This window comes from Corallococcus sp. AS-1-12 (assembly GCF_020036995.1).
GTDB lineage: Bacteria > Myxococcota > Myxococcia > Myxococcales > Myxococcaceae > Corallococcus.
This window is the reverse complement of the sequence record NZ_JAIQDD010000004.1, coordinates 56413-112651: the sequence shown is the minus strand read 5'-3', so window position 1 is coordinate 112651 and position 56239 is coordinate 56413. Positions and strand designations below refer to the sequence as shown.

Sequence of the window (56239 nt, the reverse complement as noted above, 5' to 3'; positions counted from 1 at the left end):
GACGCCGTCGCGCGCCGGGGTGGCGATGGTCTGCACGTCCTGCGAGTCATCCAGGAAGGCCTCCAGGTCGACGATGGTCCGGATGGGCTGGATGTCCTGCGCCGGCCCGATGAGCTGCGTCATCATCATCCGTTCCTGGTGCTTGCGGCGATAGTAGGTCGTCGTGGGGTTGAAGAAGGCCTGATAGTACTGGATCCCCGCCGGGCTGCCGGGAGCGCCCGGAGGTGCGACCTCATTGTAGGTTGGGAGGCTCCCGGCCGGGTGCAGGCGCTTGCCCTTGCCGTCCTTCAGGGTCATCTGGAAGGTGACCTGTGACCCGGGGGCGTACGTGCCGTCCTTGCGGGGCGCCGTCAGGGGCTTGATGTCGATGCCGAACCCGTAGCTGAACTCCGGCTTGGACACCTGGGTGACCGGGATGAAGTAGGGGGCGAACGGGCGCAGGCTCCAGCGCAGGCGCAGCCCCACCGTGCGGGCGTTGAACGTGAGGGTCTGCTTCTTCGCGTGCTCGTACGCGTTGCGCAGCTCCACCAGGGCCTCTTCCTCATAGGCCGTGGCGCCGGTGCAGTCCGTGAGCGAGCGGCAGTCGCGCGTCCACTGGATGGCGCGCATGCGGCGGATGAAGAAGTCGTCACGCTCCGTGCGGCGGGTGTCGTCGCTGCCGATGTTCAGCAGCACCGGCGCGCCCGTCAGCACGCCGCGCGCGTCCACCGGCTCCACCGTGAAGAGGCTGGTCGCCTTCATCCACGCCGCGTCCCGGTAGAAGCGGCGGCGGGTGAACGTGCCGTCCGGGTTCGACAGGCCCACGAACTCCTGGTCCGCCAGGCGCACACCCGCCCACCCAATGGCCAGGAAGTCACTGTTCTGGCGCAGGCCGTCCACGCCCTCGTCCCGGGTGGCGTTGATGGAGGCGCGCAGGTCAATCTGGTTCACCCAGAAGGTCTGCCCGGCCTTCACCTTCAGCGGCACGCCCTGGCCGTTGTCCACCTCCAGCGCCAGGCCCACGGGGGCCTCGCGGTTGCCGCCGCCCAGCGACAGGTCCTGGCCCTGCGTCGCGAGCTGGGGCTCGGCACCGGACTCGGCACCGGACTCCATGGGGGCGGAAGGCGCCAGCTCCGTGGACTCCGGACCACCGCACGCCACCGTCAGGCTGGCGAGCGCCGCCAGCAGGCTCGCGCGGCCCGCCGTGAACAGGCGGGAGGAAGTGCGAGGACACAGCTCCCGAATCGTGACAGCTCCACCCATGAGGGGACTCCTCCGAACGCGTATGTGCGGACGGCTGCCGGAGCAGCGTCGCGGCCAGTGGACCCGGGTGCCCTGGCGTCGGGGGGACGCTGGCGGAGGGTCGCGCTCAAATCCGGCTTTGCCGGAAACAAGCAGTTCTAGCCGTACGGAGAATATCCACAATCAACAGACCGATTCAACTTCTGAGAATAATTCTGCTCAGAGGCGAATTCGAACTGTTCGTGACTGAATGAGAAGGGCTCATGGGGCGCAACCCACCCAGGAGGGTCAGGCTCGAATCACGTTTCCCGTTTCCTCCTGTGCTTCCTGGGTGAACGGGAGTTCGACGGTGAACTCCGAGCCCTCTCCGGGCCGCGAGTGGACGCGGATGGTGCCGCCGTGGGCCTCGACGAGCTGGCGGACGATGTAGAGGCCGAGGCCGAAGCCCGGCGCGCGGCTGTCCGTCGTGACCCGCTCGAAGCGGGTGAACAGGCGCTGCTGGGCCTCCGCGGGGATGCCGGCGCCGTGGTCCCGCACCGACATCTGGACCCGGTGTGAGTGCTCATCCACGTTCACATGCACCTCCACCGGCTGACCCCGGCCGAACTTGAGGGCGTTGCTGACCAGGTTGGTGAGGACGCGGTCCAGGCGCTGGCGGTCCCAGCGGCCGCGGGCCGCGCTCCGGGCGTGGACGGTGAGGGCGCAGCCGGCGGCGGCGGCCTGGTCCTCGTGGCGGGCGGCCACCTCGTGGGCCAGCTCCGCCAGGTCCATGGGGCGGGCCTCCAGCACCAGCCGGCCGCCGGACAGGCGCGACAGGTCCAGCAGGTTGTGCACCAACTGGCCCAGGCGCTTCGTCTCGTCCTCGGCCAGCAGCAGCCCCTCGCGCAGGCGCGGGTCCTGTGCGTCCGCGGGCGCGCACTGCAGGCGCACGCGGCGCAGGCGCAGTTGCAGGGAGCTGAGCGGGGTGCCCAGGTCGTGCGCCGCCACGCCAATGAGCTCCAGCGCGTTCTGCGTCGCCGCGAGCAGGCGGGCGTTGTCCAGCGCCAGCGCGGCGCGGGCGGACAGCTCTTCGATGAAGGCCTGGTCCACCGCGCCGTAGTGGCGGTGCGGCCGGGTGGACAAGAGGCACAGCGCGCCCAGCACGCGGTTGTCCACGACGAGCGGCACGCTCAGCGCGGAGCGCACGCCCAGCGCGCGCCACAGCTCCGCGCAGGTACTGTCGCTGACGGAGGAGGGCAGCCGGTCCGGGTCCACCTCCGCGAAGCGCTCGGCGCGGCCGGTGTGCATGACGCGCGCGGGGCCGGGCTCGTCCTGGGACGGCCTGCGCATCAGCGGCTCCCACAGCCGCGCCTGGGTGGCCGCGTCCGCGCACGCCACCGCGCCGGGGCGCACGCCCTGGCCGTCCGGCAGGTAGAGCACGCACGCGTCCGCGACCTCCGGCACGCACAGGCGGGTGAGCGCGTTTCCCAGCTCCTTGGCGCCGGCCTGCGGCTGAAGGACGCGGCCGGCCTCCGCGAGCAGCGCCTGCATGCGCTCGGTGCGCTTGCGCTCGGTGATGTCGCGCGTCACCTCCGCGAAGCCCTGCAGCGTGCCCCCTTCCGCGTAGAGCGCGGTGAGCAGCGTCTCCGCCCAGAAGCGCGAGCCGTCCTTGCGCATCCGCCAGCCCTCCGACTGGAGGCGCCGCTCGCGCGCGGCCCGCTCGCGGTGGGAGGCGGGCAGCTCGTGCGCCACCGCGTCCGGCACGTGCAGCACCTCCACGCGCTGGCCCACGATGTCGGAGGACGTCCACCCGGTGAGCCGCTCCGCGCCCGTGCTCCAGCAGGACACCGTCCCATCCGGCTCCAGGAAGCACAGCGCGTAGTCGCTCACGCCATCCATGAACAGGTGCAGCCGCTGTTCGCTCTGCACGGCCTCCGCGTGCATGGGACCCAGCGCGTTGCGCAGCACCATCACCAGCGCGACCAGGGCGCCCAGGCCCAGCAGGCCCGCGAGGATGTCCGCGACGTGATGGAAGAGGGCCCCGTCGTCCACCGTCAGCGTGTGGGCCGCGAACACCAGGGTGGCAAGCAGGATGAGTCCGGCCAGAAGGCACACGGACAGACCCGCTCCGACCCGCTGAGCGAAGGTCCAACGTCGCAGCATGTGGCACTCCCCCCCGACGGCACCGAGCGCTTCTGTGCAGAAGGACGCTCAACATCACCGAAAAGGTGGGGTGAGCGACATCGCACTGTCGGGCAGGGTATCCTATAACCCTGTTTTTACCTGTTTGTCATGAAATCATGGACCCTACCCGCGAGGATGGGAAATTCCTGGCGGGCAGGACGCGGCGGGGCTGTCGGATGCTGGACGGTGCGCGGCGCTCCTTCCGGGAACTCGGGCCTGGAATCAAGGGGTTGGAAGGGATGGAGGTGCCTGCGAAATGGCCTTCCGGGCGCCGGGACGTTATGAGCGCCCCCCTCCTCGTCACCCGGGTGTTGCACGGCATATGGCGTCTCTCGTCGAAGGTCTGAAGGTCCGCTACCTCCCGCAGCCCGAATGGGGCGTGGGGCATCTGGTGTCGCTGCAGGAGCAGGGGGCCAAGGCCCTCATCGCCTTCCCGTCCCGCGAGGATGCGCCGGTGCTGGTGTCCACGCGCGGCGGTGCGCTGGTGCCCTACCCGTTGCCCAGGGGTGAGCCCATCCAGACGCCGAAGGGGCGCAAGGCCACCATCCTGGGCGAGGAGCCGGGCGCGCGCGGGCTGCGCCGCTACGTGGTGCGCTTCGAGGACACGGGCGAGGAGGACGAGCTGCCGGAGTCCGAGGTCCGCGCGCTGGCGCCGCGCTCCGACCTGTTGTCCACGCTGCGCGACGGGCGGGTGGGGGACGCGAAGGCGTTCATGCTGCGCAAGCAGGCGCTGGTGCTGGACGACGAGCGCCGGGGTGACGCGCTGGGCGCGCTGCTGGCCAGCCGGGTGATGGTGAAGCCGCACCAGGTGGGCGTGGTGCAGCGCGTGCTGTCCGCGCGCCGGCCGCGCTTCGTGCTGGCGGACGAAGTGGGCCTGGGCAAGACGATTGAAGCGGGCATGGTGTTCAGCGCGCTGCGGCTGGTGGGCCTGGCGCGGCGGTGCATCGTCGTGGCGCCCAGCCACCTCACGGTGCAGTGGCTGGTGGAGCTGTTCCACAAGTTCAACCAGCTCTTCACGCTGATGGACTCGGACCGCTACGAGCAGTCGCTGAAGGAGGCGCCGGACGTCTCCCCGTGGGCGCGCTTCCCGCTGGTGGTGACCAGCCTGGAGCTGCTCAGCCGCACCCGCGAGCACCGCGAGGAGGTGGCCGCCGAGGACGCCTTCTGGGACCTGGTCATCATCGACGAGGCGCACCACCTCAAGGGCGAGAAGGCCTTCGCCGCCGCGAAGGGGCTGGCCGCGAACTCGTGGGGCCTGCTCCTGCTCACCGCCACGCCCATGCAGTTGGACCCGGCGGAGTACCACGGCCTGCTCACCCTCATCGACGCGGCCACGGCGCCGTCCGTGAAGGGCTTCGAGGCGCGGCTCCAGCGCCAGGAGGAGCTGTCCGCCGCGGTGCGCGCGCTCATGGAGGGCCAGGGCGACGGCCAGGACGCGAAGGCCGCCGTGGCCGCGCTGGCGAAGCGCTTCCCGGAGGACGCGCGGCTCCAGACGCTGAAGGACAGGGAGGCGCTGCTCGCGCACCTGGCGGAGACGTACAGCCTGTCGGACCGGCTGGTGCGCAACCGGCGCGCGGTGGTGGGCGGCTTCTCCACGCGCAGGCTCCACCGGCACCCGGTGCGGCTCACGCCGGAGGAGCTGAAGGCGCGCGACGCGGCCCTGGCCACGCTGGCGAAGGGCACGCTCCGCGGCGCGCCGCTGGCCAACGTGCTGCGCCGGCTGGAGTCCAGCCCCGCGGCGTTCGCGGGCGCGGTGAGGTCCAACCCGGCGCTCAAGGGCGCGGACCTGAAGCTGACCGGCCGGGACGCGAAGCTGCTCGCGTTCGTGGACGTGCTGCGCGGCGTCTGGAAGGCGGAGCCGCGCGCCAAGGTGCTCGTGTTCACGGAGAGCCGCGACACGCTGGAGTCGCTCCAGTCGGAGCTGTCTCGCGAGGGCGTGGAGGCGCTGGGCTACCACGGCGACCTGCCGCTCGTGGAGCGCGACCGGCAGGTGGCGCGCTTCCGCGACCCGGAGGGGCCCCGCGTGCTCCTGTGCACGGAGGTGGGCGGCGAGGGCCGCAACTTCCAGTTCGCGCACCACCTGGTGCACTACGACCTGCCGTGGAGCCCCTCCACGGTGGAGCAGCGAATCGGCCGCCTGGACCGCATTGGCCAGACGCACCCGGTGGAGATCCACGTCTTCGACCCCGCGGGCACGCTCGCGTCGGACGTGCTGATGCTGCTGGCGGACGCCGTGGGCGTCTTCGGTGAGACGGTGGGCGGCCTGGACGCGGTGCTGGAGGAGGTGGAGGACCGCATCGCGGACCTGGCCCTGCTGCCCCGCGAGGCGCGCGTGGAGTACGCCGCGGAGCTGAAGGCCCGCGTGGAGGCGGCGCGCGAGCAGGTGAAGCGCGCGTATGACCCGCTGCTGGACGTGCGCAGCTTCGACAAGCCCGCCGTGGCCCGGCTGGTGGCGCGCGCGCAGGAGCGCATGGGCGAGGAGCCCGAGGAGGACTCCGACGAGGAGGCCGCGCCGCTGGAGGATGGGCTGTGGAGCGTGGCGCGCGACCTGGACGAGCGCCTGGAGGAGACCGTCACGGAGCTGGCGCGCCGCGTGGGCATTGGCGTGGACACCGACGAGCAGGTGGAGGCCTTCCAGGTGGCCTTCCAGTTCGGCCACGCGCTCAACGTCGAGGGCCTGCCCGGCATCGACGTGATGCAGGACCGCACCGTGCTGGGCACCTTCTGGCGCGACACCGCCGTGGAGGCGGAGGAGCTGGAGTACTTCGCCACCGGCCACCCGCTGGTGGAGGCGCTGTTCGGCTTCCTGAAGGACGGCCCCTACGGCCGCAGCGGCTTCCGCCACATCGAGAAGCGCGGCGTGAAGAAGCCCGCGCGCGGCCTGGAGCTGCTCTTCCACGTCCAGCTCCCGGAGCCCCAGGACACCTCGCCCGGCGCGCGCGTGCCCAGCCGCCAACTGGCGCGCTTCCTCGCCCGCACCCTGCTGCCCGTCGCCGTGGTGGACGGCCCGCAGGGCCCCGTGGCCGACCCCTCCGTGCTCGCCGCCCTGGAGTCGGAGGGCAAGGCCCTGAAGGGGGACGAGGTCCACCAGGCCTTCCCCGGCTTCGGCGCCTTCGTGGACGCCGCGCTGCCCGTGGCCCTGGCCGCCGCCGAGGCGGAGCTCGGCCGGTCCGCGAAGAAGGCCCGGGCCGCCATCGAGGCGGAGCGGGACGCGGCCGCCGCCCGCCTGCGCCTGTCCCTCTCCCACCAGGGCCTGCCCCCGGAAGCGGTGGACGCCCAGGTTGACGCGGAGCGCCATCACTACGAGCGCCTGCTCCAGGCGCTCGCGGGGGCGAAGGTGGTGCTGGACGCGGCCTGCGGGTTCACCCTCAATCGCTGAGTAAACAGTTGTGTCACAATGGAATCGTCACGGCCGGCGTTCCGGCCATTTGACCGATTCCCCAATCATCGAGAATCTAGGAGGAAGGCAGCCTCCCCCATGGCCCTTCCCCCTTCCCTCCGTCGGCAGCACCAGTCCGGTCAGGCCGCCGTGGAGGCGGCGCTGTGCATGCCGCTCGTGGTGTTCATGGTGCTGGGCACGCTGCAGCTCTTCATGCTGCTGCAGGGCCGCATCCTGGCGCAGGTGGCGGTGTACCGCGCGGTGCGCGCGGGCAGCTTGAACCACGGAAGCTGCGAGGCGATGACGCACGCGGCCCTGGTGACGATGCTGCCCACGGTGGAGCACACGCGCACACCCGCGCAGTTGGCCAACGCCTTCGACGCGCGCAAGCGCAACTTCCTGCGCGTGCGCGGCTCCAAGGGGACGCTCTTCACCGAGGGGCCCATGGTCGAAATCGTCCGCGAGTCCCCGAGCGTCGCGTGGGTGCGCGGCCATGGGGAGGAGGACCTGCTCTTCGACGTGCCCACGGACGACGCGGCGCTGATGCGCCAGCGCACGCTCGAGATCCGCATGGTGGCCTGGTACTACATGCGCATCCCGTTCGCGGACTGGGTGATGAGCCGCATGTTCCTGGCCCAGTTCCACCTCAAGAACTACACGGACGCGAACCCGCTCAACCCGGCGCAGAAGAAGTCGGACTGGTGGGCGGACACGGACGTGGAGCTGGGGCCGGATGACTGGCCCGGCGGCGACCTGGGGGACCGGATGGTGCGCTGGAACGCGCAGGGGCACTACCTGTTCCCCATCCAGGTGCACGCGGCCATGCGGATGATGACGCCCGTGAAGGCGGCGAACTTCCAGGGAGGTGCCGGATGCAGCCTGCACGGCTTCTGAGGCACGGACGCGGCCAGGCGCTGGTGCTGTTCTCGCTGACGCTCCTGCTGCTGACGTTGATGGTGCTGGGGACGCTGGGCTTCGGCATGCGCGCCAAGGAGCGCGTCGAAATCCAGATGGCGGCGGACGCGGCGGCCTACAGCCAGGCGGTGTCCACGGCGCGCACGTTCAACGCCATCGCGGTGATGAACCGCGCCCAGATTGCCCACATGGTGGCCATGGCGGGCACGCAGTCGATGATCAGCTACGGCAGCCAGCACTACGCCGCGCGGCAGGCGTCCCCTTGCGCCATGCCGTCCACCGTCTGGTCCGGCCTGGACGAGGCGGCGGCCACGCAGGTGGCGCAGTTGCAGGGGCGCGCGAGCACCATGTTCCGCGCGGAGCTGGCCATGTACAACACGCTGGTGGGCACGCACCTGGCGGGCCAGAAGCTCACGAAGCACATCGCCCGGGAGATCAACGGCGAGCTGGAGGCCCCGCCCGCGGGCGCCAACAAGTCGCTGGCGGAGGTGTCGGGCGGGTCGTCCACCGGCACCAGCTTCGAGCAGTTCCAGGAGCAGGAGCGCACCGGCGGCGTGCCGGACAGCTCCGGCGCGGTGGCGCTCGCCGGAGGGCAGAGCACCGTCAACCTGAACGCCACCATGGGCAGCCTGGGCTGGACGTGGGTGCACAACCGGGCGTCCGGCAGCGCGGGCTTCGGCTCGGGCGCCGCGGCGCACAACCCCGGCTTCAAGCGCTACGGCAGCGCCTCCTCGATGGACTCCTCCACGTACGAGACCATCTCCGGCCGCAACTCGTGGGCGCACGACCACGGGCGCGCGGTGGTGGTCACCTGCCCGGACGGCACCGTCGTCCCCGGCGCCGCGACGGACGCGTGGGTGATGTCCGACGAGCTCCAGTCCAAGCAGGACCAGCACGTCTACGGCGCGGGCAAGCCGCCCCCGGGGCAGGGCGCGGAGAACAACACCACCGTGGACGAGCGCCACACGCTGGGCGCCTGCAACGTGTGCCCCGGCATCTGGCCGCACGCGGTGGGCTTCAACGCGGGGCACCTGAACGGCGCCCGCCCGGATGAGAACGACTTCGGCCAGCCCAAGCTGTACGCCATGCTCCACCGCGACTACGCCAGCGCGTCGCGCCGGGCGAAGCCGGACCCGTGGAACCTGCTGTTCACCTTCAAGTTCGCGAACCAGGAGACGGAGTTCGACAACGCCGCGCCGCTGGGGCGCATCCAGCCCACCGGCCTGGAGGACGTGCAGCGCAACCAGGTGGCCCTGTCCGCGGGGCTCGCCTACTACCACCGGCCCCGGCCGGCGGCGGCGGGCGGCGGCTGGGAGGAGCCCCCCAACTTCCTCAACCCCTTCTGGCGCGCCACGCTGGTGAGCACCGAGGGCGCCCGCGACGACAAGCCCGCGCGCAGCCTGCAGCAGGCGGGCTTCACCGAGCACGCGGACGCGCTGCGCCGGCTGGACGCCGCGGGCTACCGGGGCGGCAGCAAGACGGGCGGGCGGTACTGATGGACGCGAGGGCTTCCAGGTCGCGCCGCGGACAGGCGCTCGTCGAGACGGCGCTGGGGTCGCTGGTGTTCGTCACCGTGCTGATGTTCGGCATCTACTTCGCGGAGGTGAGCGCGCTGACGCTCAAGGTGCAGGAGGCCGCCAACTTCGCGCTGTGGGAGGCCACCGGGCACGTGATGCACAACCCACAGAACGGCGTCTTCCAGCGCTCCCACGCCGAAGCGCTGGCGTCCGCGGAGGCCGCCGGGCGCTACCAGGACTTCGACGGGCGCGCGGGCCGCACCAGCGGCGCCATGACGTTCCAACTGGCCCTGGCGCGCGCCACGCGCATCCAGGTGGACTGCGAGCCGACGCGGCCCGCGGGCAGCGACATCCAAATCCTGGGCACCCGCCCACAGGACGCGGATCCGGTCACGACGGCGCTGAGCCAGGCCATGGACGTGCAGTCGGACGGCATCTCGTGCACCGCCTCCACCCGGATGCGCGCGGAGCGGCTGGGCACGTTCATGGAGCCGGAGTTCTTCAAGGTGTCGCACCGGCGCGCCACCGACCCGTTCGTGGTGTGCGCGGCGGGGCGCGCGTCCAACGGGCGCTGCACCCGGCGCTTCTTCATGCTGCTGGACGACTGGGGCCTGTCCACCGTGGCGCAGGGCCAGGAGTGCCCGCTCCAGATCGACAGCGGCGGCGCCTGCGGGAACCTGGACTACTACAACTGGGCGCAGCGCGTGTACCGCGAGAACGGCGGCGGCGGGAACGCGGGCAGCGCGCTGATGGCCGGCGTGGGCGCGGAGGGCGGCGTGAACGAGGACCAGTTCTTCATGAGCTTCCGCGGCCAGGAGAGCCACTACGAGCAGAGCATCGGCGGCTCGCACGCGGGCAACCAGACCGTCTGGGAGACGACGCCCTTCAAGGCCACCAACATCAGCCCCAAGTACGACGTCCACCGCGAGGGCAAGTGGCTGGGAGGCGTGCCGCATTGAGCCGGGCCGGGCGCGTGGCGGGCGCGTCGCTCTGCCTGATGCTGGGCCTGTCCGCCCGGGCCCATGCGTCCCCCGACGCGGGCGTGCCGGACGCGGGCGCACCGGCCGGGCCGCGCTTCGCGTGGCCCCAGCTCCAGGTGCTCGCCCACGTGGAGTCCAGCGACATCGTGGAGGCGGGGGGCATCCCGGTGGCGCTGCGCGCGGTGCACGTGAAGGAGAACATCCGCGACCTGGTGCAGCGCTTCGCGGACGCGTTCCGCGACGGCGGCCTCTACGTGCCGCCCGGCAAGGAGCAGGCGCAGTACGCGAACAACGCCGCCATGCTCACCGCGTTGGACCCGAAGCGGCGCATCACCTACACCGTGGTGATGATGCCGCAGCCGGACGGCACCACCACGCTCTACCTGGGCGAGGCCAACCACGCGCTGGCGCGTCCACAGGACGCATCCGGGGACTTCGCGCCGCTGCCGCCACAGGCGAGCGGCGTGCTGCGCGTCAACGCGGAGGGGTCGCGCACGCTCACCTTCCAGGCGCCGCTCACGGGGCCGCAGGTGGAGGCCTTCTACGAAGCCGCCCTGACGAAGGCCGGGTGGAAGCGCGGCGACGAGCCCGGCGTGTACTCGCGGCCCGGCGCGGAGCTGCGGCTCACGCACCAGCCCTCCAAGGACGGCCAGCGCGACGTGGTGCTCATCCAGCAGCAGCGCGCGCGCTGATCAGGCGCGCAGCTTCTCGCGCAGCGCCTTGGCGCGGCCCTGCATGTCGGGGTCCAGGCCGGTGAGCTCGATGGACTTCAGCCGCTGGTCCAGGCTCTTGGGCAGCTTCTTCTGGAGCGTGCCCGCCTCCTGGAGCGCCTCCAGCTTCGCCAGCGCCTTGTCCACGATGCGCTCGCGCGGGTGGTCCAGGAGGCTGTCGAGGAAGTACGCGTCCTCGGGCATGTCCGGATACTTCTCCAGGTAGTCCACCACGCCCTTCACCCAGTCCGCGCGCGTCTCCGACTCCTGCACCTTGCGCAGCGCGTCCTTCTGGGCCTTGCGCTTGCCCTCGGGGTCGAACGTCTTGGCCAGCCCTTCGGGCAGCTCGCCGCCGGTGAAGAGGGCGTCCGCGGCCGTCTTGTATTTCTGGTAGCTGGCGCTGCGCTCCAGCTTCTGCTGCGCCGGGTCGTCCTGGCGCGAGTGGTACTTGCTCTTGCCGCGCTGCGCGTCCAGCTCGCGGTAGGACTTGTTGCGCTTGCCGGTGAAGCCACCACCGTCGTTGTCGTCTCGGGCCATCTTCATCTCCCCTTGCGGGCGCGCCACAGCGCCGCCAGTCCCCGCCGGACGAGGGTGCGCACCTGCGCCAGCTCCTCGGGAGCGAGGGGGTGCTCCTCGTCCTGCTCCGCCTCGAACAGCGCTTCCTTCACGTATTCCTGGAGGGCGTCCGGCGCGGGCGGCGCGTCCGGTTCCCTGTCCAGGGCCCTGGCATCCACGGCCGAGAGCCCCGGTGGCCAGCCCAGCTCCAGCATGGCGTGCAGCTCGAAGAGCAGGTGGCGGGCGACCCCGTAACCTTCGTCCGTGAGGCCAGCGGCGTCAAGCGCACCCAGCAGGCTGTCCTGCCGGTTCTCGTACGCATGCATCAGCCGCGTGCGCGCCTTGTCGTCGTCCTCCAGGTAACGCCAGGCGGCCTCCACGAATTCGCCGGAGGGCTCGTGCGGATGGAAGGGCGCGGGCGCCTGCAGCCGCTCCTTCTTCGGGCGCGGCGGGCGGGGGCCGTCCTCCAGCCGCACCGCCTTCCCCTCCAGCACCACGTCCCAGAGGCCCAGCAGGTTCTGGTACAGGCGGCGCGCCAGCTCCGCGTCCGGGAAGCGGGGCTCCCCGTCGAAGAGGGTGGGAATCACCTGGCTGGCATCGGCGCCTTCCGCGCGCGCCTCGCGCATGCGCTCGAGCACGCCGGCGGTGTCGCAGGGACTGCCAGCCAGCTCCAGCAGTCCGTCGAGCGTCTGTGCACCCTCGAACTGGCGGACGAAGTCGGGGGCTCGGTTCTTGGAACGGCTCATCGTGGAATGGACGGTAGGCACAAGGCGGGCATCCGCGCACGGGGCAATCACGCCGGGGAAGGGCGCGGCTTCCGTTTCGGGCGCCGCGCCCCTACTGTGCGGCAGTCATGGCCGTGGAAACCTCGTCCGACCCCTTGAAGTCCGCGATGCAGGAGCTCTACCGCGCTCGCGCGGTGGAAGGCCCGCTGGGGGAGAACGGCCTGCGCACCGTCTGGCACCTGTCTCCCCAGGGCGCGGAGTTGATGTCCCTGGTGGACGAGGACGGCCGGGTGCGCCGCCAGGAGCTCACGCTGCTGGATGAACACTGCATCTGGGCCAGCGGCCAGGGCGTGCGCACCGGCCGGGTGGAGGCGGGCGAGGCGCGGCCCGTGTCCACGGAGGTGCGCGCGGACCCGGAGCTGGTGCCGCAGCGCCTGGTCCGCGCCGCGCAGGCGCTCGCCACCTACGAGGGCCAGGACCGTTACATCCTGCACATGCAGCGCGTGCTGGCGCTGGCGCGCGAGGGGCTGGAGATGTCCAGCGTCACGTCGCCAGGGCCCCTGTCCCCGGGCCGCGACCCCGGCGCGCGGGAGACCGTCGCCACGCGGACCGTGACCTTCACGCCGGTGGCGCCGCCCGCGCGCGAGGACGGCCCCGCCGCCGCTTCAACGCCCGCGCCCCAGGTGGCCCCGGAGCCGGAGCCCGTGCTGCTGCGGTACGGTGAGCCGCTGCCCAACGAGGTCCTGCCCCCGGTGGTGCGCAAGTCGGAGGGGCTGGTGATGGTGGCCGTCTTCGGCGTCGCCGTCGTGGTGGGGCTCCTCATGCTGTTCTTGCTGCTGCGGGGAAGCTGAGCCGCAGGGGCGAGCGCTCGCCCATCAGGTGCGTCACGTCCGCGTCGGTGGGGACCGGGCCGGACGTCCTGCGGCCGGTGGTGACGCGCTCCGGGCCCAGCGTGGTGTGCAGCGGGTGCGCGTCCAGCACCAGCAGGACGGCCACCGCGGCGGTGAGCACCAGGCCGCCCACCCAGTCCAGCGCGCGCGCCCGCCGGGCCTCCGCCGCGCGGTACGTCATCAGCCAGGCGAAGCCCAGCACCAGCAGGCAGGAGAAGCAGCTCCAGCGCACCGTGCGCAGCCGCGCCGCCTGCGCCATGCCCTCCGCCATCAGGTCCGGGCGGAGCGCGCCGGGGGCCCGCGACAGGCGCGACAGCAGCGTGAAGAGCTGGTGCGCCTCCAGCGTGCCCACCACCGCCATGCCCGCCAGCGCCGCGGACACCAGGCTGCCCAGGAGCAGGCTGCGGCGCGTGTGGTCCTTCACCGCCCGCGACGTGTTGAGGCGCGCCACGCCCAGCGCCACCGACAGCGCGCCCAGCAGCACCGCGCTCGTCCAGGCGCCCAGCAGCCGGGGGGCCATCGCCTTGCCCAGCCCCGCCGTCAGCGCGAGGCCCGCGTCCGTGGCCGAGGCGGACACCATGGGCAGCGCCGCCTGCATCCGCTCCAGCGACACCTCCGTGCCCAGCAGCCCCAGCGTCCACGGCACCGTCGCCATGCCCACCATCACCGCCAGCGGCACCGCGCGGCCCAGCAGCGTGGAGCCCGCCGCCAGCATGAGCAGCGGCACCTCCACCAGCAGCGCCAGCCCCAGCAGGAGGGAGAAGCCCCCCGCGGAGCTCACCACGCTCACCAGCGTGGCGGGACTGCCCAGGAGCACCGGCAGCGTGCCCCCCAGCACGCACACCGTGGCGGGGACGGCGAACGCCACGACGAACAGCCCGGGCGCGACGTGAGGTCTGACTGGAACAAGCATTTCCAGTGAGGATAGGGGGTCCGTGATTCCTTGTAATTCAGACGGGGGGACGCCCCACGAGCCAGTACACGACAGAGCAGACGGCGCCGGCCAGGGGCGCCAGCACGATGCTCCAGAGCAGCGTCTGTCCGCAGTCCGCGCCCTCGCAGCCGATGCGCCCGTAGGCGAGCACGCCGCCCGCGAGCATGGGCACGTGCATGCCGGCGATGAACAGCCCCAGGCCGCGCAGCACGAGCCCCCGGTACCAGGGCCGCGTCCACAGCCGGAAGACGAACGGGACGAGCACCAGAGTGCCGGTGAACGCGGCGGCCAGCGCGAAGTGCCGGGCGGCCACCGCGACGCACGCGCCCGCGGCCAGCAGCAGGGCGGGCACCAGCAGGAGCGCGTTGAGCGACAGGGGCTCTCGTTCGCGGGGCGGCGTCGGAGGCATGGACCGGGGCGGAAGGCTCGCAGGGCGTGCCCGGTCGCGCAAGCTCGGCGGTGGCGTGGGACGGATGGGCACGGGGGCCCATGAACACCCCTTCGGAAGCGAAGGCCATGGCCCCGCGGGGCGGCGTTCAGGCGGCGACGGCGCCCTCGCCCAACAGGCGCGCGTAGCGGCCCCGCAGCGCGAGCAACTGCTCGTGCGTGCCTGCCTCCACCACCTGTCCGCCCTCCACCACGGCGATGAGGTCCGCGTCGCGCACGGTGCTGAGCCGGTGCGCGATGACCAGCACCGTGCGGCCCTTCATCAGCGCCTGGAGCCCCGCGCCCACCGCCGCCTCGCTGGTGGCGTCCAGGGCGCTCGTGGGCTCATCCAGCAGCAGCAGGGACGGGCGGCGCAGGAAGGCGCGCGCCAGGGCCAGCCGCTGCCGTTGTCCGCCGGACAGGCGGCTGCCCCGCTCGCCCACGGGCTCATCCAGGCCGCCGGGCAGCGCCCGCACGAAGTCCTCCGCGTGCGCCAGCCGCAGCGCCTCCCACAGCGCGTCGTCCGGCGCGTCCGGCTGGCCCAGGCGCAGGTTGTGGCGCACGGTGCCGGAGAAGAGGACCGGCTCCTGCGGCACCCACGCGAGCTGCGCGCGCACGCTGGACGCCTTGAGCGAGGACAGCGGCAGGCCGTCCCACTTCACCTCGCCGCCGCTCGGCGGCAGGAAGCCCAGCAGCACGGAGAACAGCGTCGTCTTGCCCGCGCCGGACGGGCCCACCAGCGCCACGCGCGCGCCCGCGGGAATCGTCAGGTCCACGCCCTTGAGGGCCTCGCGTCCGTCCGAATAGGTGGCGCGCACGCCGGACAGCTCCAGGGCGCGCGACAGGGGCGGCGCCTCCGCGCCCACGTCCGGCGGCACCGGCGAGTCCGCGAGCGCGAACAGGCGCTCCGCCGCCGCCAGCCCCGTGAGCACCTGGGACAGCGTGCCGCTCAGCGACTTCACCGGCTGGTAGAGCAGCAGGGCCGCCGCCATGAACGACAGCAGCCGGCCGGCCAGCGTCGGGTCCATGGACACCGCGCGGGCGCCCCACGCCACCGCCGCCGCCACGCCGACGATGCCCAAGAGCTCCACCGTGGGGCTGAAGGCGCCGCGGATGAAGAGCGAGCGGCGCATCTCCGCCAGGTAGGCCTCGGCCTCCGCGTCGAACGACTCCAGCGCGCGGGGCACCGTGCCGTAGGCCTGCACCACGGGGAGGTTCTGCAACTGCTCGGCGGTGATGGCGCTGAGCGCGCCCAGGTTCGCCTGCGAGCGGGTGGCCACCTTCTTGAGCGACCGCGCGAAGCGGCTCACCGGCACCACCGTCACGGGCACGACGACGAACGTGAAGAGAAAGAGTTTCGCGTCGATGAGGAAGCAGGTCGCCAGCAGTGCGCAAATCTGCAGCCCATCCCTCACGTACGATGACAGCGCCTGGGTGACGGAGAACTCCACCAGGGGTACGTCCGAGGTGAACCGGGAGACAAGTTCTCCCGAGTGGCGCTGCTCGAAGAACGCCGGTGGCTGGGCGAGCAGCCGGCCGTAGAGAAAGCCCCTCAGGTCGGCCATCACCCGCTGGCCCAACCGCTGCATCAGGCCGCCCTGGAGGAACTGGGCGGTGGCCTTCACCAGCGCCACGGCGACCACCAGCAGGGGCAGCCGGGACAGCAGGGCCTCCGGCGCCAGGGTCATCCCCGCGACGGTGACGGGGGCGCCGGTGAGGACGGCGCGCAGCAGGGGCCCGACGATCCACGCGTACGCGGCCGTGGCGGCCGCGGCGGTGAGCGAGGCCAGCGTGCCCGCCAGGAGCAACCGGCGGTACGGGCGCAGGTAGCCCAGGAGCCGGCGATAGACGTGCGCGGAGGGACGGGGTGCCACGGAGGGGGCGCACTCTGTCACCGAGGCGACGGTGCCGTCCAAGCCAAAGGGGAGTGGGAAGCGCGCGTGCATGGCCGCCCGCCCCACGGCCGGTCAGGGAGCGCTCGCGCCCGCCTGCGTTGCCGCATCCCACACACGCGGACAGCTTGAGATGCGCCATGGAAACCAACTCCGAGAAAGAAGTCCTGTTCAATCCCGGCTGCGAGTCCGTCGTGGATGATGAAGAGCGCCGCCGTCTGCTCTGGCTGATGGCCGAGTACTTCCGCACCATCGGCTACTCGGACATCAAGGCCCGGCTCCCTGGCTTCATGCCGCCGCCCGTGCTCTCCGGCACCATTGAAGACCACCGGCCGGACTTCACCTGCCGCCAGTCCGACTCCGCCCGCACGCCCATCATCCTGGAGATCGTCACCCCGGGCATGGTGGATGATCCGACCGCGGAGAACCGCTGGAGCCTGCTGGCGAGCGCCGCGAAGCTCTACAACGCGGAGCTGCACTTCGTGGTCCCCAAGTGGTCCATGAACGGCCCCGTGGACCCGGCCCTCAAGCGCCGCCTCGCTCGCATGGAGCTGACGGTCAACCGCGTCTGGACCGTGTAGCGCACGACCCCTGCTTCACGAAGGGTTGGACCCGGGCCTGGATTGCTGGCGTGTTTCGCTGCGTTATAGTGACTCCGATTCTCTACGCAGCTTGAAAACGCCAGCAAATTCCAGGGGTTCGATTCAATGGCAGGGGCCGCAGGGCAGAAGCGCGACTACTACGAGGTCCTGGGCGTCCAGAAGAATGTCTCGGCGCAGGACCTGAAAAGCGCGTTCCGGAAGGTCGCGTTGCAGTACCACCCGGACCGCAACCCCGGGAACCACGAGGCCGAGGAGAAGTTCAAGGAGGCCTCGGAGGCCTACGAGGTCCTGAGCGATCCAGACCGGCGCACGAAGTACGACCGCTTCGGACACGCGGGCAACCCCTTCGGGGACGCGGGCGGCGGCTTCCAGGGCGTCAACATCAACGACATCTTCGGGGAGATCTTCGGCGACATCTTCGGGGGTGGCGGCGGGCGTGGCCGGCAGCGTCAGAGCCGGGGCGCGGACCTGCGCTACAACCTGGAGATCAGCTTCGAGGAGGCGGCGTTCGGCTGCCGCCCGAAGGTGACCATCCCCCGTCCGAAGAAGTGCGAGACCTGCTCCGGCTCCGGCAGCAAGAGCGGCGCGGCGCCCCGGCAGTGCGCGGCGTGCGGCGGCAGCGGGGAGCTGCGCTACTCGCAGGGCTTCTTCGCGGTGTCCCGGCCGTGCGGTGACTGCGGCGGCTCGGGGGCCACCATCCCGGATCCATGCGCGAAGTGCCGGGGCTCCGGCAAGACGCCGTCGGAAGAGGTCATCGAGGTCGCCATCCCGGGCGGCGTGGACAACGGCACGCGCGTGCGGCTGGGCGGCATGGGCGAGCCAGGGGACCGGGGCGCGCCCGCGGGCGACCTGTACGTGACGGTCATCGTGCGCGAGCACCCGCTGTTCCAGCGCGAGGAGTACGAGGTCTTCTGCGAGGTGCCGGTGTCCTTCACGCAGGCGGCGCTGGGCGCGAAGATCGACGTGCCCACGCTGGACGGCAAGGTGAAGATGACCATCCCGGCCGGCACGCAGTCCGGCAAGGTGTTCCGCCTGCGCGGCAAGGGCATCCCGCACCTGCACAGCCAGCAGCGCGGGGATCAGCACGTGCGCGTCATCATCGAAACGCCCACGGAGCTGTCCTCCAAGCAGCGCGAGCTGCTGGAGCGCTTCGCGGAGGTGTCCGGCGAGGAGACCCATCCCCAGTCGAAGACCTTCTTCGACAAGGTGAAGGAGCTCTTCGGCTGATTCACCTGGGGCTCTTTCCTTCGCAGGGAGAAGGAAAGAGCCATCCATGGTGGCGAGTCACCCCACTGGGACGACGACGACACGAACAGGCATTATTGACGCGGTACGCTCCAAATCCCGGATGAAGCCCGCAACATTGGGAATCCGGTGGTCTGGGTCGTAAACGAAGCAGACCAGTGTCTTGCAGTCAGGGTGTGCTTGATAGCGGGCGATGTCCGCAATGAGTTCGTCGTTCAGGTCCCTGATGCTCAGGTTTTGACGAGTCTTTTTGACTTCGATGACGATCTGCTCCTCTTTGAGGAGGAAATCGAAGCGTGGCCGACCTCCGGCGTGGCTTGGCCCGGTTTCTTCATCACGCACATCAGAGAAAGACACGAGTAGTAACGCGTGAAGGAGATCCTGAACGTCGTACTCATCTGTGATGTTAAGCGTCGGCCGGTCATCATGACGTTGCCGCAGTCGAAGGGCGACTCGATGAAATCTCTGGAGAATGACTTCTAGCTTTTCGAGCGCAGGCGCTTCGACAGGTACGGATGACCGCAGGCTTCGGGCTGCCGATCGGTCTAGGTATTGGACTGCCTCTGCAAGTAGCAGATTCTTCGTGTGTACCTCTTCTCGTCTTTGCTCGGCGAGTTCGTATTCCTCCATGTAGATGATGTTGAAAAATTGCCCGGCGCTCATGGTTCTTTCGACCCAGTCGGAAGCTTCGCCAAAGGCATCTACAAGTGCTGATTTTAAAGTGGCTTTGAACGCAGAGAGTTCTGCTGCGGAGATTGGTGTGGAAGCCATTCTTCTTCCACGGTCCATTAGAGAGCGAAGGTGTGCTGCCCCCTCTGAAGGGGGTAGTGTGGGAGACTGTTGTGTGAGTTCTGGCATGTTGGATTCTGATATGATGGCTACATTCTTATGGGGCATTAAGCCAGAACCAGTCCCCATTGCTTCGAAGTGCTTCCGCTAGAAAGCGTGAGAAGCTTGGTGCGATCTCCGGGCAATACTCCGGATCGGGGAACATCTCGCGATAGCCGTCCCGGATCGAGTAGCGATCTTCCTGTGACGCGCTGACATCCAGGATGATGCAGTTGCCGTCCTTGACCGCGCAGATGGACCACCAGTGAGCGGGTCCTCTGTCGTCGGTGTCCTTCCCGCGAATCGCGACACGCGCGCGGACGATTTGCGCGAGCGGATGGAAACGAAACGGGGGATCGATCCGGTCGAAGAGATCCGCTCCGTCACAATGCAGGTAGAACGCACGCAGGTCCGGATCCAACCTCCATCCCACCCGCTGCTCGAAGGCTTCGATCTGCTCGGCCGTAGCGGGCGGATTCGGAAAATGCCGCTGGGAAATCTCCAGCAGCATCGCGCGCATCGGCTCCGGTTCATTCGCCATAGGGATAATCGACTCCCACGCCATTCCATGGCGGTGCTCCGGCATAGCACTGGCCATAGGAGTCCGTGACGTACTGGTGGAGGTCCTGAGGCAACGGAATCACGTTGTCCCAATCGACAGGGTCGCCACCATGACCCAGGTCGAAGACGTGGTGCCCTTGCCAGGGTGTGCCGCCCGCGTCGCTCGGCCATGCCCCCATGCGCTTCGTCCATTCACGACGGAAGGTGTCGCGGATGTTGTTCCAGCGACTGCGGTTCGCTCGCGTCGCGGCTGGCGCAATGGGTGTGTAGTTGCAGCAGCAGTGCGTCACGCCGTACCGGCTGCCCGCGTGGACGACAGGGCCTTCGAAGTCCATCTTGATGTCCGCCAGCCAGATGCATCCCATGACCACGTTGCCCGTCGCCGCGCACTTGCTCTCGCAGGAGCGCATGAACGCGGGTCTGCATTGCCACGGGCCGTAGTGGATGACCGTGCGGAAATGACCTCCTCCGGGGACGGCAACCAGGGGCCCCACCCACTTCCGACCAGGACCCACCAATGAGGGGGTGACCGAGCCGCAAGCCGTGGAGGCAAGCATCAGGGCCACCATGACCAGGATGCTGCATCGCGAGGACCAGGAGGGGGAGGATTCCACGGCCACGATGTTAGAGCGTCCGTGACCTGCGCCGCGACGGTCCATGCTCGCCCGCCAGGCGTGCGTCCCGGGCCGCGTGAGGGTGCGGTCCCATGGCCACGGGGCAGGGGCTCCCCTCGGTGACGCAGGCGGGCACGCGGGGTGCACTGAAGCGGACGTTCCAGGGGAATCTTCCCCCCGCTCAAGTGTCGACGGAGCCGCACCCGCGCTGCTATGCACCTCGCCATGGAAGTCCTCTCCGCATCGCGCCGCGCGCTCGTCGCCGCGCTGGCCCTGACGTTGACCGCCTGCCCCAAGACGCCTTCCCGCACTGACAGCCGGGACGACACCTCCGGGGGTGACTCCACCCAGCCCAACCGGCCGCGCGTGGAGGTGAGACAGGACGCCACCGCGAACGCCGCGCTCGCGCAGGCCCGCACCCAGGCGCAAGGCAACCCGGACAAGAAGCAGGCCGCGGAGGCCTACCTGTCCGTGCGCAAGGCGTACCCCGCCACCACCGCCGGCCAGGACGCGCTCTACAACGCGGGCGTCCTCTACTTCGAGGCGAAGGACTACGCGAACGCGCGCAAGACCTTCAACGAGCTGCTCTTCGAGAACCCCCTCCACGCCCAGGCCGAGGACGCCAAGCACAAGCTCGCCATCTCCGCCATGGAGGTCGGCGCCTACCGCGACGCGTACCAGACGCTCACCAGCCTGGCCGAGCGCGCGGAGGGCGCGGAGAAGGAGCAGCTCCTGAGGGAGGCCGCGCGCGCCGCGGAGGGCGCGGGCCTGTACTCGCAGGCGCTGTCGTCCGCGGTGAAGGAAGCGGGCGATGCGCGGACGGAGGAGGAGAAGGCCGCCTCGGTGAAGAAGGTGGAGCAGTTGGTGGAGGGCCGCGCCAGCTTCCTCGACATCGCCCGCGTGCAGGAGGGGCTGTCGCCGTCCAACCCCGCGTGGCCGGTGCTCCAGTTCAAGCTGGCGCGCATCTACTACCACCTGCGCGACTGGACCCGCCTGGAGGAGACGCTCCAGACGTTCCTGCGGGACGCGCCCAACAGCACCTTCGCGCCGCAGGCCAGGGAGCTGCTCGCGCGCGCCACCCGCCGCGTGGAGGTGCGCCCGCGCACCGTGGCGGTGCTCCTGCCCATGACGGGCCGCTACCAGCCCATTGGCGAGGCGGTGCTGCGCGGCGTGAAGCTGGGCCTGCAGGGCAGCGACATCGAGCTGGTGGTGAAGGACACGCAGGGCGACGTCAACAAGACGGGCACCGCGATGGAGCAGCTCGCGTTCGACGACGGCGCCATCGCGGCCCTGGGCCCGCTGCTGGTGGACGACACCAAGCGCGCGGCGCTCCTGGCGGAAGAGCTCCAGGTGCCGCTCCTGACGATGAGCCGTCAGGAGGGCGTCACGGACATTGGCCCGTACGTCTTCCGCAACATGCTGACGAACTCCGCGCAGGCGCGCGCCATCGCGGACTACGCGATGAACGTGAAGGGCTACAAGCGCTTCGCGGTGCTCTACCCGAACATCCCCTACGGCGTGGAGCTGGCGAACGAGTTCTGGGACGACGTGGTGTCGCGCGGCGGCGCGGTGCGCGGCGCGGAGTCGTACTCGTACGACCAGACGACGTTCACCGGCGAGGCCAAGCGCCTGGTGGGCCGCTACTACCTGGAGGACCGCGGGGACTACGCGGAGGCCGTGCGCGACGTGCAGGGTGAGAACATCACGGACGCGTACCGCCGCCGCAAGGCCATGGAGAAGGCGCGCAGCGGCGTGGAGCCCATCATCGACTTCGAGGGCCTCTTCATCCCGGACGACTGGCGCCGGGTGAGCCTGGTGACGCCCGCGCTCGCGGTGGAGGACATCGTCACCAACGCGTGCGACCCGCGCGACCTGGAGCGCATCCGCAAGACGACGGGCAAGAAGGACCTGAAGACCGTCACGCTCTTCGGCACCAACCAGTGGTCCAGCCCCAAGGGCCGCTCGGGCCTGCCGGAGCTGCTGGAGCGCGGCGGCAAGTTCGTCACCTGCTCGGTGTACGTGGACGGCTTCTTCGTGGACTCGCAGCGGCCGGCGACGCAGAAGTTCGTGAAGACCTACCGCGACGCGTACAAGGAGACGGGCCGCGACCCGGGCCTGCTGGAGGCCATCGGCTACGACTCGGCGCGCATGGTGCGGCAGGTGCTGGACAAGCAGCGCCCCAACACGCGCGCGGCGATGCGCGAGGCGCTGGCGGGGCTGAAGGACTTCGACGGCGCCACCGGCCGCACCTCGTTCAACGACAAGCGTGAAGCGGACAAGCAGTTGTTCCTCCTGTCCGTGGACAACAAGGGCGTGAACGAGATCAACGTGGAGAAGGAGAAGGCCGCCGTCCGCGGCTCGGGTTCATGAGCCCGCGCACCGGGGGCTTCGTGCTCGCGGGCGCGCTGGCGCTCACGGGCTGCGCGCACACGGCCGCGGGCCTGCCGCCGGACGCGCGGGGCCGGTTGGCGTCCACGCCCGGAGGCTTCCTCTCCGGCGCGGTGGAGGGCTTCGACGGGGAGCCCACCGTGCTCAACCGCAAGGACTTCATCTACGCGTTGGACTTCGCGCCGCGCGGCCAGCGCGTGGCGTACACGCGCCTGGGGGATGACGCGTACCACGTCTCCGTCTGGGACCTGGCGCCCGAGGCGAAGTCCGGGGACGACGGCGCGCCGGTGCTGCGCGCGGATCCATCGGTCAACGTGCAGCAGTACGACCTGGAGGGCGTGGCCTTCTCGCCGGACGGCGCGCGCGTGGCCACGGTGAGCCGCAGCGGCGCGGTGCAGCTCTTCGACGCGGCGACGGGCTCGCAGGTGGGGGTGCTCGCCACGGAGGAGCCGCTGGTGTCGGTGGCCTTCCATCCGGACGGCCGGTGGCTGGCGGTGGGCAGCGCGCAGGGGCTGGTGTCCCTGCTGTCCGTGCCGGAGCTGGCGTTCGGCGCGGAGGCGCGGCTGCACGCGGGGCCGGTGAGCGCGCTGGCGTTCGCGGCGGACGGGACGCTGTACTCGGGAGGCTGGGACAAGCACGTGCGCGCGTCGGACACGCCGGAGCAGCAGATGCGGCCGGACGTGGCGCGCACGCACTTCGAGCGGCGCGGCGGGTTCGCGGCGGTGCAGGGCCGCGTGGACAGCGGGCCGCCGGTGGTGCTGGCGCTGGACTCGCGCACGCCGGTGGTGGTGCTCACCGCGGCCGCCGCGGCGGCGTCCGGCATCGACGCGGCGTCCCTCCAGGACACCGTCACCGTGCCGGGCGCGATGGGCAACACCGTGGCGCGCCTGTCGCGCGGGCGCACGCTGCGCTTCAAGCAACTGACGCTGCCGGGCGTGGACGTGGCGGTGTGCGACGCGTGCGTGCCGCAGGGCAGCCAGGGCGTGCTGGGCGCGCCCTTCGCCGAGCGCGTGGACACGGTCTTCGACGAGACGACGGCGGAGGCGGTGCTCACGCTCAAGGGCGGCGCTCCGCAAGGGGCGGCCACGGCGACGGGGCGGGCGCTCACGCCGCGGCGGGACTTCACCTTCCCGGCGCACGTCAACGACGTCACCGTGGACGCGCGCGGCCAGCGGCTGGGCGTGGCCTTCAGCCAGGAGAAGGCGGAGCGCAACCGCACGGTGTACGAGCGCGAGCGCAAGGGCGTCCAGGAGCTCCAGGGTCCGTGGAACGCGGGCGCGCTGGTGGACGCGGCCTCCGGGCAGGTGCTGCGCAAGTGGGAGTTGCACCACGGCGTGGTGTCCACCGCGGCCATCTCGCCGGATGGGCGCTCGCTGGTGTCGGGCGGGTGGGACCGGCGCGTGTATCTCTTCTCCGAGGGCGCGCCGGACGCGAAGGGCGAGCTGGAGTTCGGCTGGTCCGTGCGGCGCGTGCGCTTCTCACCCGACGGACGCCAGGTGGGCGTGGCCGCGTGGACGCCGCAGAAGGTCACCGGCAACCAGGAGAGCGACCCGGCGGCGGTGGTGGTGGGCGTGCGCTACGCGGCCCCCACCGTGGAGACGCGCGCGGCTCAGTAGTTGAGGAACACGGCGCTGCGCGGGACGCCGCGCTGGCCCAGTTGGGCCATCACGTCCTGCACCATGTCCTGGGGGCCGCACACGAAGGCGATGGCGTGCTCCAGCCGCTCCTCGCCCAGGTGGGCCTGCACGTAGCCGGTGAGGCCCTGCCAGCCGCTGGCGCCGGGGCGGCTCACGGTGCACAGCACGCGCACGCCGTCCGCCTGCCACTGCTGCAACTCATGCTGGTACGCGAAGCCGCCCGCCGTGCGCGCGCCGAAGTACAGCGTCACCCGGCCATACGCGCCGCGCTCCTGGCGCACGGCGGCGATGACGGGGCGGATGGCGGAGATGCCGGAGCCGCTGGCGAACAGCAGCAGGTCTCGGCCGCGCGCCTTCTCCATGGGGAAGCCCGGGCCCGCCGGGAGCGTCACCTCCACGCGCGCCCCCAGGGGCAGGTGCAGCAGCGCGGACGGCAGCGAGCCTTCGTCCTTGAGGAGGAACTCCCACCGCGTGCCGGTGGGGGTGGGCGGCGAGGCGATGGCGAACATGCCCGGCTGCCCACCCGGGAGGCGCAGTTGGACGTACTGCCCCGGGTGGGTGTGCGAGCCCACGAGCGGCGTCCCGCCGACGTCGAGCACCCAGTCGGTGAGGCCATCCGCCGAGGGGGTGCGGGCGGTGACGGTGGCGGTGTGCCAGTCGCTCATGGGGACTTTCTAACCCGTCCTCCTGGCGCGTGCCTCCCCTGCTAGAGTCGTGCCCGTGAAGACCGTGTTCTGGCTGTTCATGTTCCTCGTCGGTCTGGCCGGCGTGGTGATTCCGATCACGTACCTCTACACGGCCAGCAAGCTGCCGCGGCTGGAGAGCGAGTTCGACGTCGAGAGCCAGTTGCGCCATCGCATCGAGGGCGACCGGATGAGCGTGCTGGCCGGGCGGATGGACCAGGGCATCCGGGATCGCTCGTCGGTGACGTTCACGCGTCCGGACTTCTCGCGGATGCCCAAGGACCTGGTGGCGCTCTACATCCGCCAGATGAACTGCCCCACCTACTTCCAGACGCCGCGCGAGGACGGGCGCGCGTGGGCGTGGCGCCTGTTCGCCGGCGTGACGCTGGGCAAGGCGCCCCCCGGGGACGGCGCCTGTGAGCGGCGCCTGGCCATGCGCATCGCGCGGGAGATGGGCATCGAAGGGGACCTGCAACTGTCCGTGGCCGCGCACCGGCTGCACGCCTTCTTCCAGAAGGACCAGCTCGTGGCCTACGACCTGTCCATCATCCGCTTCGAGCGCGGCGTCGTCGGCGTGGAGGACGCGGCCCGCAAGCTCTTCCACCGCGAGCTGGGGGAGCTCCAGTTGGCGGAGCTGGCGGAGCTGCAACTGGCGCTGCCGCCGTACGGCTATTACGGCGACATCAAGGCGTGCAAGAACGCCAGCCTCATCCGGCAGAACCGCGACATGCTGTTGCAGGACCTGGCGGGCTACGCGCTGGTGAGCGAGGAGCGCGCGCGCAACGCCATCGCGCAGCCGGTGGCGTGCCTGTCGGTGAAGTAGCCGGCGCTCAGCGCCGCACGTCCGCGGGCACCTGGGGAAGCCAGCCCACCTCCAGCGCGCCCCACAGGCCCAGCAGGATGGCCTCCGCGGCGTCGTGGCGCAGCGAGGTGGGGCGGGGCGCGCGGGACCAGTCGATGACCCGCCGCGCGAGCGTGTCCGCGGCGTCCTTGGCCTGTGCGCCGCTGCGCTGCTCGCGCGCGTAGAGCAGCCGGTGGCGCCAGTCCTCCGCGGCCACGCGAAGCACGGGCAGGGCGCGGCGCAGGGCCTCGCGCTCCCAGACGTCCGCGATGGGGCCGCCGCCCTCCAGCACGAGCCACGCGAGCGGGGACGCTTCCTGGAGCACGGCGGGCACCGCGCGCTTGAGCCGCGCGTGCGTGCCCAGGTTCTGGGAGCGGTACCACTGAAGCCGCCCGTCCGCGCCGAAGCGCGCGAGCCCGCAGCGCAGGCCCAGGTCCACCGCGAGCAGCGCGGCGGGGCCCGGGGACGCGGGGAGCGTCAGAGGGCTTCCTGCTTGACCTCGTTGAGGTCCTTCACGATGCGCGCCCGGTCCGCGGCGGAGGACTCCTCGGTGGCCAACTGGAGCTGGTAGAGGAACCCGACGAAGTGCTTGCGCTCCGTCTCGCCCAGCTTCGTGTTGGCCTTCACCCTGGCGGCGACGGAGCGGATCTCCGCCAGGAGGTCTTCCTCGGAGGGGATCCGGCTGCCGCGGGACGTCGGGCGGCCCTCTGACGGCGCGGCGTGCTTCGCCGCGACCCTGGGGGCCGGCTCCGCCTGCTTCGCGGGGGCCTCCACGACGGGGGCGGGCGGCGGCGGCGGGGTCGCTTCCCGCACGGGCTCGGCGACGGCCTCCGGCGGAGGCGGCGTGGGCGTGGGGTCCGCCTTCGGGGTGGGCGGCGGCGGCGCGGCGACGGCGACGGCGGGCGGAGGCGTCCCACCCCCGCGCGTGGCGATGACCACGCCCACGGCGGCGAGCAGCACGGCCGCGCCCACGGCGATGGGGGCGAGGCGGCGCAGGGACGACGTCTCTTCCTGCGGCACCACCCTCAGGTCGTCCGGCGGGACCGGCGGCGGGACGTGGGTGGTGGGGCGGCGCGCGTCCGCGTCGCTGACGACGACCGCGGGGGCGGCGGGCTTGGGCGGCGCGGGCTCGACGGGGGCGAGCGCGGTGGGGTTGGTGCGCGTGGCGCGCAGGGTGCGGCGCAGCTTGGCCAGGTGCTGACGCAGGGGGTCCGCGGAGTTGGGGCGCGTCTCCGGGTCCTTGGTGAGCATCTGCAGGATGAAGGCGTCCACGGCGGGCGGCAGGTCGGGGACGAACTCCGACGGCCGGGGCGGGCGCGCCTCCACGTGCTTCATGAGCAGGTCCACCGGGGAGCTGCCGATGAAGGGCAGCCGGCCGGTGATGATTTCGAAGGTGACGACGCCCATGGCGTACAGGTCCGTCATGGGCCCCACGGACTGGCCGCGGGCCTGCTCGGGCGCCATGTACTCCGGCGTGCCGACGACCATGTCGGTGCGCGTCTGCGCGGTGCGGCCGGTGGGGCCTTCGCCGCGCTTGGCGAGCCCGAAGTCCAGCAGCTTCACGTAGCGCGAGCCGTCCGGCTGGCGCACGAGGAAGATGTTGCTGGGCTTCAGGTCGCGGTGCACCACGCCCGCGCCGTGCGCGGCGCCCAGGGCGGCGAGCACCTCATCCAACAGGGACAGGGCCTCCGGGACGGGGAGGCGGCCCTTCTCCGCGAGGATGGCGTCCAGCGGCTGGCCGTCCAGGTACTCCATGACGATGTACTGGCGACCGTCGGGGAGCTGGCCGAAGCCGAAGATGTCGATGATGCCGCGGTGGCGGATGGCGTTGACGGCGCGGGCCTCCGCGAGGAGGCGGGCCACCTGCTCGGACGAGTGCGCCAGCTCGGGGCGCAGCACCTTCACGGCGACGCGCTTGCCGATGAGGGGCTGGATGCCCTCGTAGACGAGCCCCATGCCGCCCACGCCGATGCGCGCGCGCAGCTCGTACTCGCCCAGCTTCAGGCCGATGAGGGGGTCGGTGATGGCGGTCGCTTCGGTACCGGGGTGCTCCACGATGACCTTCGGTTCCGGTGGAGTCGGATGGAACGACGACAGCACGACGGTGCCATCGCGAGGGCACACCGCCGTCTCGGACGGAACGGTGAGGCCGCAGGTTTCGCAGATCAGCTCGGAAGACATCTCCACCACGGGGGAGCGTAACAGGTGAAATCCCGGGAAGCGAAACGCCCGCCCCGGGGCGCCGGGCAAGCAAACAGGCACCTGCCCCCGGGTCGCGTTTTCTCACCCGCTGGTGTCCGGCAGCGGGCGATGTGGTGGGTCAGGGAGCCGTTTGGACACAGCCGCCACGGGTCTCCTGGGAGATGCCGGGGCTTCCCGTGCCGCCGCCGTCGCTGGTTCCACCATCGCCACCGGGGCCCGCGATGACGGTCACCGTGGAGGCCTTGAAGACCGTCGAGTTGGCCCCACACCAGATGCCCACGGACGGTCCACCGCCGCCTCCGCCACCCGCACCGCCGGAGCCGCCCGGACCGCCGTTGCCTCCACGACCTCCATTGCCACTCACGATGTAGTAGTCGGGAGGTGCCCCAGCGACCCGGGAGGTGGACGAGTTGTAGACGCCACCATCGCCGCCCATGCCGCCGGCACCGCCTTCGCCTCGCTCGCCTCCCGCGCCGCCGCTACCGCCGCCCCGGGTCGTGAGCTGCGCGTCCGTGATGGCGACGCTGGAGTCGAGGACGAGCAACGCGATGGATGCGCCACCGCCCTCGCCCCCACGGCCTCCGGTGCCGGGGCATCCACCGCCACCGCCACCGCCTCCGCCAGCCCCTCCCGTCAAGGTGATGGCCAGATTCGAATTGCAGCTCCCGCCACCGCCTCCGCCTCCACCCCCGCCACCCGCGGCGCCTTGCCGGCCGTCCTCACCCGCTTGATTGGCCATCCAGCGGCCATCGGCTGAGACCACGCCGTCTCCGCTGCCTCCATCGCCCGGAGCGCCTGCATCCCCGGCAAGGCCGTCCGCGCCGGGCATGCCGTCGGAGGCGGTGCAGGTACACGTGGTCGCGTTGCACTGGGCGCTTGGAGGAGGCTGCACCCGGGTGGTCGCGCCCCCTTCACCCCCGTCCGCGCCGGCGGCCGCGATGTCGCCCGCGGCGCCCGCGGCGCCCGCTCCGCCCTTGCCCCCCAGGCCACCACTGCTCTTGGGCTCACACGATGTCCCGCCGTTTCCGCCCGGCTGGGGCAACCCGGAGTTGTAGACCGAGGACACGCCCGCTCCACCGTCGGTCCCCTCTTTGCCCGGCGTCCCGGGTGCGCCGCTCTTCCCCATGGCGCCCAGCCCGGCCTCGACGACCAGGCGTCGGAGGTCCACCGAGGGGCTGCCAATGATTCGCAGCGCGATGGAGCCTTCGCCTTCCTGGGTCGCGTTCGAGGAGGCGATGTGCAGCGCATCCAGGAGGACCCCTGCGTCCTGGACGTTCACATCGCGGATGGTGAAGGCCAGCGTTCCTCCGTCGATGAGCGTGGTGCCGCTGCCCGGCAGGCGGTTCCAGACACCTGAGCCCGGACCGTTCCAGCGATAGCCCCCGTAGACGGACACGGGCGTCGTCACCAGGGTCGCTGGCTCGTTGTACGCGCCCACGCCCAGATACAGGTTCGTGCGCCCCGGCTCCGCGGTACGGATCAGCTCGAGTGCACGGGCCAGCGTGCGGACTGGAGCCAGGTGCGAGCCATCATTGGCGTTGTCGCCTCGCTCGGGGTCCACGAAGAAGCCCGCGGCCGCGACGCCATCCACACCGTCGCAGTCCGTGTCCTTTCCCTCATCATCGGGGAGGTCAGGCCCCGAATTGGGAACGGGCTCGCAGTCATAGCCCGCATCCGGGCCACCGTCGGTCCCGGCATCCCCGCTCGCCTGCGGTCCGCAGCGGCCCTCGCCCTGACAGTTCTCATAGGCCGCGTCGAAGTCACTGCAGCCGCCCGCGCCGAGCACCGCACCGAACACCGCGCCCAGCGCGCCGACCTTCCAGAGGTTCCGCATGGCTTTCCCCGTGCTCACGGCCACGTCCCAGCGAAGCTCAGTCCACCGCCCTGCGGTGTGAGCGTCACGGACGGCTGAACGTTCGTCTGCTTCACCGGCAGGAAGTACATCAGCGCGCCCGCGGCGATGGCCGCCGCGCCCACCCCGATCCCCGCCACGCCCAGCGTCTGCGAACGCTTGCCGGAGTCGCGCACCTTCTCCGCGTCCTGCAGGTCCGGATACTCGTTCGTGTTCAGGTCGCTGAGCTTCCCGCGCGACTGCACGTAGAGCACCGTCCCCACGCCCGCGAGCACCACGCCGCCCGCCGCCGGCACCCACGCCCACTTGCGCCGTCCCGGCGTCTCCACCGTCGCCCCCTCCCCGGTCACGCCCAGCGCGGTGGGCGGCTGCACGCCGGGCGTCAGGTCCGGTCCCGGCACGGGCTGCTTCACGCCCGGCGTCACGTTGGGCGTCTGCTGCGCCACGGGCGGCGTCACCGGCGGCGGCGCCACCGGCTCCGGACGCAGCACCCGCAGCGTGATGGGCACCACCTCGTCCAGGGACCGCGTCAGCGCGTCCATCACCTGGTCCTTCTTCACCTCCGGGACGGAGTGCTCGGTGAGGGGCGCGCCATCCTGTGCCGTGTACACGCGCACGCCGGCCTTGTAGCCGTTGAGGTAGGGCAGCACCTCCGTCACCATCACCACGTCCGTCTTCGCCGCCGCGCCCAGCGACGCGATGCACGCCGGCTGCGTGCGCTTGCAGCGCATCATCGCCGTGCGCTGCTTCTTCGGCAGCGTGCGCGTCACGTCCTCCACGCGGATCACCTCCAGGCCCCGGGCCTTGAGCTGCTCGGCCACGTGCTCCTGGGCGATTCCGATGAGGTAGCGCGGCGTCCCCCGCGTCGCGTCCGTGGGCGCCAGCAACACGGTGACGGGTTTCGCGGAGGAGGCGGGTGCGGGCGCCTGGGCGACCACCAGGGTGAGCGCGGCGAGGAAGGGGATCAACACGGGAGCACTTTCTCCCTGACCCGCCCTCCTCGCAAGGTCAGGATTCGCGGACCCATGTGGTGGGACAGGGCCCCACCCACCCGGGGGCGACACCGGTGTCCGGCGCCGGGCTCCCCGCGTGGATGCGCTCCGTCATCACGGCGCGGGAGACCTGGAAGGTCCCCCCGCCGTCGGCTACCGGCGCGGGCGCTCCGGCGGCGGGCGGATCTGCGTCTTCTCGGACGTGTTCAGCTCCGTCCTCGGCCGGTCGTCGTCCTCGTCCTCGTCGTCCGAGGGCGGCGGAGGAGGACCCGGCGGACGGCGCGTGGGCGTGGCACCCGCGCGCAGCGTGTTGGACGGCGGCGGACCGGGACGGGCCGGAGCCGGCGGTGGACGGCGCGGCGGCGGCGTGTTGCGCGCGGGCGGGGCCTCCGCGAGCAGGTCCTCGGACACCTGCACCAGCGGCTCGGACGCCGGCGTGGCGCGGGTGTCCTCCTGCTCCGCGAACGGGTTGCGCGTGGGCGGCGGCGTCTTGTCGTCGTCCTGCGGGGGCGGCGGGCGCGGCGGCAGCGAGGGGCGCAGCGCCGGCGCGGCCTTCGCGGGCGGCGGCGCGGGCGGCGGCGCGGCGGCGGGCTTGGACGGGGGCGCCGGCTGCTTGGGGCCGGCGACCGGGCCGTCCGGGGCCGCGTTGCGGAGCACCTGCTCGAACCGGGCCCAGTCCTCCTTGAAGTGCGCCGGGTCCGGCAGCCCCTGCTCGCGGTGCTTCAGGGACGGGGCCCAGCGCAGGGTGTACGCTTCGCCCACCTGGAAGCTGGGCGGGGGCGGCACGCCGTAGGTGGCCGGGTCGAAGAAGGCGTCGTCCAGGTCGTCGAAGCCGTACGCGCGCGCCTTCTGGATGAAGTTGGGGATGATGCCGGTGGGCGCGTGGTAGCCCAGGATGTTGCCGTGCTCGTCCTTGGCGACGGGCGTGAAGACGAAGATGTCCTGGGTGCGGTACTCGCCCTTCTCCGTGAGGGGCAGCACCTCCGACAGGGCAATCGTCTTGCGGCTGCCGTCGTGGAGGCGCTCGCAGCAGATGACGAAGTTGATGGCGCTGGCCACCTGGGCGCGCACGGCGACCATGGGCAGCTCCACGGACGACATGAGGCACAGGGACTCGATGCGGCGCAGCGTGTCCGTGGGCGTGTTCGCGTGCGTGGTGGCCAGCGAGCCGCCGTGGCCGGTGTTCATGGCCTGCATGAGGTGGAAGGCCTCGCCGCCGCGCACCTCGCCCACCACGATGCGGTCCGGGCGCAGACGCAGCGCGGAGTGCAGCAGGTCGCCCATGTCCACGGCGCCCTTGCCGAACTTGTCGGCGGGGCGGGACTCGAAGGCCACGATGTGGGACTGGTTGAGCTGGAGCTCGGCGGAGTCCTCGATGGTGAGGATGCGCTCCTCGTCCGGGATGAGGGACGAGACGATGTTGAGCAGCGTCGTCTTGCCGGAGCCCGTGCCGCCGGCCACCAGCATGTTGAGCTTGGTGGCGATGCCGGCCTCGATGAGGCGCGCCATGGGCTTGGTCAGCGACTTGAACTTCAACAGCGAGTCGATGGTCAGCTTGTCCTTGAAGAACTTGCGGATGGAGATGGTGGTGCCGTTGCGCGCGATGGGCGGGATCACCACGTGGATGCGGCTGCCATCGGGCAGGCGCGCGTCCAGGCGGGGGCGCTCCTCGGACAGGGGGCGGCCCACGAACTGGGCCATGTTGCGCGCGGCGCCCAGCAGGCCTTCATCGGAGAAGGAGGCATCCGTCTTGATCAGCCGGCCCTTGCGTTCGATCCACACGTCGGTGGGGCCGTTGATCATGATTTCCGACACCGACTCGTCGTCCAGGTAGGGGAGGACGGGCTTGAGGAAGGCGCGGAGCGACTCGGTGTACATCGTCATGGCGGGCGCAAGGCTAGCGCGCCCGGGCCCGGGCCCCAAGCTCCCGCCCTGATTGCCTGCTCGCTTTCCGGTGCGGCGTGCCGCCTCAGGACGCGCGCGCTGGTCTAGGGTGCGGCCCACGGAGGAGTGCAATGAGCCTGGCGGATGGGTTGCCCGAGGACTGGAAGGAAGTACTGCAGGACGCCATCCACGCTCCGTCGTTCACGGAGCTGGAGAACTTCCTTCGCAAGGAGCGCCAGGAGCACACCGTGTTCCCGTCGGAGGAGGACCTGTTCTCCGCGTTCCGCCTCACGCCCTACGCGGACGTGCGCGTGCTGCTCCTGGGCCAGGACCCGTACCACGGCCCGGGGCAGGCCCATGGCCTCGCCTTCTCCGTCCAGCCCGGCGTGCCGCCCCCGCCCTCGCTCGTGAACATGTTCAAGGAGCTCCAGAGCGACGTGGGCGCGCCGAAGCCTCGCGACGGGTCGCTCATCCCCTGGGCGAAGCAGGGCGTGCTCCTGCTCAACACCGTGCTCACCGTGCGCCAGGCCTCCCCCAACAGCCACGCGAAGCACGGCTGGGAGCCCTTCACCGACGCCGTCATCCGCGCCGTCAGCGACAAGCAGGACCCCGTCGTCTTCCTGCTCTGGGGCAAGCCCGCGCAGAAGAAGAAGGCCCTCATCGACACGGAGCGCCACATCGTCCTGGAGGGCGTGCACCCCTCGCCGCTGTCCGCCAGCAAGGGGTTCTTCGGCAGCAAGCCGTACAGCACCACCAACGCCGCGCTGAAGAAGCACGGCCAGCACACCATCGACTGGGAGCTGCCCTCGTAGGAGCGTGCCCCGGGGGTTGGCTATAGTGCCCGCCCACGATGGCCACGACCTTCCTCGAAGACGCCGCACGCACCCAGGCCGCGGAAGCCGTCGCGGCCATTGAGTCCCAGACCGCCGCGGAGGTCGTGGTGTCCGTGCGCCGCGCCTCCGGCGACTACGCCCACACCGATGCCCGGCTGGGCGCCGCCGTCGCCTTCGTCATGCTCCTGGTCCTCCTGTTCATCCCGCAGGAGGTCCACCTCTTCGCCTTCCCGCCCGTGGTGCTCCTCTCCTACGCCGCGGGCGTGATGGGCGGCCGCCTGCTGCCGCCGCTGCGCCGCGCCCTCACCCCGCGCAAGCTCCAGGAGGACGCCGTGCGCACCGCCGCGAAGGCCGCCTTCACGGAGCTGGGCGTTTCGCACACGTCGCGCCGCACCGGCATCCTGGTGTTCGTCTCCCTCTTCGAGCGCCGCGTGGAGGTCGTCACCGACTACGGCGTGGACACCTCGCTCATGGGCGCCGAGTGGCAGGACACGCTCACGCAGGTGTCCGCCGCGCTCGCCGCGTCCACCGCGCCCGAGCCCTTCCTCCAGGCCCTGCGCCGCATCCAGGCGCCGCTCGCGCGCGTGCTGCCCCGCCTGGAGGATGACGTGAACGAGCTGCCGGACATGCCCGGAGCCGTGGCGTGAGGCGCTCGGCTTCCGTCCTCCTCCTCGCCGTCGCCCTGTTCCTCGGGCTGGGCCTCGCCGCCCTCCCGGAGGCCGAGGCGCGCCCCGGCGGTGGCAACTCCTACCGGGGCTCCAGCCGCGGCTCGTCGAGCAGCCGCAGCTCCTCCAGCAGCCGCAGCTCGTCGAGCAGCCGCAGCTCGTCGTCCTCCTTCGGCTCCAGCAGCAGCCGGTCCTCGTACAGCTCCGGCAGCCGCTCCTACAGCTCCAGCGGCGCGTCGTCCTCGAACGGAGGCGGGGCGTTCGGCGGCTTCTGCCTGCTCATCGTCGTCGTGGGCGTGATCGCGATCGTGCTCATGAACGCGAAGTCGGGCGCGGGGCAGCGGGACTGGAGCACCACCGCTCCCCGTGCGCCTCCGCCGCCCCGGCGTCAGGGCTCGCTGCGCACGAAGCTCGCGAACCTGGCCCGCGTGGGGCCCAGGGGCTCGGACGGGTCGACGCAGCCGTTGGATCCGGAGTTCTCCATCGTCCTCTTCGAGGACTTCGTCTACTCGCTCTTCGCCCGCGTGCACGAGGCGCGCGGCGGCGACCGCCTGGACACGCTGGGCGGCTGGCTTTCCGATGACGCCATCGCGTCGCTCCAGCAACTGGGCACCCCGGACGCGGTGAAGGCCGTGGTGGTGGGCGCCGTCACGTACGAGTCCGTGGAGGGCGTCAGCGCGAACAGCCAGCGCGTCCGCGTCGTCCTGCGCTTCGAGGCCAACTACACGGAGGCCACCTCCGGCGCCGAGCAGAGCTGGTACGTCGCGGAGGAGTGGCGGCTGGAGCGCGACGCGTCCGCGAAGTCCCGGGCGCCCGAGGACGCGCGCGCCTTCAAGTGCCCGAACTGCGGCGCGCCGCTGGAGTCCGTGCACGGCCACAAGTGCTCGTACTGCGACACGGTGGTGAACACCGGCGAGTTCGACTGGGTGGTGACGCGCGTGTCGTCGCTGGAGCGCGAGCGGCGCGGCCCCCAGCTCACCGGCACCACGGAGGAGCAGGGCACGGAGCTGCCCACCGTGAAGGACTCGCGCGCGCAGGAGCGGCTGAACGCGCTCCTGCACGACGACCCGGAGTCCACGCCGCTCGCCCTGCGCAGGCGCCTGGAGTTCATCTTCCAGGAGATGCAGACCGCGTGGGCCCAGCGCGAGTGGAAGGGCATGCGGCCCTTCCTCAGCGACAACCTCTTCCAGACGCAGTTGTACTGGATCAACGCCTACCGCCAAGCGGGCCTGCGCAACATCACGGAGGACGCGCACATCACGAACCTGGTGCTCGCGCGCGTGACGCGGGATGCGTACTTCGACGCCGTCACCCTGCGCGTGTTCGCGTCCAGCCTGGACTACACCGTGCGGGACCGGGACGGACAGGTCGTGGGCGGCAGCCGCTCCCGGGAGCGCGCCTACAGCGAGTACTGGACGCTCATCCGCGGCCGGGGCGTGCAGGGCAGGCCCTCCACGCAGAAGCAGTGCCCGTCGTGCGGCGCCCCGCTGTCCATCAACATGGCGGGCCACTGCACGCACTGCCAGGCGCGCGTGACGTCCGGCGAGTTCGACTGGGTGCTCAGCCGCATCGAACAGGACGAGTCCTACCAGGGGTAGGCGAGGGAGCGGGGAGGCGCGCACCCGCTCATCCAGGCCGGGACATCCCCGCCGGGGACACTAGGATGGCGCGCACCATGACCGCGCCCTTCCTCGCCGCCACCCTCGTCGAACCCCTGGAACCCGGGCGCTACCGCTCGCGCTACGAGGCCGCCTGGTACCAGGGCCGGGGCGCCTACGGCGGCGTGGTGGCGGGGCAGGTGCTGCGCGCGCTGGAGCACCACCTGAACGACCCCCAACGGCCGGTGCGCTCGTTCACCGTGCACTTCTGCTCGCCCGCGGCGGAGGGCGTGGCGGACCTGCACACGCGCATCGAGCGCGCCGGCAAGCTCGTCACCCACGCCACCGCGCGCGTGGAGAGCGGCGGCGCGGTGGTGGCCGTCGCCACGGCGACCTTCGGCGCCGCTCGCGGTGGCGCTCCCGGGTACCTGGACTTCGCCATGCCGCGGGTGCCCGCGCCCGGCACGCTCACGCCCGTGCACGAAGACACGCCCATGCCGGACTTCTGCCGCTTCTTCGAGTACCGCTACTGCGTGGGCTCGCCGCCGTACTCGGGCGGGCCCGAGGCGGAGGTGGGCGGCTGGCTGCGGCCTCGCGTCCCCACGGCGCTGGACGCGCCCTTGTGCGTGGGGTTGATGGATGCGTATCCGCCGTCCGTCCTGTCGCGGCTGGACGGCTTCCGCGCGGCGGCGTCCGTGGACTTCAGCGTGCAGTTCTTCCAGACGTTCCCGCTGAAGGGCGCCGCGCCGGACGCGCAGTACCTGCGCACCGGCCGCTCGCGCCAGGCCGCGGACGGCTACACGGAGGAGACCCAGCTCCTCTGGGCGGAGGACGGCACGCTGCTCGCGCAGTGCCGTCAGCTCGTCGCCGTGCTCGGCTGAAGCGCCAGCTCGGCCACCACGGCGTGGTGGTCGGAGACGGCGTCCGGCAGGCGCGCGTCGCGGAACAGCCCCGGGACGCCGGAGTGCACGCCGTGGTGCACGTGCGGATAGCCGGCCTGCTCCGCGATGCGGGCCACCTGATCCACCCGCCCGCTGAAGAGGCTGGCGCGGTCCGCCTCCTGCAACGCCACCACGTCCGCGCCTTCACGGGCGAGCAGCGCCGCCACCCGGTCCAGCGTGCCCAGCAGCGCGGACCGGCCGCGCAGGAAGGGCAGGGGCACGGCGAACGGCGCGCCGTGCGCCACGTTCAGGGTGAGGACCTTGAGCCGCACGGGGCCGGTGCGCGCGTGACGGCTCAGGCGGCGATCTGCTTGCGCAAAAGCCGCGTCAGCTCCGCGGGGTCCACCGGCTTGGGCAACAGCTCCGCGCCGTAGCGGATGGCCACGGGCAGCAGGTCATCCAGGTCCGAGTGGCCGGTGAGGAAGATGAACGGCGCGCGGCACTCCTGCAGCTCGCGCATGGCGACGAGCACGTCGGAGCCGTTCATGTCCGGCATGTTGTAGTCGCACAGGATGGCGGCGACGCCGGTGAGGTCCAGGTGGAAGGCCTCCGCGGGGGACTGCACCGTGAGCACCGTGTAGCCCGCGCCCCGCAGGGTGTCTCCCACGGTCGCGAGCACGAAGAGGTCATCGTCGATGACCAGCACGGTTGGCATGGCGGTCCTCCAGCGCCTGGGCGGCGCGCGCGATGCGCCGGAGTGTATCCGAGCCCGCGCGTCCGCGCGCCACGCCCCACCGTTCAAGTCGCCGGGTTCGGACCCACCCACGTCGTAGGGTGTGGGCAGGGTCCGCGCCCCGGGCCCTCAGCGTTGCGCGGGCGTGACGGGGGAGGGGATGAGGATGAGCTGCTCCTGGGGTGGGTTGAGGTACTCGGCGCCGGTCTCCGTGATGACGGCCATCTCCTCCACGGAGAGGATGCGCAGCGCGTCCGGGCTGCTGCCGTCCTTCCACGCGTAGAAGCCGTCGAAGGCGAACACCTGCCCGGGCTGGAGCTTGCGCAGCGCGGAGCCCGTGGGCGGCTTGCCGGACGCCGCGCCGGACAGGGCGGGGCCGGCGTCATGGGCCCAGTAGCCCACCGGATGGCCCGTGCCCCACATCACCGGCTCGGAGCCCGCTTCGCGCATCCAGTCGCGCTGGGCCTTGTCCACGTCGTAGCCGCGCGCGCCGGGCTTCATCGCCGCGAGCGCGATGCGGCTGCCCTTCTTCGACTTCTCCCACTTCGCCAGCGCCTCCGCGGGCGGCTGCTTCTCCCCCGGCGCCAGCACGTACGCGAAGCGCTGGATGTCCGTCACCCACGTGCCGCCCACGCGGATGCCGAAGTCCGTCTGGATGAAGTCCCCCGGCTGGATGACGCGGTCGGTGGCGTTGGAGTGCCCGCGCGTGGGCCCGCTGTTCACGTTGGGGTTCTGGTCCGGCTGCCACCCGTCCCCCACGCCCAGCTCCGCGATGCGCTTCTTGAGGAAGCGCGCCACGTCCGAGTCCCGCGTCTTGCCGGGCACCACCGTGCGGTACGCCTCCTCCTCCAGCTTCGCGGTGAGGTCCGCCGCCTTGCGCAGGATGTCCACCTCCTCGGGCGTCTTCACGGACAGCCACTCGGAGACCAGGTCCTCGGAGGACACCAGCTTCTTGCGCAGCGCGGGGGACAGCGCCGCCTCCAGCTTCGCGCGCTGCGTGGCGGACAGCCCGTCCGCGATGGACATCCGCTCCGACGAGTTGATGGCCACCTTCGCCGGCTTCGCCTTGGCCAGCCGCGCGGCGATGAGCGCGTTCACGTCCGCGCCACGCTCGAAGGCCACCACCTCGTCCACCACGCCCATGTCCCGGAGCGCCGTGGCCTCGCCCTCGGGGGAGAGCGCGGTGGAGCGCAGCGAGTCACCGTCGCGCAGGAACAGGAACGCGGCGGTGCCGCCCGCGTTCTCCCCGCCCACGTGGGCCGCGAGCGGGTCGTTGTCGTTCTCCCGGCAGAGCACCACCCACGCGTCCACGCCCGCGCGGGCCATGGCCTGGGGCAGCAGCTTCTGGAGCCGCTCCTTGCGCACGCGGGGCCACGCGCCCTCCGCCGCGGGCACGGCGGGCGCCGCTTGGGCGAGGGAGGCGAACAACAGGGCGGAGAGCAGCACGGGCCGGACGCGCGTCGTCATGGCGGAGGCGTTCCTTCAGGGTGGGGGGACGCGCGGATTGTTTCACGGCCGCGTCGCGCGGCAACCCACGCGCCGTGCACCGCGCGGGGCTTCACCCGGAAGTCCAGGAATCACAAGAGACATGTCCGGGACGTGGGCCTGTCCGGGGATGGACGCGGCCCTGCCCTCCGGTCGCGGAGGCGGATGGCTGTCTGTCATTGCGCCGGGACCGCCGGGCGGGCGCGCACGGCGCCAGGGCTTGCGACCGTGCGCGTCGTCTCCAACCCCGGAGTCGCACATGCGTGTCGAAGAAACCAGTGCCGCCGCGGAGTACGTCCAGGGCAACGAGGACCGGGAGCTGCGACGGCTGATGCTCCAGGCCCAGGTGTACGCGCCGCTGACGGAGGGAGTGCTGCGCGGGGCCGGCTTGAAGCCCGGCATGCGCGTGCTGGACGTGGGCTGCGGCGTGGGGGACGTGTCCTTCCTCGCCTCGGAGCTGGTGGGCCCCACGGGCGAGGTGGTGGGCGTGGACCGCGAGGAGCGCGTGCTCGCCTGCGCCCGGCGCCGCGCCGGAGCGCGGAAGCTGCCCCACGTGCGCTTCCAGCAGTGCAGCCTGGAGGCCCTGCCCGTCGGCGCCCCCTACGACGCCGTCATCTGCCGCCTGGTGCTGATGTTCCAGCCGGATCCGGTGTCGTTCGTCCGCCGCATGATGGAGCACCTGCGCCCCGGCGGCGTGCTGGCGGTGCACGAGTTGGAGCTCGCGGCCATGGGCCTGACGCACCCCAGGCTCCCGCTCTTCAACCGCATCTGGAACTGGATGCTGCCCACCTGCGAACGCCTGGGCATCAAGGTCCACATGGGCCTGGAGCTGGTGTCCACGCTGCGGCGGGCCGGGCTGGTGGTGGATGACGGCGTGGTGGGAGGGCGGCTGAGCGTGACGCCGGACTCGGAGCCCACGCAGACCCTGGTGGAGACCGTGCGCACGCTGCTGCCCCACATGGAGCGGCTGGGCGTGGCGCTGCCCATGGAGGTGGACATCGACACGCTGGCCGCCCGCCTCACCGCCGAGCTGCGCTCCAACGGCGGCGTGCTGGTGCCCAGCCTCATGGTGGGCGTCTGGGCCCACCGTCCAGGCCCCGTCTAGCGCGGCCGGCTTCGCACGACTTCACGAGCGGCGGGGGAGTGGGTCGCTTAGAGTGGCCCCATGGCAAAGACGGCATCCCGCAAGTCCCCCGCGAAGGCGAAGAAGCAGCCCGCGCGCCCCGCCGCGCCCGCGAAGCCCCCGGCCCGGCCGGTGAAGGCGAAGGTGGAGAAGGTGGAGCCCCGCCGCGCCTCCGCGTCATCCCCGAAGCCCCCCGTGCTGGAGGCCGAGCCCGTCTTCGACTCCAGCCCCCAGGCGGCCCCGCCCCGGGCCACCCCCAAGGGCCTGCCCGCGGGCGAGCCCCAGGGCCGCGTGCTGCCCTTCGAAATCGACCCGGCGCAGTTGGAGGCCGGCTTCAAGAAGCTCCGGGGCGAGCTGGTCCACTGGACCAACAAGGGCCGCTACACCAAGGTCCGCTTCAAGTTCCGGGGCAAGCAACTGCTGCCCGACCTGCCCCTGGCCGCCGTCGTCGCCGCGGAGGGCCTGTCGTTCTACTGGGGCGGCATCCTGCGCGTGCTCGTGGCCAACGTGGTGGGCAAGAGCGTGCTGGAGGTGGAACTGGTCAACGACGCGGACAAGCGCGTCCAGGCGGGCCGCGAGGCGCTCCTGTCCGGCGACGTGGACCAGGCGCTCACGCTGTTCCGCGAGGCGCTCGCCATGGACCGCGACAACGCCTCCGCGCACCTCAACGTGGGCGTGGCGCTGAAGCTCCGCGGCGACCGCGAAGGGGCGCTCGCCGCGTTCGAGGCCGCGAAGGCGAAGGACCCCGAAGGCGGCGTGGGCGCGGAGGCCGAACGGCTGGCCGCGAACCTCCGCCCGAAGGCCTGAAGACAGGGCCGGAAGGGCCCCGGAAGACGGGCCTGGAAAGGGCCTCCGGTGGGGCTGAAAACGCACCGCCCGGATGTTCCCTCCGGGTGCCCCGGAAAGGCCCCCTCCGACCCCTGGAACCGGGCGGGCGGGCAGCCGTGGCGAGTCCCCCCTGTTTCCCTTATTGACTGAGGGAAATCCGGGGGTTACGAACACTCTCCCATCGGGCGGAGCCCCCCACGCGCGGGGCCCGTCCGCACCTTCCAGAGCCCATGGCTGACGACACCACCGACACGCCGGCAACGCCCCCCGCGCCCCCTCCGTCGAGCGGCGCCGGAGAGCTCATCCCCATCAACATCGAAGACGAGATGCGCCGCTCGTATCTCGACTACTCGATGTCCGTCATCATCGGCCGCGCGCTGCCAGACGTGCGCGACGGCCTGAAGCCCGTCCACCGTCGCGTCCTCTTCGCGATGAACGACCTGGGCAACCTCCACAACCGCGCCTACAAGAAGAGCGCGCGCGTGGTGGGTGACGTCATCGGTAAGTACCACCCGCACGGCGACTCCTCCGTCTACGACGCCATGGTGCGCCTGGCCCAGGAGTGGAGCCTGCGCTACCTGCTGGTGGACGGGCAGGGCAACTTCGGCTCCGTGGACGGCGACTCGCCGGCGGCCATGCGTTACACGGAAGTGCGCATGGAGCGGCTGGCGGAGGACCTGCTCGCGGACATCGACAAGGAGACCGTCGACTTCGGTCCCAACTACGACGACTCGCTGGAAGAGCCGCTCGTCCTGCCGTCCAAGTTCCCCAACCTCCTCGTCAACGGCAGCAGCGGCATCGCGGTGGGCATGACCACCAACATCCCGCCGCACAACATGACGGAGGTCATCAGCGGCACGCTGCACCTCATCGACAATCCGGGCTGCACCGTCCTGGACCTGATGGAGTTCATTGAAGGGCCGGACTTCCCCACCGCCGCCATCATCACCGGCCGCGAGGGCATCCGCCGCGCCTACGAGACGGGCCGCGGGTCCATGACCATCCGCGCGCGCACGGAGATCGAAACGTCCAAGAAGGGCGACCGTGAGGCCATCATCGTCACGGAGATCCCCTACCAGGTGAACAAGGCCCGGCTCATCGAGAAGATCGCCGAGCTGGTGCGTGAGAAGAAGCTGGAGGGCATCAGCGACATCCGCGACGAGAGCGACCGGCAGGGCATGCGCATCGTCATCGAGCTCAAGCGCGATGCCATGTCCCAGGTGGTGCTCAACAACCTCTTCTCCATGACGCAGATGGAGACGACGTTCGGCGCGGTGATGCTCGCCATCGACGGCGGGCAGCCGCGCACGCTCAACCTGAAGGAGCTGCTGGACCGCTTCATCGCGCACCGCCGCGACGTGGTGACGCGCCGCACGCGCTACGAGCTGCGCAAGGCGCTCTCGCGCATGCACATCGTGGAAGGCCTGCTCGTCGCGCAGGACCTCATCGACCTGGTGGTCAGCCTCATCCGCGCGTCGCGCGACCCGGATGAAGCGCGCTGGGGCCTGATGCACATCCTGTCGCCGGAGCTGTACACGCGCGAGCGCTTCCAGAACCTGGAGCGCATCGACTACGCGAAGGCCAAGGCGCAGATGGAGCTGCTGGTCAGCCGCGCGCGCAACGAGGAGCCGGCCTACGGCGGCCTGGAGCACAAGTACGAGGGCGCGGGCTTCAGCGAGGACCAGGCGCAGAACATCCTGGAGATGCGCCTGCAGCGCCTCACCGGCCTGCAGCGCGAGGAGCTCTTCAAGGAGCTGATTGGCCTGGTGCGCGACATCGCGCGCCTGCGCGACATCCTCGCCAACGAGCAGAGCCTGCTCTCCGTCATCAAGGCGGAGCTGATGGAGATCCGCGAGCGCTACGGCGACAAGCGCCGCACGGAGATCACCGGCGCGGTGGATGACTTCACCAGCGAGGACCTCATCGCGGAAGAGACGATGGTGGTCACGCTGTCGCACACGGGCTACGTGAAGCGCTCGCCCCTGTCGGAGTACCGCGCGCAGAAGCGCGGCGGGCGCGGCAAGACGGGCGCGGGGACGAAGGAGGACGACTTCGTCACCAAGGTGTTCGTGGCCAGCACGCACGCGTACCTCATGCCCATCACCACCAAGGGCAAGCTGTACTCGCTGAAGGTGCACCAGATTCCGCAGGGCAGCCGCACCTCGCGCGGCAAGGCCATCGTGAACCTGGTGCAGTTCGGGGAAGGGGAGCGGCTGGCGCAGGTGCTGGTGACGCGCGACTTCCCGGAGAACCGCTACGTCTTCTTCGTCACGAAGAAGGGCGTGGTGAAGCGCACGGACCTGAGCGCGTTCGAGAGCGTCCGCGCCAGCGGCATCATCGCGCTGGGCATCGACGAGGGCGACGAGCTGGTGGGCGTGATGATCACCGACGGCACCAAGGACATCCTCCTGTCCACGGCCACGGGCATGAGCATCCGCTTCAAGGAAGAGGACGTGCGCTCCATGGGCCGTCAGGCCTACGGCGTGAAGGGCATCACGCTGGAGGACGGCGACGAGGTGGTGGGCGCGGACCTGCTGGACAAGGAGCCGGAGGAGGGCCAGGCGCCCGCGGAGCAGAGCAGCGCCATCCTCACGGTGACGGAGAACGGCTACGGCAAGCGCACCGAGGGCGCCGAGTACCGGCAGCAGGGCCGCGGCGGCAAGGGCATCATCGACATCAAGACCACCGAGCGGAACGGCCGCGTGGTGGGCGTGGTGCAGGTGAAGGACAGCGACGAGGTGATGCTCGTCACCAACGGCGGCATGCTCATCCGCATGAAGGTGAAGGAGATCTCCGTCATCGGCCGCAACACGCAGGGCGTGCGCCTCATCGCGCTGGAGAACGGCGAGGAGAAGGTGATGGCCATCTCCAAGCTGCCGGAAGGCGAGGAGTCCGAGGAGGAGACGGAGGCCACCTCGCCGGTGGAGTCGTCCAGCGCCGAGGCTTCCTCGGAGGCCGTGCCGGCGGAGGCCGCTGCGCCGGAGGCTCCGGCGGATGACGCGGGCGCTGCCCCGGAAGGTGAGCCCGGCTCGGAAGGCTGAGCCCAGGCGGTAGGAACCACGGGAGGGCCGGGCATGTGACCCGGCCCTCTTCGTTTTTGTGGGGGACTACTTCTGGGTGACGTCCCCGGGCACGGCGAGGCCGGCGGTCTTCTCGTCGATCCAGAAGATGTTCATGACCCACCAGCGCTGGCCGTCGTTGAAGAGCTGGATGCTGTTGACGCCCTTGGCGATGAGCAGCCCGTCCTGCGTGCCGCGCGCCTCATAGGTGCTCATGACCTGCACCAGCGCGCCGAAGGCGTGCGTCTGGCGAGCGATCTCCTTCTCGAAGAAGCCGTGCGTCGCGGTGCTCTCCTGGCCCCACGCCACGTAGTCCTCCGGGGTGATGGGGCGGGCCGCCAGCGTGGTCGCGCCCGGCGGCTTCGCCAGCGGGATGAGCTGGGCGCCCGGATAGAAGAGGGAGCGGAAGCGCTGCCAGTCGCGAGGCGCGCCCGCCGGTCCGCTGATGACGTCGTAGAGGGCCTTGAGGATGGCGTCCTGGGACTTCACGTCCTCGGGCTTCGCCTTGGGCAGCCGGGCGAGCGCGGCCTGGGTGCGCTCCGCGGAGGCCTTGAGGGGGTTGGGCTTCTCCGGAACAGCGGGGGCCTGGGCGAAGGACGTGGCTCCCAGCAGGACGGCACAAGCGACGAGCAGGCGCGACATGGGGACTCCCGGAAGAGGGATGGAGCGGCGAGGAGCCTAATCCCATGGCGCGGAGGTGCTCGTGGCGGACCGCACGAACCTGTCCGACAGTCGGACAGCTTGGGACCGGGCCGGGCGGCGGCGGGACCCGGTGCTTGGCCCGGCCGGTGCCGCACCGTAGTGTGCCCGCCGTCATGGCCTTCCTCTCGCTCGATGCCCTCACCCTGAAGTTCCCCGGTGCCGCAGCCCCGGCGGTGCGGGACGTGTCGCTGGCGCTGGAGCCGGGCGAGGTGGTGGCGCTGATGGGCACCTCCGGCTCGGGGAAGACGGCGCTGCTGCGGCTGGTGGCGGGCCTGGAGCAGCCGACGTCCGGCACCCTCACGCTCGCGGGCCGCGCGGTCGCCGGGCCGGACGTGTTCGTGCCCCCGGAGCAGCGCCCGCTGCGCCGCGTCCTCCACGACGCGGAGCTCGAGGCTGGCCTCACCGTGCGCGACGTGGTGATGAGCGTGCAGCCGAAGGGCGAAGGCCTGGCGCACGCGCGCGGCATGCTGGCGCTGTTCCAGGTGGAAGACCTGGAGGCTCGCGCCTGCGGAACGCTGTCACGGGGACAGCGGCAGCGCGTCATGCTGGCGCGCGCGCTGGCCTCCGGCACGAAGCTGCTGGTGCTGGATGAGCCCTTCGCCGGCATGGACGCCGGCCTGCGCGCCACCGTCCTCGGGGAGCTGCGCCGCGTGCTCAAGGCCCGAGGCACCGCCGTCCTCTTCGCCACGCACGACGTCGGGGACGCGCTGGCCTTCGCGGACCGGCTGGTGCTGCTGCGCGCGGGCACGGTGGAGCAGCAGGGCACGCCCGAGTCCGTCTACGCGGCGCCGCGCAGCGCCTTCGCCGCGTACTTCCTGGGCGGCACCAACCTGCTGCCCGGCTCGGCCTTCGGCCGCGTCGCGCGCACGGCCCTGGGCAACCTGCCGCTGAGCACGGACGCGCGCGGCGAGGTGATGCTCTCCCTGCGCCCGGAGACGCTGCGGCTCGTCCCCGACACGGACGGCGTCGCGGTGGGCGGCGCCCTGCGCGCGGAGGTGCTGGAGCGCGCCTTCCGGGGCTCGCACGTGGACCTCACCGTGTCCTGCGCGGGCATGGCGCTGGTGGTGCGCGCCGCCGCCTCCGCCCCCTTTCGCGAGGGCAGCCGCGCCCGCCTGGAGGTCGCGGGCCGCGCGGACGTGCTGGAGGAGACATCCGGGGCCGCCCGCTAGCACCCCGGGCGTGCAAGCTCCCGGCACGAATGGTGCAATCACTCGCGTCCCCCATGCGTAGGGAGGGGTATGAACATCGCAGGCCTTCGAGGAATGGGAACCCGCTTCTTCCACTACGTGCGCGACCCTCGGGTGGCGACGTGGCGCAAGCTGGCCGGGCTGCTGGCCGTCCTGTACTTCGTGTCGCCCGTGGACGTGATTCCGGACTTCATCCCCGTGTTCGGCTGGCTGGACGACCTGGGCGTGCTGTCCGCCGCCGCGTTCTTCATGGTGCGCGAGGTCCAGCGCTGGAGCCCCGCCACGCCCGCCGGTGCGCCGTCGTTCGACGGGCTCCCGCGTGACGAGGAGGGCCGCGCGCGCGTGCCCTCGCTGCGCCGGCACTCCTAGCCGTCAGTCGTTGCCGCCGCGGCGGTCCTCGAAGTGCACGAAGTCGATGAGGAACGTCGCGGCCAGCACCAGCGTCCGCACGCGCGGGTCGTGCAGGCCGTCGAACCGGACGCCGAAGTTGTCGGCGTCCGTGAACAGCTCCTTGCCGAACCCGCTCCACTTCTTCGCGATGGTCCCCACCTCGCGGCCCTGCTGCTCCACGTTGAACGTCCACGGCCTGAAGAACGGCCCGCTCAGGTGGGCCAGTTCCTCGTCGTCGGGCCCGAGCACGTCGTAGGCGCGGGTGAAGAAGCGGAAGCGCTGCTGGATGGCGCCCAGGTGCCGCCCCTCGCCGTCCTCCACCTCCAGCCGGGACAGCCAGAAGCGCCACGGGCGGCGCAGCCGCAGGAGCGTCTCCCCGCGCTCGGACTTGAGCTCCATGGTGAAGGGCCGCTTCGCCTTGAGGAAGCCGCGCAGGAGGAACAGGCCCAGCCCGCTGCCCACCTCGCCCGCGAAGAAGAGCGGGCGGCCGTCGTCGCCCACCACCTCGTAGCGGTTGCGGCCCTCGAAGCCGGTGAGGATTTCGCCCCACTCCTTCACCTGCCGCACGCGCAGCGCGCGCTCATCACGCAAGAGGGTCAGCGCCTGGGACTCGACGGGCATGGGCGGCTCCGGGACGGCCGGGTGAAGACAGCCGCCGCAGTCTAGAACTGTCCGAGCACCGCGAGCCCCATCCCCCCGTGCCGCCCCATGGCCGCCGGGACGACGGAGACGGCCGGAGTGTTGTCTGGTGCATCGAAGTCACGCGTGAGGAACGTCGCGGTCCCCAGGCCGGCCAGCACGCCCACGGCGGTCCCCACCAGCAGGGCGTCCCCGTGGTCGTCGTCCAGCGCGAGGAACAGCGCGCTCAAGCCCAGCAGGCCGCCCAGGATGCCGCCCGCGTCGATGAGCAGCACCCGGCCCCGGGAGATGTCCAGGTGGCGCGACACCAGCGCGAAGGTGAGCAGGCCCGCGCCCACCACGCCCTGCTCGATGCCGATGAAGTCTCGCGTCTCTCCGCTCTGGGTGGCCATCAGCAGCCCCGCCACCACGCCCGCCCACAGGCCGCCGGAGTTCGTCAGCGACACCTGCCCGGCGGTGGGCCGCGCGAACTCCGCCACCAGGAGGCCCAGGCCCGTGAAGCCCAGCGCCCCCACCATCACCGCCCCCGTGGCGTTGTCCCCGTCCAGGTCGAACGAGCTCATGGACGCCAGGCCATAGCCGAAGCCCCACACCGTGCCGGAGTTGATGGCCGCCGCCTGGCCCTGCGTCAGCCCGCTCCGGGTGGCGAGCAGCGAAATCGCCGCCCCCGCGCCGCCGCCCAGCAGCGACACCGCCACGTACGCGCGCCCGTCCTCGCAGTGGGAGATGGCGCACAGCAGGATGCCCTGGGTGATGCCGTGCAGCGTCTGCACGACGGTCAGCGACGCCCGGGCGCTCTTGGACGGTCCCTCCTTCGCGCCCACCTCCGGCTCCGCCACCACCGGCCGCGCCAGCGTGTCCTGCGCCAGCCGCGCGGCCGGGTCCAGCCGCGTCCGCGCCAGCCGCGCCAGCTCCGGCGCGTACGGATGCCCGGGGCACACCAGCATCACGCGCTCCAGCAGCTCCAGCGCCTGCGCATCCTGTCCGCGCACCAGCGCGTCGAAGCCCGCCGCGTAGTCGGACTCGGCGGCGCAGGCCTCCTCGCTCGCCACGAGCGGCGGCGCGGAGACGGCGCCGGGAGCCGTGACGGCGGGAGGCGCCGCGGCTTCGCGGGGCGGAGGGCCGGGCTGCGCTGCGACGAGGACGGCCAGGACGAAGGGTGCGAGGACCATGCGGACGCCCACCCTAGTCGACCCCCGCGAAAAGACGGGAGGCCCGGGACCCCGGTCCTCCCGGAAGGGAGGACCGGGGCCCGGGTGACGCCACGCGGCGGGCTACCGCGTCGCCAGCGTCTCCAGGTGCTGGCGGAGCGCGGCCGTGTCCCCCAGCCGTCCATCCAGTCCCGGAAGGGGCTTCGCGGCCTGCTCGATGCGGCCCCGCGTGCGCGGCCCCGCGGCCACCAGCCACGCCACCCCCAGCGCCAGCTCCGCCACGTCCGGCGCCTGGCCCAACTGCGAGGCCAGCGCGAGCAGCGCGTCCACGGCCTTCTTCACCTGCGCGCCGTGCAGCGGGTGGCTGCTGGTGATGCCCTCGCGCAGGAGCACCAGCAGCACCCGCGCGGTGGCGCGGGCCTGGCGCACCGGCTCCGGCCCTTCACCCGCGCCGGCCCACAGCCCGTTCGCCAACTGCCGTCCCAGCAGGCCGCCCACGTCCTCGGTGGGGATGGACCCCTCCGCCACGGACAGCGGCTGGGACTCCTCCTGCTCGTAGAAGACCTCCGCCTTCCCCTGGGCGCGCTCCAGCTCCGGGGCGGACTCCGGGCCGCGAGCGACGGCCTTGGACGGCTTCGCCGCGGACATCAGCCGGTCGAAGAGGCCGCCCTTCTCCTTCTTCACGGACTCCTGCTCCCTGCGCTCCATGGGCGCGGCCCTGCCTCCCACGGCCCCGGCGCCATCCGCGAAGTCCGCCTGGAAGGAGGCACCGGTGGTGGGCTCCGGCCCCAGGTCGCGAGCGGGAGCGGGAGCGGGGGCGGACATGCCTGGCGGGGGCGGGGGCACCGCGCCGCCCCGGGAGCGGCTCGGCGCCGCCCCGGGCGCGGGCATCGGCTTCGACACCCTCCGCTTCATCACGCGCGCCTGCTCCTGCGCGAGCCCGCCCTCCGGCACCTCGTCATCCACGTCCCGCGCGGTCTGGTTGAACATGCTCCAGCCCGCGGGCGCGTTCACCGGCACCACGCGCGTCTCCGGCGTGCCGGACGCGCGGCGCTCGCCCTGGCGCTCCTCCACCACCACGAACGACGTGTAGGGCGTGGCCAACTGGTGCTCGATGGCGAGCCGCACGATGCGCTCCTTCATCGCCTCCGCGCGCCGGCCCACCAGCCCCGCGTCCATCCAGCCCCGGATGCGCTCGGCGGCCCACAGCTTCTCCACCACCGGCCGGTCCGACTGCGCGGGCAGCTCCAACCGCACCGTGAGGGAGAAGGGCTCCCGGCCCGACTTCCCCTTCAGCGTCACGCTGCCCGTGCCCGCCTGCGCATAGCGCCCGAAGAGCGTCCACGGCGTGCCGTCCACCAGCGGCGGCAGCGTGGACGGCGCCAGCTCGCTGGCCTCCACGCCGTCGAAGCGCACCTCCAGGTCGGTGACGCGCGGCGCGAGCGCCCGCGAGAACTGCGCCACCACCTTCTCGTCGATGCGCTCCCCGGGGTGGATGAACTCCACCGCGCCGTCCGTGCGCCGCGCCAGGTCGCGCAGGAGCGCGTCGCTCACGTTGGTGCCGATGCCGAACGAGAACACCCGCCCCGCCCCGCGCGCCGCGAGCACCGCGTTGAGGATCTCCTCCTCGTTGCCCACCTGGCCGTCCGTCAGCAGCACCACCACGCCGTCCGGCGCGGCCTTCATCGCGGTGACCATCGGCTCCAGCAGCTCCGTGCCGCCATAGGCCTTCAGCCCCGCGACCCACGCGTCCGCCTGCTCCAGCGTGCGCTGGGTGAACGGCACCGTCTGCGCGGAGAAGGAGCGGAAGGAGTTCTCGAACGCGATGACGTTGAAGCGGTCGCCTTCACGCAGGTGGCGCAGGCACAGCCGGAGCGCGGCCTGGGCCTGGGGCAGGCTGTCGCCGTCCATGGAGCCGGACGTGTCCACCACGAACACCACCTCCTGCCGGGGCGGCGTCGTCGCCAGGTTCAAGAGGTCCGGCACCACCGTGAGCGCGAACGTGCCCGGGCCTTCCGCCTTCCGGTGCGTGACGACGGGCGTGAGCATCACGTCCGGGTTGGCGTTGCGCATCGTGAGCACCACGTCGCGGTCCAGCGCCACCTCGTCGCCCGCGAAGTCCTTGAGGAGCGAGTCGCGCCGCAGGTTCACCCGCGTGCGCGTGCCGTCCTTCGCGACGGTGATGCGGTGGGACGGGCTCTCCACCACCACGTCACGGCCCACGTCGATGAGCAGGTCCATGCGCAGCCCGTAGTCCACCGCGCCCGTGGGCGGGGTGATGCGGTCCGCGTCCGGCACCCGCGTCGTCGGGGCCGCGCTGCCGTGGCCGGTGCGGTCGCCGTGCACCGCGCCGGGGATGTACCGGGGCGCCACCAGCGTGGGCAGCATCCAGCGCACGCTGCCCTCCTCCGCGGTGAGCGTCTGGAGGAACTCCACCTCCACCCGCGTCTCCTCGCCCGGCAGCAGGTTGCCCACCTGCGCGGTGAAGACGTTGGCGCGCTCCTGGTCCAGCAGCGCCGCGCCGTGGCCTTCGGTGATGGCGTCGTCGTAGGCGCGGAAGGCGGCCTCGCGCTCCTTCACCACGCCGGCCACGCGGCGGCCCGCGCACGTCATGGAGAAGGCGCTGAGCGTCGCGTCGGAGGGCAGGGGGAAGGTGTAGAGGGCCTCCACCGGCCTCTTCTCGTCGTTGCGGTAGCGCTGCGTCACGCGCACCCGCGCGTGCCCCCCGAGCAGCTCACCGGTGACCTCCACTCCCTGCAGGGGCACCTGGGCCCCCTCACGCGTGAACAGCCCACACTTCGCCTGCTCGTTCATGACTGCGTTCCTTCCTGGGACTCCTCGATGAGGGCGCGCACCCGCTCCGCCAGCGCCCGGACCTTCGCTTCCGCCTGCTCCGACACGTGCAATTCCAACCCCGGCGCCAGGAGCCAGCGCTGGTAACGCGCCACCTCCACCGCCGGGTCTTTTCCCGGCCGCTTCAGCGGCATCCGGGGGGGCTCCTCCGGCACCGGCGACGTCCCCGGGCCCACCGGCGTCTCCGCCAGCCGGCGCAGCTCCTCCGGCGACAGCCGCAAGAGCTCCGCCTGGATGGCGTCCAGCGGCAGGAACCGGGCCTGGAGCACCCGGATGGCCTTGAGCCGCACCCGGTGCTCCTCTCCGTAGACCGTGTCCGGCCCCTTGAAGGGCGGCGCGGGCAACAGGCCCCGCTGGACGTAATAGCGGACCGTGCGAGGCGAGACGCCCACCTCCTCCGCCAGCGCGGTCAGCTTCCACTCCGTCTGTGTCTTGGGCGTGCTCACGAACCTGACAGTAGGTTGTGACAGTTCGACTGTCAAGACGTCGGTGGCGATTCGTCAGTGTGGGTGTCGGGATGCGGGAGGTGGCGGCCGGGCGGGCGGTGGGCCAGAAGGGGGCATGAACGTCGGCGTGGAAGGCCTGGACCCCTCCTCCATCCAGCTCATCGGTACGGCGGTGACGCCCGCGGTGATGGTGTCCGGGTGCGGCATCCTGGCCACCGGCCTGGACAATCAGATTTCGCGCCTCACCGCGCGCATGCGGGACATGGTCCGGGAGTGGCGCACGCTGCCGGAGGGCCACGCGCGCCGGTCGCTCCTGCGCGAGGAGGTGGCCATCCTGGACCGCCGCCACGCCATCCTCGCCCGGGCCATCGGCCTCACCTACGCGGCGCTCCTGTCCTTCGTGGTGACGTCGCTCTTGTACCTGCTGCGCCGCAGCGTCGCGGTGCCGGAGGGGCTGCCGGTGATGTCCTTCTCCCTGGGCGTGGGGCTGTTGGGCTCCACGGCGGTGCTGGCCCTGGCGTCGCTGCGCTTGAGCCGCCGCGCCATCACGCTGGAGGGCGCCGAGCTGTTTCGCGACGGGCGGCCGGACGGGCCTCCCGCGCCCTGAATTTGTTCCGCAGCGCACGCGAAGGTGCTAGCGGGGGCCTCCGAGACGCGCGGGTCTGGTACGTCCCGCCCAACCCTCACCGTGGAGCACGTGAACATGGCAAACGCCAAGGTCTTCTTCGACATGTCGATTGGTGGCCAGCCCGCCGGCCGCATCGTGATGGAGCTGTTCTCCGACGACGTTCCCAAGACCGCCGAGAACTTCCGCGCCCTGTGCACGGGCGAGAAGGGCGTCGGCAAGAGCGGCAAGGCGCTGCACTTCAAGGGCACGCCCTTCCACCGCGTCATCCCGAACTTCATGTGCCAGGGCGGCGACATCACGCGCGGCGACGGCTACGGCGGCGAGTCCATCTACGGTGAGAAGTTCGCGGACGAGAACTTCAAGCACAAGCACACGGGCCCGGGCATCCTCTCCATGGCCAACGCGGGCCCCAACAGCAACGGCTCGCAGTTCTTCCTCACCACCGCCACCACCTCGTGGCTCGACGGCAAGCACGTCGTCTTCGGCAAGGTCGTCGAGGGCATGGACGTGGTGAAGAAGATTGAAGCCGTGGGCAGCCAGTCCGGCGCCACGCGCCAGCCCGTGAAGATTGAAGACAGCGGCCAGCTCTAATCCGTCCCGCCGCTCCGTCTCACCCCGAGGGCCCATCCGTGCGACGCGCGGGTGGGCCTTCGCCGTTTCCTCCGGAGGCGCTTCAGGACGGGCCGTGGGACGCGTCCTCGTCCTCCTCCTCGCGGGGCTCCTCCGGGCGGAAGGGCCGGGCGGGCACCGCGCCGAACGCGCGCAGCAGCTCCAGGGGGATGGGCAGGATGGTGTGGTTGCCGCCGCTGGTGATCTCCACCAGCGTCTGCAGGTAGCGCAACTGGAGCGTGGCGGGGTTGCGGCTGAGCACGTCCGCGGCCTGGGCGAGCTTCTCCGCGGCCTGGTGCTCGCCCTCCGCGGCGATGATCTTCGCGCGGCGCTCGCGCTCGGCCTCGGCCTGCCTCGCGATGGCCCGCTGCATCTCGATGGGCAGGTCGATGTGCTTCACCTCCACGTTGGAGACCTTCACGCCCCACGGGCCGGTGCGCGCGTCCAGCACCTGCTGGAGCTCGTGGTTGATGCGCTCGCGCTGGGACAGCAGGTCGTCCAGCTCCACCTGGCCCAGGATGGCGCGCAGGGTCGTCTGGGCAATCTGACTGGTGGCGTAGAGGTAGTCCTCCACCTGGAGCACGGACTTGTCCGCCTGGATGACGCGGAAGTAGACGACGGCGCTGACCTTCACGCTGACGTTGTCCTTGGTGATGACGTCCTGTGGGGGCACGTCGCGCGCCACGGTGCGCAGGTCGATGATGACCATCCGCTCGATGAAGGGGATGAGCCAGCGGAAGCCCGCGCGCTTGAGGCCCACGTAGCGGCCCAGCCGGAACACGACGCCGTTCTGGTACTCGGCGACGATGCGCACGCCGGAGAGGAAGAGGAGGAACAGCAGGGCCACGGGGAGAAGCCACCCCAGCGCTCCGACCAGCTCGTTCATGGCATTGGCTCCGCGACGGTGAGGGTGAGCCCTTCCACGGCGCGCACCACGACGCGGGCGCCCTCGCGGATGGGGGTGAAGGAGACGGCGCGCCAGCGCTCGCCGTGGACGAACACCTCGCCGCCCGAGGGCGTGACGGGGCCCAGCGCCGTGCCGGCCTCGCCGACGAGCCCCGCGTCGCCGCCCCGCTGGGGCAGCCTGCGCGTCTGGGCGCTGCGGTACGCGACGAAGACCGCGGTCCCCGCGAACACGAGCGCCGTGGGCAGCATCACGCCCCACGACATGCGGAAGGACGGGTCCACGAACCAGCCCGGTTCGAAGCGGTCCACCAGGAACACCCCGCCCAGTATCAACAGCCCCACGCCCGCCGTGCCCAGGAGGCCGCTGGTGACGAACAGCTCCGCGAGGATGAGCCCCACGCCCATCAACATCAGCACCAGCGCGCCCGAGCGCACCGGCAGCGTCGCGGACGCCATCAACGCCAGCACCAGCGCCACGCCGCCGATGACCCCCGGCGCCACCCCGCCCGGATGGGACAGCTCCACCACCAGGCCCAGCGCCGCGACGAGGAACAGCAGGTAGATGAGGGACGGCTGCGCGAGCGCGTGCACCACCCGCTGGGACAGCCCCGGCTCCAGCGACACCACGTGGGCCTCGCGGGTGGCGAGCGTCACGGTGTCCCCGCCCGCCACCTCCACGCGGCGGCCATCGATGGCGGAGAGGAACGCGGCCTCGGTGGGCGCGACGAGCTCCACCACGCGAAGCTCCACGGCGCGGTCCGCGGGGACGCTGGCGCTGTCGCGCACGGCGGCGGCGGCCCACTCCGGGTTGCGGCCCCGCTGCCGGGCGATGCCCTCCGCGAAGGCGACGGTGTCGTTCTCCACCTTGCGGGCGAGCTCCTCGCCCCCCTCCTGCTCCACGTCCTCGCCCCCGGCGCCCACCGGGTGCGCCGCGCCGATGTTCGTCCCCGGCGCCATGGCGCTCACGTTCGACGCGAGCGCGATGAACACCCCCGCGCTGCCGGCACGAGAGCCGGAAGGCCCCACCCACACGAGCACGGGGACGTGCGAGCCCAGGAACGCGCGCACCACGGCGCGGGTGGCCTCCAGCGAACCGCCGGGCGTGTCCAACCGCACGAGCAGCGCCGAGGCTCCCCCGTCCTCCGCGCGCTTCACGCAGTCCGAGAGGTACGCGCCCGAGCCGGCGTCCACCACGCCCTCCAGCTCGCACCGCGCGACGAAGGACGATGCATCGGGGGCCGCCGGAGCGGCGAGGCCCACGAAGAGCAGGGCCAGGAGCCAGCCCCGGAGGGCGTGACGGCGCCAGCGCATCCTGTCGACGTGGTCCCGCATGTCCGCCCCCGCGTGCGCGCCCCTCCGCGCACACGCACTCGGACAACGGTGCGCATTGGACCTTCGGATGACCGGGCCATGAAGCCGGGGGCCTGGAGGGCAGGCGGGCGGGAGGGCCCCGGTGCCCCGCTCGTGCATCCAATGTTGGACGTTGCAGGGGATGCGCGTTGCTGGAGGAGGACGCACCTCCCTAGGGTCGGCCTCTCGATCTTCTCCCAGGAGGTTTCATGCGCCGTGCCGTGCTGCTCATCGCTGCTCTGGGCCTGTCCGTTGCTGGAGCGGTGGCCTGCAAGACCACCCAGCCTCCGGGGACGGAGGACCAGATGCCCATCCAGGGCCCGGACACGGCCCGCGAGACCATCCAGAACGTGCCCAATGAACAGGGCGGCCCCGCGGGCCCCATCCAGGCGCCGGACGTGGACGGTGGCTTCCCCCAGGGCGGCGGGTAGTCTTCCGCGCCATGTCGGCGGAGACCACGGTCTACAGGGCGGAGCGCGTGTGGACGCTCGATGCGGAGCGTCCGCGCGCGGAAGCATTGGCGGTGCGCGACGGAAGGTTGCTCGCGGTGGGGACGCTCGCGGAGGCGCGCGCCGCCGCGGGGCCCGGGGCGCGCGAGGTGGACCTGGGCCGCGCCACGGTGGTGCCGGGCCTGGTGGACGCGCACGCGCACCTGCACGGCCTGGGCAGGAGCCTGACCACGGTGCGCTTGGAGAAGGCGCCCTCGGTGGAGGACGTCGTCCAGCGGCTGTCGAAGGCGCCCGCGTCGAGCTTCCAGGGCGACTGGTTGCTCGGCAAGGGGTGGGACCAGAACGAGTGGCCCGGCGCCGCGTTCCCCGGCCGGGAGGCGCTGGATGCGCGCTTCCCCACGACGCCGGTGTTCCTCACGCGGGTGGATCATCACGCGGCCTGGGTGAACGGCGAGGCGCTGCGCCGCGCGGGCATCACGCGGGACACGCCGGATCCGCCAGGAGGCCGCATCCTCAAGGACGCGCGCGGCGAGCCCACCGGCGTCCTCGTGGACAACGCGATGGACGGGGTGGAGGCCGCCATCCCCGCGCCCACGCGCGAGCAACTGGAGATCCGCTTGCGAGCCGCCCTGGAGCGGTGCGCTCGGGTCGGGCTCACGGGCGTGCACGACGCGGGCATGGACCTGCAGGCCTTCCGCACGTTGCAGGCCTGGGACGCCGCGGGGACCCTGCCCCTGCGCGTGTACGCGATGGCGGCGGGGCAGGGCGAGCAGCGCCACGCCTATCTGGAGCAGGGGCCGTGGCAGGGGCGCCACCTGTCCATGCGCTCGGTGAAGTTCCTGGCGGACGGAGCGCTGGGGAGCCGGGGCGCGGCGCTGCACGAGGACTACAGCGACGAGCCCGGCCAGCGCGGCCTGTTGCTCCTCTCGCCCGAGGAACTCGAAGCGCGGGCTCGGGCCTTCATGGCCCGGGGCTTCCAGGTGTGCATCCACGCCATTGGAGACCGTGCCAATACATTGGTCGTGGACGTCCTGCTCCAGGGCGCGGAGCGGACGGGCACGCAGGCCCTGCGCCACCGGGTGGAGCAC

General features: G+C 71.7%; 50 protein-coding genes (2 of these 50 running past the window's edge). 24 read left to right on the top strand and 26 right to left on the bottom strand.

Going from position 1 to position 56239, the window contains the following annotated elements; all coding sequences use genetic code 11:
• Together K8556_RS07725 and K8556_RS07720 are read right to left on the bottom strand one after the other, a co-directional pair.
• Positions 1-1242, bottom strand: partial view of a cytochrome c3 family protein gene (locus K8556_RS07725; protein WP_223739380.1) — the 5' portion only. 630 nt of this gene lie to the left of the window's left edge; the window shows 1242 of its 1872 coding nt (coding positions 1-1242); its start codon is at positions 1240-1242; its stop codon lies off the left edge, out of view.
• A 267-nt stretch (positions 1243-1509) separates the two neighbouring features.
• Positions 1510-3363: an ATP-binding protein gene (locus K8556_RS07720; RefSeq protein ID WP_223739379.1), complete on the bottom strand. Its 1854-nt coding sequence runs from the start codon at positions 3361-3363 to the stop codon at positions 1510-1512.
• A gap of 343 nt (positions 3364-3706) precedes the next feature.
• On the opposite strand from K8556_RS07720, the gene K8556_RS07715 reads away from it, so the two are divergent.
• The 5 genes from K8556_RS07715 to K8556_RS07695 all read left to right on the top strand — a co-directional run bounded on the left by K8556_RS07715 (position 3707) and on the right by K8556_RS07695 (position 10867).
• Positions 3707-6763 (top strand): helicase-related protein, encoded by a 3057-nt coding sequence (locus K8556_RS07715; RefSeq protein WP_223739378.1) that lies wholly within the window; start codon positions 3707-3709, stop codon positions 6761-6763.
• 99 nt (positions 6764-6862) lie between these two features.
• Positions 6863-7657, top strand: a complete 795-nt coding sequence (locus tag K8556_RS07710) for a TadE/TadG family type IV pilus assembly protein (protein ID WP_223739377.1) — start codon at positions 6863-6865, stop codon at positions 7655-7657.
• Positions 7636-9174, top strand: coding sequence for a pilus assembly protein (locus tag K8556_RS07705; RefSeq protein WP_223739376.1), 1539 nt, complete (start codon positions 7636-7638; stop codon positions 9172-9174). The genes K8556_RS07710 and K8556_RS07705 overlap by 22 nt, the downstream gene beginning before the upstream one ends.
• Positions 9174-10154, top strand: coding sequence for a TadE/TadG family type IV pilus assembly protein (locus tag K8556_RS07700; protein WP_223739375.1), 981 nt, complete (start codon positions 9174-9176; stop codon positions 10152-10154). The genes K8556_RS07705 and K8556_RS07700 overlap by 1 nt, the downstream gene beginning before the upstream one ends.
• Complete coding sequence (locus K8556_RS07695; RefSeq protein WP_223739374.1) at positions 10151-10867, top strand: hypothetical protein; 717 nt, start codon at positions 10151-10153, stop codon at positions 10865-10867. The genes K8556_RS07700 and K8556_RS07695 overlap by 4 nt, the downstream gene beginning before the upstream one ends.
• Here the strand turns inward: K8556_RS07695 and K8556_RS07690 are convergent, their stop codons facing one another.
• Together K8556_RS07690 and K8556_RS07685 are read right to left on the bottom strand one after the other, a co-directional pair.
• Positions 10868-11422 (bottom strand): hypothetical protein, encoded by a 555-nt coding sequence (locus tag K8556_RS07690; protein WP_171435580.1) that lies wholly within the window; start codon positions 11420-11422, stop codon positions 10868-10870. It lies immediately after the preceding gene.
• 2 nt (positions 11423-11424) lie between these two features.
• A complete protein-coding gene (locus K8556_RS07685; protein ID WP_223739373.1) occupies positions 11425-12186 on the bottom strand; it encodes a hypothetical protein in 762 nt (253 codons plus the stop codon).
• A 107-nt stretch (positions 12187-12293) separates the two neighbouring features.
• Between K8556_RS07685 and K8556_RS07680 the strand changes: the two genes are divergently transcribed.
• Positions 12294-13016, top strand: coding sequence for a hypothetical protein (locus K8556_RS07680; RefSeq protein WP_223739372.1), 723 nt, complete (start codon positions 12294-12296; stop codon positions 13014-13016).
• Here K8556_RS07680 and K8556_RS07675 read toward each other — a convergent pair.
• The 3 genes from K8556_RS07675 to K8556_RS07665 all read right to left on the bottom strand — a co-directional run bounded on the left by K8556_RS07675 (position 12985) and on the right by K8556_RS07665 (position 16289).
• Positions 12985-13923: a hypothetical protein gene (locus K8556_RS07675; RefSeq protein ID WP_223739371.1), complete on the bottom strand. Its 939-nt coding sequence runs from the start codon at positions 13921-13923 to the stop codon at positions 12985-12987. The genes K8556_RS07680 and K8556_RS07675 overlap by 32 nt on opposite strands.
• Positions 13924-14005: 82 nt before the next feature.
• Positions 14006-14398 carry a hypothetical protein gene (locus K8556_RS07670; RefSeq protein WP_223739370.1) on the bottom strand — a complete coding sequence of 131 codons (393 nt, stop codon included), beginning with the start codon at positions 14396-14398 and terminating at the stop codon, positions 14006-14008.
• A 127-nt stretch (positions 14399-14525) separates the two neighbouring features.
• A complete protein-coding gene (locus K8556_RS07665; RefSeq protein WP_223739369.1) occupies positions 14526-16289 on the bottom strand; it encodes an ABC transporter ATP-binding protein in 1764 nt (587 codons plus the stop codon).
• A gap of 158 nt (positions 16290-16447) precedes the next feature.
• On the opposite strand from K8556_RS07665, the gene K8556_RS07660 reads away from it, so the two are divergent.
• Positions 16448-16888 (top strand): hypothetical protein, encoded by a 441-nt coding sequence (locus tag K8556_RS07660; RefSeq protein WP_014393482.1) that lies wholly within the window; start codon positions 16448-16450, stop codon positions 16886-16888.
• 126 nt (positions 16889-17014) lie between these two features.
• Entirely contained in the window at positions 17015-18136 is a 1122-nt protein-coding gene (gene dnaJ, locus K8556_RS07655) for a molecular chaperone DnaJ (protein ID WP_223739368.1), read from the top strand.
• A gap of 57 nt (positions 18137-18193) precedes the next feature.
• Here dnaJ and K8556_RS07650 read toward each other — a convergent pair whose 3' ends face one another.
• The 3 genes from K8556_RS07650 to K8556_RS07640 form a co-directional block, all read right to left on the bottom strand.
• Positions 18194-18925, bottom strand: coding sequence for a hypothetical protein (locus K8556_RS07650; RefSeq protein WP_223739367.1), 732 nt, complete (start codon positions 18923-18925; stop codon positions 18194-18196).
• Positions 18926-19040: 115 nt separating this feature from the next.
• Positions 19041-19523, bottom strand: a complete 483-nt coding sequence (locus tag K8556_RS07645) for an SMI1/KNR4 family protein (protein ID WP_223739366.1) — start codon at positions 19521-19523, stop codon at positions 19041-19043.
• Positions 19513-19953, bottom strand: coding sequence for a hypothetical protein (locus K8556_RS07640; RefSeq protein ID WP_223739365.1), 441 nt, complete (start codon positions 19951-19953; stop codon positions 19513-19515). Before K8556_RS07640 ends, K8556_RS07645 begins: the two co-directional genes overlap by 11 nt.
• 429 nt (positions 19954-20382) lie before the next feature.
• Here K8556_RS07640 and K8556_RS07635 point away from each other — a divergent pair, with 429 nt between their 5' ends.
• The gene (locus K8556_RS07635; protein ID WP_223739364.1) at positions 20383-22527 is read left to right on the top strand and encodes a penicillin-binding protein activator; all 2145 of its coding nucleotides are present in this window, start codon (positions 20383-20385) and stop codon (positions 22525-22527) included.
• Positions 22524-24161, top strand: coding sequence for a WD40 repeat domain-containing protein (locus K8556_RS07630; protein WP_223739363.1), 1638 nt, complete (start codon positions 22524-22526; stop codon positions 24159-24161). The genes K8556_RS07635 and K8556_RS07630 overlap by 4 nt, the downstream gene beginning before the upstream one ends.
• Here K8556_RS07630 and K8556_RS07625 read toward each other — a convergent pair.
• Complete coding sequence (locus K8556_RS07625) at positions 24155-24847, bottom strand: NAD-binding oxidoreductase (RefSeq protein ID WP_223739362.1); 693 nt, start codon at positions 24845-24847, stop codon at positions 24155-24157. The two genes, K8556_RS07630 and K8556_RS07625, sit on opposite strands and share 7 nt — an antisense overlap.
• Before the next feature lie 55 nt (positions 24848-24902).
• Here K8556_RS07625 and K8556_RS07620 point away from each other — a divergent pair, with 55 nt between their 5' ends.
• Positions 24903-25688 (top strand): transglycosylase domain-containing protein, encoded by a 786-nt coding sequence (locus tag K8556_RS07620; RefSeq protein WP_223739361.1) that lies wholly within the window; start codon positions 24903-24905, stop codon positions 25686-25688.
• A gap of 7 nt (positions 25689-25695) precedes the next feature.
• Here K8556_RS07620 and K8556_RS07615 read toward each other — a convergent pair whose 3' ends face one another.
• From K8556_RS07615 to K8556_RS07590, 5 genes are all read right to left on the bottom strand, one after another.
• Complete coding sequence (locus K8556_RS07615; protein WP_223739360.1) at positions 25696-26145, bottom strand: hypothetical protein; 450 nt, start codon at positions 26143-26145, stop codon at positions 25696-25698.
• A 38-nt stretch (positions 26146-26183) separates the two neighbouring features.
• The gene (locus K8556_RS07610) at positions 26184-27887 is read right to left on the bottom strand and encodes a serine/threonine-protein kinase (protein ID WP_223739359.1); all 1704 of its coding nucleotides are present in this window, start codon (positions 27885-27887) and stop codon (positions 26184-26186) included.
• Positions 27888-28026: 139 nt separating this feature from the next.
• Positions 28027-29742, bottom strand: coding sequence for a hypothetical protein (locus K8556_RS39440; RefSeq protein ID WP_304503945.1), 1716 nt, complete (start codon positions 29740-29742; stop codon positions 28027-28029).
• A gap of 14 nt (positions 29743-29756) precedes the next feature.
• Positions 29757-30731 (bottom strand): hypothetical protein, encoded by a 975-nt coding sequence (locus tag K8556_RS07595; RefSeq protein ID WP_223739358.1) that lies wholly within the window; start codon positions 30729-30731, stop codon positions 29757-29759.
• A gap of 174 nt (positions 30732-30905) precedes the next feature.
• Positions 30906-32636 carry a CpaF family protein gene (locus K8556_RS07590; protein WP_223739357.1) on the bottom strand — a complete coding sequence of 577 codons (1731 nt, stop codon included), beginning with the start codon at positions 32634-32636 and terminating at the stop codon, positions 30906-30908.
• A 131-nt stretch (positions 32637-32767) separates the two neighbouring features.
• Here K8556_RS07590 and K8556_RS07585 point away from each other — a divergent pair, with 131 nt between their 5' ends.
• From K8556_RS07585 to K8556_RS07570, 4 genes are all read left to right on the top strand, one after another.
• Positions 32768-33448: a uracil-DNA glycosylase gene (locus K8556_RS07585; RefSeq protein ID WP_223739356.1), complete on the top strand. Its 681-nt coding sequence runs from the start codon at positions 32768-32770 to the stop codon at positions 33446-33448.
• A 38-nt stretch (positions 33449-33486) separates the two neighbouring features.
• Positions 33487-34116 (top strand): TPM domain-containing protein, encoded by a 630-nt coding sequence (locus K8556_RS07580; protein WP_223739355.1) that lies wholly within the window; start codon positions 33487-33489, stop codon positions 34114-34116.
• Entirely contained in the window at positions 34113-35732 is a 1620-nt protein-coding gene (locus tag K8556_RS07575; RefSeq protein WP_223739354.1) for a TIM44-like domain-containing protein, read from the top strand. Before K8556_RS07580 ends, K8556_RS07575 begins: the two co-directional genes overlap by 4 nt.
• A gap of 77 nt (positions 35733-35809) precedes the next feature.
• The gene (locus tag K8556_RS07570) at positions 35810-36613 is read left to right on the top strand and encodes an acyl-CoA thioesterase II (RefSeq protein WP_223739353.1); all 804 of its coding nucleotides are present in this window, start codon (positions 35810-35812) and stop codon (positions 36611-36613) included.
• Here the strand turns inward: K8556_RS07570 and K8556_RS07565 are convergent.
• From K8556_RS07565 to K8556_RS07555, 3 genes are all read right to left on the bottom strand, one after another.
• Complete coding sequence (locus K8556_RS07565) at positions 36589-36945, bottom strand: endonuclease/exonuclease/phosphatase family protein (protein WP_223739352.1); 357 nt, start codon at positions 36943-36945, stop codon at positions 36589-36591. The two genes, K8556_RS07570 and K8556_RS07565, sit on opposite strands and share 25 nt — an antisense overlap.
• A 23-nt stretch (positions 36946-36968) precedes the next feature.
• The gene (locus tag K8556_RS07560; RefSeq protein WP_223739351.1) at positions 36969-37328 is read right to left on the bottom strand and encodes a response regulator; all 360 of its coding nucleotides are present in this window, start codon (positions 37326-37328) and stop codon (positions 36969-36971) included.
• Positions 37329-37475: 147 nt separating this feature from the next.
• Positions 37476-38813: a Xaa-Pro peptidase family protein gene (locus K8556_RS07555; protein ID WP_223739350.1), complete on the bottom strand. Its 1338-nt coding sequence runs from the start codon at positions 38811-38813 to the stop codon at positions 37476-37478.
• Positions 38814-39090: 277 nt separating this feature from the next.
• Here K8556_RS07555 and K8556_RS07550 point away from each other — a divergent pair, with 277 nt between their 5' ends.
• From K8556_RS07550 to gyrA, 3 genes are all read left to right on the top strand, one after another.
• A complete protein-coding gene (locus K8556_RS07550) occupies positions 39091-39936 on the top strand; it encodes a class I SAM-dependent methyltransferase (RefSeq protein ID WP_223739349.1) in 846 nt (281 codons plus the stop codon).
• Positions 39937-39996: 60 nt separating this feature from the next.
• Positions 39997-40761 carry a M48 family metallopeptidase gene (locus K8556_RS07545; RefSeq protein ID WP_223739348.1) on the top strand — a complete coding sequence of 255 codons (765 nt, stop codon included), beginning with the start codon at positions 39997-39999 and terminating at the stop codon, positions 40759-40761.
• A gap of 251 nt (positions 40762-41012) precedes the next feature.
• Entirely contained in the window at positions 41013-43823 is a 2811-nt protein-coding gene (gyrA, locus tag K8556_RS07540) for a DNA gyrase subunit A (protein ID WP_223739347.1), read from the top strand.
• 66 nt (positions 43824-43889) lie between these two features.
• Here gyrA and K8556_RS07535 read toward each other — a convergent pair whose 3' ends face one another.
• Positions 43890-44483 (bottom strand): nuclear transport factor 2 family protein, encoded by a 594-nt coding sequence (locus tag K8556_RS07535; RefSeq protein ID WP_223739346.1) that lies wholly within the window; start codon positions 44481-44483, stop codon positions 43890-43892.
• A 173-nt stretch (positions 44484-44656) separates the two neighbouring features.
• Here K8556_RS07535 and K8556_RS07530 point away from each other — a divergent pair, with 173 nt between their 5' ends.
• Both K8556_RS07530 and K8556_RS07525 read left to right on the top strand, forming a co-directional pair.
• Positions 44657-45712, top strand: a complete 1056-nt coding sequence (locus tag K8556_RS07530) for an ABC transporter ATP-binding protein (protein WP_223739345.1) — start codon at positions 44657-44659, stop codon at positions 45710-45712.
• 93 nt (positions 45713-45805) lie between these two features.
• Positions 45806-46099, top strand: coding sequence for a YkvA family protein (locus K8556_RS07525; RefSeq protein ID WP_223739344.1), 294 nt, complete (start codon positions 45806-45808; stop codon positions 46097-46099).
• A 3-nt stretch (positions 46100-46102) separates the two neighbouring features.
• Here K8556_RS07525 and K8556_RS07520 read toward each other — a convergent pair whose 3' ends face one another.
• The 4 genes from K8556_RS07520 to K8556_RS07505 form a co-directional block, all read right to left on the bottom strand.
• A complete protein-coding gene (locus tag K8556_RS07520; RefSeq protein ID WP_223739343.1) occupies positions 46103-46741 on the bottom strand; it encodes a phospholipid scramblase-related protein in 639 nt (212 codons plus the stop codon).
• Between the two features lie 41 nt (positions 46742-46782).
• The gene (locus tag K8556_RS07515; RefSeq protein WP_223739342.1) at positions 46783-47931 is read right to left on the bottom strand and encodes a hypothetical protein; all 1149 of its coding nucleotides are present in this window, start codon (positions 47929-47931) and stop codon (positions 46783-46785) included.
• A gap of 102 nt (positions 47932-48033) precedes the next feature.
• A complete protein-coding gene (locus K8556_RS07510) occupies positions 48034-50724 on the bottom strand; it encodes a VIT domain-containing protein (protein WP_223739341.1) in 2691 nt (896 codons plus the stop codon).
• Positions 50721-51209, bottom strand: coding sequence for a MerR family transcriptional regulator (locus K8556_RS07505; RefSeq protein WP_223739340.1), 489 nt, complete (start codon positions 51207-51209; stop codon positions 50721-50723). The genes K8556_RS07510 and K8556_RS07505 overlap by 4 nt, the downstream gene beginning before the upstream one ends.
• Positions 51210-51324: 115 nt before the next feature.
• Here K8556_RS07505 and K8556_RS07500 point away from each other — a divergent pair, with 115 nt between their 5' ends.
• Positions 51325-51816: a DUF2721 domain-containing protein gene (locus tag K8556_RS07500; RefSeq protein ID WP_223739339.1), complete on the top strand. Its 492-nt coding sequence runs from the start codon at positions 51325-51327 to the stop codon at positions 51814-51816.
• Positions 51817-51912: 96 nt separating this feature from the next.
• Entirely contained in the window at positions 51913-52428 is a 516-nt protein-coding gene (locus K8556_RS07495; protein ID WP_223739338.1) for a peptidylprolyl isomerase, read from the top strand.
• An 82-nt stretch (positions 52429-52510) separates the two neighbouring features.
• On the opposite strand, the gene K8556_RS07490 is transcribed toward K8556_RS07495, so the two are convergent.
• Both K8556_RS07490 and K8556_RS07485 read right to left on the bottom strand, forming a co-directional pair.
• Positions 52511-53332, bottom strand: coding sequence for a slipin family protein (locus K8556_RS07490; RefSeq protein WP_223739337.1), 822 nt, complete (start codon positions 53330-53332; stop codon positions 52511-52513).
• Positions 53329-54684, bottom strand: coding sequence for a nodulation protein NfeD (locus K8556_RS07485; RefSeq protein ID WP_223739336.1), 1356 nt, complete (start codon positions 54682-54684; stop codon positions 53329-53331). The genes K8556_RS07490 and K8556_RS07485 overlap by 4 nt, the downstream gene beginning before the upstream one ends.
• A 227-nt stretch (positions 54685-54911) precedes the next feature.
• Here K8556_RS07485 and K8556_RS07480 point away from each other — a divergent pair, with 227 nt between their 5' ends.
• Together K8556_RS07480 and K8556_RS07475 are read left to right on the top strand one after the other, a co-directional pair.
• A complete protein-coding gene (locus K8556_RS07480) occupies positions 54912-55133 on the top strand; it encodes a hypothetical protein (RefSeq protein ID WP_223739335.1) in 222 nt (73 codons plus the stop codon).
• 11 nt (positions 55134-55144) lie between these two features.
• Positions 55145-56239, top strand: the 5' portion of a protein-coding gene (locus K8556_RS07475) for an amidohydrolase (RefSeq protein WP_223739334.1). It continues 504 nt past the right edge of the window; the window shows 1095 of its 1599 coding nt (coding positions 1-1095); the start codon lies at positions 55145-55147; its stop codon lies beyond the right edge, outside the window.

Excerpts from the sequence above, each read along its gene's own strand:
- K8556_RS07720 (WP_223739379.1), bottom strand. The coding sequence starts at position 3,363 with ATGCTGCGACGTTGGACCTTCGCTCAGCGGGTCGGAGCGGGTCTGTCC.
- K8556_RS07715 (WP_223739378.1), top strand. The coding sequence starts at position 3,707 with ATGGCGTCTCTCGTCGAAGGTCTGAAGGTCCGCTACCTCCCGCAGCCC.
- K8556_RS07710 (WP_223739377.1), top strand. The coding sequence starts at position 6,863 with ATGGCCCTTCCCCCTTCCCTCCGTCGGCAGCACCAGTCCGGTCAGGCC.
- K8556_RS07705 (WP_223739376.1), top strand. The coding sequence starts at position 7,636 with ATGCAGCCTGCACGGCTTCTGAGGCACGGACGCGGCCAGGCGCTGGTG.
- K8556_RS07700 (WP_223739375.1), top strand. The coding sequence starts at position 9,174 with ATGGACGCGAGGGCTTCCAGGTCGCGCCGCGGACAGGCGCTCGTCGAG.
- K8556_RS07690 (WP_171435580.1), bottom strand. The coding sequence starts at position 11,422 with ATGGCCCGAGACGACAACGACGGTGGTGGCTTCACCGGCAAGCGCAAC.
- K8556_RS07685 (WP_223739373.1), bottom strand. The coding sequence starts at position 12,186 with ATGAGCCGTTCCAAGAACCGAGCCCCCGACTTCGTCCGCCAGTTCGAG.
- K8556_RS07680 (WP_223739372.1), top strand. The coding sequence starts at position 12,294 with ATGGCCGTGGAAACCTCGTCCGACCCCTTGAAGTCCGCGATGCAGGAG.
- K8556_RS07670 (WP_223739370.1), bottom strand. The coding sequence starts at position 14,398 with ATGCCTCCGACGCCGCCCCGCGAACGAGAGCCCCTGTCGCTCAACGCG.
- K8556_RS07660 (WP_014393482.1), top strand. The coding sequence starts at position 16,448 with ATGGAAACCAACTCCGAGAAAGAAGTCCTGTTCAATCCCGGCTGCGAG.
- dnaJ (WP_223739368.1), top strand. The coding sequence starts at position 17,015 with ATGGCAGGGGCCGCAGGGCAGAAGCGCGACTACTACGAGGTCCTGGGC.
- K8556_RS07650 (WP_223739367.1), bottom strand. The coding sequence starts at position 18,925 with ATGGCTTCCACACCAATCTCCGCAGCAGAACTCTCTGCGTTCAAAGCC.
- K8556_RS07645 (WP_223739366.1), bottom strand. The coding sequence starts at position 19,523 with ATGGCGAATGAACCGGAGCCGATGCGCGCGATGCTGCTGGAGATTTCC.
- K8556_RS07640 (WP_223739365.1), bottom strand. The coding sequence starts at position 19,953 with ATGCGCTCCTGCGAGAGCAAGTGCGCGGCGACGGGCAACGTGGTCATG.
- K8556_RS07635 (WP_223739364.1), top strand. The coding sequence starts at position 20,383 with ATGGAAGTCCTCTCCGCATCGCGCCGCGCGCTCGTCGCCGCGCTGGCC.
- K8556_RS07630 (WP_223739363.1), top strand. The coding sequence starts at position 22,524 with ATGAGCCCGCGCACCGGGGGCTTCGTGCTCGCGGGCGCGCTGGCGCTC.
- K8556_RS07625 (WP_223739362.1), bottom strand. The coding sequence starts at position 24,847 with ATGAGCGACTGGCACACCGCCACCGTCACCGCCCGCACCCCCTCGGCG.
- K8556_RS07610 (WP_223739359.1), bottom strand. The coding sequence starts at position 27,887 with ATGTCTTCCGAGCTGATCTGCGAAACCTGCGGCCTCACCGTTCCGTCC.
- K8556_RS39440 (WP_304503945.1), bottom strand. The coding sequence starts at position 29,742 with ATGCGGAACCTCTGGAAGGTCGGCGCGCTGGGCGCGGTGTTCGGTGCG.
- K8556_RS07590 (WP_223739357.1), bottom strand. The coding sequence starts at position 32,636 with ATGACGATGTACACCGAGTCGCTCCGCGCCTTCCTCAAGCCCGTCCTC.
- K8556_RS07585 (WP_223739356.1), top strand. The coding sequence starts at position 32,768 with ATGAGCCTGGCGGATGGGTTGCCCGAGGACTGGAAGGAAGTACTGCAG.
- K8556_RS07580 (WP_223739355.1), top strand. The coding sequence starts at position 33,487 with ATGGCCACGACCTTCCTCGAAGACGCCGCACGCACCCAGGCCGCGGAA.
- K8556_RS07570 (WP_223739353.1), top strand. The coding sequence starts at position 35,810 with ATGACCGCGCCCTTCCTCGCCGCCACCCTCGTCGAACCCCTGGAACCC.
- K8556_RS07560 (WP_223739351.1), bottom strand. The coding sequence starts at position 37,328 with ATGCCAACCGTGCTGGTCATCGACGATGACCTCTTCGTGCTCGCGACC.
- K8556_RS07555 (WP_223739350.1), bottom strand. The coding sequence starts at position 38,813 with ATGACGACGCGCGTCCGGCCCGTGCTGCTCTCCGCCCTGTTGTTCGCC.
- K8556_RS07550 (WP_223739349.1), top strand. The coding sequence starts at position 39,091 with ATGCGTGTCGAAGAAACCAGTGCCGCCGCGGAGTACGTCCAGGGCAAC.
- K8556_RS07545 (WP_223739348.1), top strand. The coding sequence starts at position 39,997 with ATGGCAAAGACGGCATCCCGCAAGTCCCCCGCGAAGGCGAAGAAGCAG.
- gyrA (WP_223739347.1), top strand. The coding sequence starts at position 41,013 with ATGGCTGACGACACCACCGACACGCCGGCAACGCCCCCCGCGCCCCCT.
- K8556_RS07535 (WP_223739346.1), bottom strand. The coding sequence starts at position 44,483 with ATGTCGCGCCTGCTCGTCGCTTGTGCCGTCCTGCTGGGAGCCACGTCC.
- K8556_RS07530 (WP_223739345.1), top strand. The coding sequence starts at position 44,657 with ATGGCCTTCCTCTCGCTCGATGCCCTCACCCTGAAGTTCCCCGGTGCC.
- K8556_RS07525 (WP_223739344.1), top strand. The coding sequence starts at position 45,806 with ATGGGAACCCGCTTCTTCCACTACGTGCGCGACCCTCGGGTGGCGACG.
- K8556_RS07520 (WP_223739343.1), bottom strand. The coding sequence starts at position 46,741 with ATGCCCGTCGAGTCCCAGGCGCTGACCCTCTTGCGTGATGAGCGCGCG.
- K8556_RS07515 (WP_223739342.1), bottom strand. The coding sequence starts at position 47,931 with ATGGTCCTCGCACCCTTCGTCCTGGCCGTCCTCGTCGCAGCGCAGCCC.
- K8556_RS07510 (WP_223739341.1), bottom strand. The coding sequence starts at position 50,724 with ATGAACGAGCAGGCGAAGTGTGGGCTGTTCACGCGTGAGGGGGCCCAG.
- K8556_RS07500 (WP_223739339.1), top strand. The coding sequence starts at position 51,325 with ATGAACGTCGGCGTGGAAGGCCTGGACCCCTCCTCCATCCAGCTCATC.
- K8556_RS07495 (WP_223739338.1), top strand. The coding sequence starts at position 51,913 with ATGGCAAACGCCAAGGTCTTCTTCGACATGTCGATTGGTGGCCAGCCC.
- K8556_RS07490 (WP_223739337.1), bottom strand. The coding sequence starts at position 53,332 with ATGAACGAGCTGGTCGGAGCGCTGGGGTGGCTTCTCCCCGTGGCCCTG.
- K8556_RS07485 (WP_223739336.1), bottom strand. The coding sequence starts at position 54,684 with ATGCGGGACCACGTCGACAGGATGCGCTGGCGCCGTCACGCCCTCCGG.
- K8556_RS07480 (WP_223739335.1), top strand. The coding sequence starts at position 54,912 with ATGCGCCGTGCCGTGCTGCTCATCGCTGCTCTGGGCCTGTCCGTTGCT.